This window comes from Bacillus sp. AFS037270 (assembly GCF_002585305.1).
The window spans coordinates 57,672-115,342 of record NZ_NUNF01000041.1 but is presented as its reverse complement, the minus strand read 5'-3'; the positions used below and the strand labels follow the sequence as shown (position 1 = coordinate 115,342).

At 38.9% G+C, this 57,671-nt stretch carries 47 protein-coding genes and 2 pseudogenes (2 of these 49 cut by a window edge); 3 read left to right on the top strand and 46 right to left on the bottom strand.

Annotated features, from left to right (window positions below):
- The 16 genes from COD92_RS20420 to COD92_RS20345 form a co-directional block, all read right to left on the bottom strand.
- A protein-coding gene (locus COD92_RS20420) for an argininosuccinate synthase (protein ID WP_098527403.1) crosses the window boundary here: on the bottom strand, positions 1-135 show its 5' end (the start). The gene continues 1,077 nt to the left of window position 1, outside the view; the window shows 135 of its 1,212 coding nt (coding positions 1-135); the start codon lies at positions 133-135; its stop codon lies off the left edge, out of view.
- 88 nt (positions 136-223) lie between these two features.
- Positions 224-1,201, bottom strand: coding sequence for an ornithine carbamoyltransferase (argF, locus tag COD92_RS20415; protein WP_098527404.1), 978 nt, complete (start codon positions 1,199-1,201; stop codon positions 224-226).
- The gene (gene carB / locus COD92_RS20410) at positions 1,185-4,421 is read right to left on the bottom strand and encodes a carbamoyl-phosphate synthase (glutamine-hydrolyzing) large subunit (protein ID WP_098527405.1); all 3,237 of its coding nucleotides are present in this window, start codon (positions 4,419-4,421) and stop codon (positions 1,185-1,187) included. Before carB ends, argF begins: the two co-directional genes overlap by 17 nt.
- Entirely contained in the window at positions 4,408-5,484 is a 1,077-nt protein-coding gene (locus COD92_RS20405; protein ID WP_098527468.1) for a carbamoyl phosphate synthase small subunit, read from the bottom strand. Before COD92_RS20405 ends, carB begins: the two co-directional genes overlap by 14 nt.
- A gap of 5 nt (positions 5,485-5,489) precedes the next feature.
- Positions 5,490-6,689, bottom strand: a complete 1,200-nt coding sequence (locus COD92_RS20400; RefSeq protein ID WP_098527406.1) for an acetylornithine transaminase — start codon at positions 6,687-6,689, stop codon at positions 5,490-5,492.
- Positions 6,689-7,486 (bottom strand): acetylglutamate kinase, encoded by a 798-nt coding sequence (gene argB / locus COD92_RS20395; protein ID WP_098527407.1) that lies wholly within the window; start codon positions 7,484-7,486, stop codon positions 6,689-6,691. The genes COD92_RS20400 and argB overlap by 1 nt, the downstream gene beginning before the upstream one ends.
- Positions 7,487-7,498: 12 nt before the next feature.
- The gene (gene argJ / locus COD92_RS20390) at positions 7,499-8,728 is read right to left on the bottom strand and encodes a bifunctional glutamate N-acetyltransferase/amino-acid acetyltransferase ArgJ (RefSeq protein WP_098527408.1); all 1,230 of its coding nucleotides are present in this window, start codon (positions 8,726-8,728) and stop codon (positions 7,499-7,501) included.
- A 71-nt stretch (positions 8,729-8,799) separates the two neighbouring features.
- Complete coding sequence (gene argC / locus COD92_RS20385) at positions 8,800-9,837, bottom strand: N-acetyl-gamma-glutamyl-phosphate reductase (protein WP_098527409.1); 1,038 nt, start codon at positions 9,835-9,837, stop codon at positions 8,800-8,802.
- A gap of 218 nt (positions 9,838-10,055) precedes the next feature.
- The gene (gene aroD / locus COD92_RS20380; protein ID WP_098527410.1) at positions 10,056-10,820 is read right to left on the bottom strand and encodes a type I 3-dehydroquinate dehydratase; all 765 of its coding nucleotides are present in this window, start codon (positions 10,818-10,820) and stop codon (positions 10,056-10,058) included.
- 52 nt (positions 10,821-10,872) lie between these two features.
- The gene (locus tag COD92_RS20375; RefSeq protein WP_176541036.1) at positions 10,873-11,466 is read right to left on the bottom strand and encodes a shikimate kinase; all 594 of its coding nucleotides are present in this window, start codon (positions 11,464-11,466) and stop codon (positions 10,873-10,875) included.
- 144 nt (positions 11,467-11,610) lie between these two features.
- Entirely contained in the window at positions 11,611-12,480 is an 870-nt protein-coding gene (gene nikC / locus COD92_RS20370; RefSeq protein WP_255286504.1) for a nickel transporter permease, read from the bottom strand.
- A gap of 47 nt (positions 12,481-12,527) precedes the next feature.
- Positions 12,528-13,535 (bottom strand): ABC transporter permease, encoded by a 1,008-nt coding sequence (locus tag COD92_RS20365; protein WP_098527413.1) that lies wholly within the window; start codon positions 13,533-13,535, stop codon positions 12,528-12,530.
- Between the two features lie 163 nt (positions 13,536-13,698).
- A complete protein-coding gene (locus COD92_RS20360; protein WP_098527414.1) occupies positions 13,699-15,315 on the bottom strand; it encodes an ABC transporter substrate-binding protein in 1,617 nt (538 codons plus the stop codon).
- A gap of 51 nt (positions 15,316-15,366) precedes the next feature.
- Positions 15,367-16,335, bottom strand: coding sequence for an ABC transporter ATP-binding protein (locus COD92_RS20355; protein WP_098527415.1), 969 nt, complete (start codon positions 16,333-16,335; stop codon positions 15,367-15,369).
- Positions 16,316-17,323, bottom strand: a complete 1,008-nt coding sequence (locus tag COD92_RS20350) for an ABC transporter ATP-binding protein (protein ID WP_098527416.1) — start codon at positions 17,321-17,323, stop codon at positions 16,316-16,318. The genes COD92_RS20355 and COD92_RS20350 overlap by 20 nt, the downstream gene beginning before the upstream one ends.
- 231 nt (positions 17,324-17,554) lie before the next feature.
- Positions 17,555-18,319 (bottom strand): MerR family transcriptional regulator, encoded by a 765-nt coding sequence (locus COD92_RS20345; RefSeq protein WP_098527417.1) that lies wholly within the window; start codon positions 18,317-18,319, stop codon positions 17,555-17,557.
- Between the two features lie 353 nt (positions 18,320-18,672).
- Between COD92_RS20345 and COD92_RS20340 the strand changes: the two genes are divergently transcribed.
- Positions 18,673-20,169 (top strand): peptide MFS transporter, encoded by a 1,497-nt coding sequence (locus COD92_RS20340; RefSeq protein WP_098527418.1) that lies wholly within the window; start codon positions 18,673-18,675, stop codon positions 20,167-20,169.
- 141 nt (positions 20,170-20,310) lie between these two features.
- On the opposite strand, the gene COD92_RS20335 is transcribed toward COD92_RS20340, so the two are convergent.
- From COD92_RS20335 to COD92_RS20235, 22 genes and pseudogenes are all read right to left on the bottom strand, one after another.
- Positions 20,311-20,541: a hypothetical protein gene (locus COD92_RS20335; RefSeq protein ID WP_098527419.1), complete on the bottom strand. Its 231-nt coding sequence runs from the start codon at positions 20,539-20,541 to the stop codon at positions 20,311-20,313.
- 165 nt (positions 20,542-20,706) lie between these two features.
- Positions 20,707-21,450: an amino acid ABC transporter ATP-binding protein gene (locus tag COD92_RS20330; protein WP_098527420.1), complete on the bottom strand. Its 744-nt coding sequence runs from the start codon at positions 21,448-21,450 to the stop codon at positions 20,707-20,709.
- Positions 21,451-21,465: 15 nt separating this feature from the next.
- On the bottom strand, positions 21,466-22,125 hold the full coding sequence (locus COD92_RS20325; RefSeq protein WP_098527421.1) for an amino acid ABC transporter permease: 660 nt from the start codon (positions 22,123-22,125) through the stop codon (positions 21,466-21,468).
- 291 nt (positions 22,126-22,416) lie between these two features.
- Positions 22,417-23,193 (bottom strand): amino acid ABC transporter substrate-binding protein, encoded by a 777-nt coding sequence (locus COD92_RS20320; RefSeq protein ID WP_176541038.1) that lies wholly within the window; start codon positions 23,191-23,193, stop codon positions 22,417-22,419.
- 286 nt (positions 23,194-23,479) lie between these two features.
- Positions 23,480-24,394, bottom strand: coding sequence for a ketopantoate reductase family protein (locus COD92_RS20315; protein WP_098527423.1), 915 nt, complete (start codon positions 24,392-24,394; stop codon positions 23,480-23,482).
- An 11-nt stretch (positions 24,395-24,405) separates the two neighbouring features.
- Positions 24,406-25,476: a branched-chain amino acid aminotransferase gene (locus tag COD92_RS20310; protein ID WP_098527424.1), complete on the bottom strand. Its 1,071-nt coding sequence runs from the start codon at positions 25,474-25,476 to the stop codon at positions 24,406-24,408.
- A 223-nt stretch (positions 25,477-25,699) separates the two neighbouring features.
- Positions 25,700-26,383 (bottom strand): annotated as a pseudogene (locus tag COD92_RS33640) (GntP family permease); the annotation flags it as partial.
- A gap of 87 nt (positions 26,384-26,470) precedes the next feature.
- Positions 26,471-27,106 (bottom strand): annotated as a pseudogene (locus COD92_RS33635) (GntP family permease); the annotation flags it as partial.
- Between the two features lie 211 nt (positions 27,107-27,317).
- Positions 27,318-28,346: a 4-hydroxy-2-oxovalerate aldolase gene (gene dmpG, locus COD92_RS20300; RefSeq protein ID WP_098527426.1), complete on the bottom strand. Its 1,029-nt coding sequence runs from the start codon at positions 28,344-28,346 to the stop codon at positions 27,318-27,320.
- Between the two features lie 23 nt (positions 28,347-28,369).
- Positions 28,370-29,257 carry an acetaldehyde dehydrogenase (acetylating) gene (locus COD92_RS20295; protein WP_098527427.1) on the bottom strand — a complete coding sequence of 296 codons (888 nt, stop codon included), beginning with the start codon at positions 29,255-29,257 and terminating at the stop codon, positions 28,370-28,372.
- A 54-nt stretch (positions 29,258-29,311) separates the two neighbouring features.
- Entirely contained in the window at positions 29,312-30,088 is a 777-nt protein-coding gene (locus COD92_RS20290; protein ID WP_098527428.1) for an IclR family transcriptional regulator, read from the bottom strand.
- Positions 30,089-30,258: 170 nt separating this feature from the next.
- Positions 30,259-30,528, bottom strand: coding sequence for an iron-sulfur cluster biosynthesis (locus tag COD92_RS20285; RefSeq protein WP_098527429.1), 270 nt, complete (start codon positions 30,526-30,528; stop codon positions 30,259-30,261).
- 131 nt (positions 30,529-30,659) lie between these two features.
- A complete protein-coding gene (locus COD92_RS20280; RefSeq protein WP_255286505.1) occupies positions 30,660-31,331 on the bottom strand; it encodes a Na-translocating system protein MpsC family protein in 672 nt (223 codons plus the stop codon).
- A 112-nt stretch (positions 31,332-31,443) separates the two neighbouring features.
- Positions 31,444-32,136 (bottom strand): Na-translocating system protein MpsC family protein, encoded by a 693-nt coding sequence (locus COD92_RS20275; RefSeq protein ID WP_098527431.1) that lies wholly within the window; start codon positions 32,134-32,136, stop codon positions 31,444-31,446.
- A 251-nt stretch (positions 32,137-32,387) separates the two neighbouring features.
- Entirely contained in the window at positions 32,388-33,518 is a 1,131-nt protein-coding gene (locus COD92_RS20270) for an ATP-binding protein (protein ID WP_098527432.1), read from the bottom strand.
- A gap of 259 nt (positions 33,519-33,777) precedes the next feature.
- Positions 33,778-35,235: a protein adenylyltransferase SelO gene (locus tag COD92_RS20265; protein WP_098527433.1), complete on the bottom strand. Its 1,458-nt coding sequence runs from the start codon at positions 35,233-35,235 to the stop codon at positions 33,778-33,780.
- A 155-nt stretch (positions 35,236-35,390) separates the two neighbouring features.
- Positions 35,391-36,017, bottom strand: a complete 627-nt coding sequence (locus tag COD92_RS20260) for a nucleotidyltransferase family protein (protein ID WP_098996498.1) — start codon at positions 36,015-36,017, stop codon at positions 35,391-35,393.
- Between the two features lie 71 nt (positions 36,018-36,088).
- A complete protein-coding gene (locus tag COD92_RS20255; RefSeq protein WP_098527435.1) occupies positions 36,089-37,783 on the bottom strand; it encodes a sigma-54 interaction domain-containing protein in 1,695 nt (564 codons plus the stop codon).
- Between the two features lie 332 nt (positions 37,784-38,115).
- A complete protein-coding gene (gene putP, locus COD92_RS20250) occupies positions 38,116-39,579 on the bottom strand; it encodes a sodium/proline symporter PutP (protein ID WP_098527436.1) in 1,464 nt (487 codons plus the stop codon).
- A gap of 117 nt (positions 39,580-39,696) precedes the next feature.
- On the bottom strand, positions 39,697-41,268 hold the full coding sequence (gene pruA / locus COD92_RS20245; RefSeq protein ID WP_098527437.1) for an L-glutamate gamma-semialdehyde dehydrogenase: 1,572 nt from the start codon (positions 41,266-41,268) through the stop codon (positions 39,697-39,699).
- A gap of 30 nt (positions 41,269-41,298) precedes the next feature.
- A complete protein-coding gene (locus COD92_RS20240; protein ID WP_098527438.1) occupies positions 41,299-42,213 on the bottom strand; it encodes a proline dehydrogenase family protein in 915 nt (304 codons plus the stop codon).
- 373 nt (positions 42,214-42,586) lie between these two features.
- Positions 42,587-43,813, bottom strand: a complete 1,227-nt coding sequence (locus COD92_RS20235; RefSeq protein WP_218011250.1) for a C40 family peptidase — start codon at positions 43,811-43,813, stop codon at positions 42,587-42,589.
- Positions 43,814-44,296: 483 nt separating this feature from the next.
- On the opposite strand from COD92_RS20235, the gene COD92_RS20230 reads away from it, so the two are divergent.
- Entirely contained in the window at positions 44,297-48,268 is a 3,972-nt protein-coding gene (locus COD92_RS20230; protein ID WP_098527439.1) for an endo-1,4-beta-xylanase, read from the top strand.
- 110 nt (positions 48,269-48,378) lie between these two features.
- On the opposite strand, the gene COD92_RS20225 is transcribed toward COD92_RS20230, so the two are convergent.
- Positions 48,379-49,056 carry a uracil-DNA glycosylase gene (locus COD92_RS20225; RefSeq protein WP_098527440.1) on the bottom strand — a complete coding sequence of 226 codons (678 nt, stop codon included), beginning with the start codon at positions 49,054-49,056 and terminating at the stop codon, positions 48,379-48,381.
- Positions 49,057-49,170: 114 nt separating this feature from the next.
- A complete protein-coding gene (garD, locus tag COD92_RS20220; RefSeq protein ID WP_098996497.1) occupies positions 49,171-50,685 on the bottom strand; it encodes a galactarate dehydratase in 1,515 nt (504 codons plus the stop codon).
- A 124-nt stretch (positions 50,686-50,809) separates the two neighbouring features.
- Between garD and COD92_RS20215 the strand changes: the two genes are divergently transcribed.
- Positions 50,810-51,748, top strand: a complete 939-nt coding sequence (locus tag COD92_RS20215) for a LysR family transcriptional regulator (RefSeq protein WP_098527442.1) — start codon at positions 50,810-50,812, stop codon at positions 51,746-51,748.
- A gap of 479 nt (positions 51,749-52,227) precedes the next feature.
- On the opposite strand, the gene COD92_RS20210 is transcribed toward COD92_RS20215, so the two are convergent.
- From COD92_RS20210 to rbsK, 6 genes are all read right to left on the bottom strand, one after another.
- The gene (locus tag COD92_RS20210; protein ID WP_098527443.1) at positions 52,228-52,557 is read right to left on the bottom strand and encodes a hypothetical protein; all 330 of its coding nucleotides are present in this window, start codon (positions 52,555-52,557) and stop codon (positions 52,228-52,230) included.
- A gap of 664 nt (positions 52,558-53,221) precedes the next feature.
- Positions 53,222-54,139, bottom strand: coding sequence for a ribose ABC transporter substrate-binding protein RbsB (rbsB, locus tag COD92_RS20205; RefSeq protein ID WP_098527444.1), 918 nt, complete (start codon positions 54,137-54,139; stop codon positions 53,222-53,224).
- A gap of 14 nt (positions 54,140-54,153) precedes the next feature.
- A complete protein-coding gene (gene rbsC, locus COD92_RS20200; RefSeq protein WP_098527445.1) occupies positions 54,154-55,125 on the bottom strand; it encodes a ribose ABC transporter permease RbsC in 972 nt (323 codons plus the stop codon).
- 1 nt (position 55,126) lies between these two features.
- Complete coding sequence (locus tag COD92_RS20195; RefSeq protein WP_098527446.1) at positions 55,127-56,608, bottom strand: sugar ABC transporter ATP-binding protein; 1,482 nt, start codon at positions 56,606-56,608, stop codon at positions 55,127-55,129.
- Positions 56,609-56,626: 18 nt separating this feature from the next.
- Positions 56,627-57,022, bottom strand: a complete 396-nt coding sequence (gene rbsD, locus COD92_RS20190) for a D-ribose pyranase (protein ID WP_098527447.1) — start codon at positions 57,020-57,022, stop codon at positions 56,627-56,629.
- Positions 57,023-57,671: the 3' portion of a ribokinase gene (gene rbsK, locus COD92_RS20185; protein WP_098527448.1), read on the bottom strand. 230 nt of this gene lie beyond the right edge of the window; the window shows 649 of its 879 coding nt (coding positions 231-879); the start codon falls outside the window, past its right edge — the gene reads right to left on this strand; it ends in the stop codon at positions 57,023-57,025.

Below are 57,671 nucleotides of genomic sequence, written 5' to 3'. Positions count from 1 at the left end.
TTCTAAGTCTTTACCTTCACCGACATCTAAACCCAACGCAATTACATCATAACCGTACTTTTCTTGGATCCATTTTACTGATACAGATGTATCTAAACCGCCTGAGTATGCTAATACAATCTTTTCCTTAGTCATTTTTATCTTAACTCTCCTTGAATACTTTATGGATTTTTATTCATTCGATAGAATGATTATACAACACATCTCATAAAAAAGGAACCCATTATGATAGTAAAAGTTTTAAAATTGCTTTTTGAGCGTGTAAACGGTTTTCAGCCTCATCGAATACAACTGAATGTGGTCCATCGATAATCTCACTCGTAACTTCTTCACCACGGTGTGCCGGTAAACAATGTAAAAAGATAAAATCGTTATTCGCATGGCTGCATAATTCCTCATTGACTTGAAAGCCTTGGAATGCTTTTAAACGGATGGCAGTTTCCTCTTCCTGCCCCATGCTGGTCCAAACATCTGTGACAACCACATCAGCATTCTTTATCGCTTCATAAGGATCATTTGTAATTGTAACCGTGCTTCCCGTTTCCTTGCCTGCTTGAATGGCTCTTTCAGTAATTTCCTCATTAGGCAGATAGCCCGCAGGACTTGCAATACTGATATTCATCCCGACTTTAACGGCCCCTTCCATTAGAGAATGAGCCATATTATTATTTCCATCACCAATATAACAAAGCTTTAAGCCTGCCAACTTCCCTTTATGCTCAAGGATAGTTAGCAAATCTGCAAGCACCTGGGTTGGGTGCTGCAGGTCTGTTAATCCATTAATGACTGGTACTGTGGCATGAGAGGCTAACTCTTCAACAGACTCATGCGAAAATGTTCGAATCATAATTCCATCAATATAACGGGACAATACCTTCGCGGTATCAGAAATGCTCTCGCCGCGGCCGAGCTGAATATCCCTTGAACTTAAAAAGATTGCATGTCCTCCTAACTGCAGCATCCCTACTTCAAAGGAAACCCTTGTGCGAGTCGAGGATTTTTCAAAAATCATACCCAATACCTTCCCGCTTAAGAATGGATGGGGTTTACCTTGTTTTTGCATTCTTTTTAATTCAACCGCTTCATCTAGCAAACAAAGGACTTGATCGGTACTGTAATCAGCTAGCTGTAAAAAATCAATACCTTTAAATGTTTGTTTATTGCTGATGCTTTTTCCGTCCGTATTAATTGCTTCTAACATGAACGGCACCTTCTTTCTCATATTTGTAATACTCACTAACCGTCCTTACTTCATATTCAGCTCCAAACTTCTTTTGCACGCCTAATGTGGTTTCAATGGTATCTAGATGTGTGAACACCGGTACTTTATAGCGGACTGCATATTCACGTAAATGGAAACCAAATTTATTTTTATTTCGACCTTGATTCGGTATATTAATAACGGCCAGAATTGGTTTATTTCGGAAGATATTATTTAAATCTTTTTCGTCTTGAACCACTATTTCTACAGAGAGACCATTGGACTTTAGAAATTCAGCCGTTCCTTCTGTAGCCGCAAGCTTGTAATCTTCTTTTACTAGTTCCTTTAAAATAGCAAGACTATCCGTTTTTTCTCTATCTGAAATCGAACATAGCAGATACCCTTCTCCCTTAGTTCCATTGATTAAAGGGACAGATTTTTGTAGTGCTGCCTGATAGTTAGTACCAATTCCGAGTACTTCTCCAGTGGACTTCATTTCCGGTCCGAGTACATGATCGACTCCTTTAAGCTTACTAGAAGAAAAGACAGGAGATTTTACTGAAAAGTAATCAGGTTCGGCGAGTAACCCTAAATCTTGACTCAATTCCGTTAAGGATTCACCTAATTGAACACGTGTAGCCCACTCAATCATCGGAACGCCAGTCACCTTACTAATAATCGGCACTGTACGGGATGAACGCGGATTTACCTCCAGAACATAAACAGTTTCATCATAGATAACAAATTGGATATTCATGATACCAATAACAGGAGCAGATTTTGCGATTCTGCCTGCATAATCAATTAATGTTCCTTTTATTTTGCTAGATAAAGAGATTGGCGGAAAAACTGTAATACTATCACCGGAATGAACCCCTGCTTTTTCAATATGTTCAAAAATACCGGGTACGACAATATTTTCCCCATCACAGATGACATCAATTTCACATTCCAGCCCTGGTAAGAACTTATCAACTAATAAAGGCCACATTTCAGCATGTGAATTTTCTTCAAGCTGGTTAATGTACTGTACTAGCTCTTGTTCAGAATAAATCGTAAACATGGACTGGCCGCCAATTACATAGGATGGACGAACAAGTACTGGGTAGCCCAAGGAGTTAGCCGCTTCTATCAATTCATCAGGCTGCGAAACTGTTTTTCCTTCAATGTGAGGAATCGCTAATTCATCCAGGAGTTGATAAAATTCCTTACGATCCTCTAAGCGGTCAACATTTTTAACTGTTGTTCCTAAAATCTTAATTCCTTCTTCTTCTAAATCATGAGCAAGATTGATAGCAGTTTGACCGCCAAACTGGATTAACACGCCATCCACTTTTTCTTTTTCAATTACATGTAAGACATCTTCAGCAGCGAGCGGTTCAAAATACAAGCTGTCGGCAACCGAATAATCTGTACTTACAGTTTCAGGATTGTTATTAATTACAACAGCTTCAAAACCTTTTTTCTTGAGAGCTTTAGCCGCGTGAACAGAACAATAATCAAATTCGATTCCTTGACCAATACGAATTGGACCAGAACCAATGACAAGAATTTTTTTCTTATCTGTGATTTCTACCTCATCACTACCATGCCATGTAGAATAATAGTAAGGTGTAATGGCATCAAATTCAGCAGAACAAGTATCAACCATTTTGTACCCCGGCTTCCACTGTAGTTCTTTCCACTTGTGTCTTACTTGTTTTTCCGGGATCTCATAAATTTGCGCTAATAACTTATCGGCCACATTATTTCTTTTGGCTCTTTTAAGCAGGTCGACTGGAACGGTACTCCATTGATAGGATGCTAGTTCCTTTTCTAACGCAACGATTGAGCTAATTTTGTGTAAAAACCACGGGTCAATCTCTGTCAGCTGTTGTACTTTTTCAAGAGTGAACTCTCTTCTAAACGCTTCCGCGATGACAAATAATCGCTTATCATTTGCTATACGAAGCAATTCAATTAAAGAGGATTCTTCTAATGACTCATAAGCTGTTTGACATAGACCATAAACATTCATTTCCATAGAGCGAATCGCTTTGTTTAAAGCACCTTCAAATGTTCGGTCGATTGCCATTACTTCCCCTGTTGCTTTCATTTGTGTTCCCAATGTCCGGTCTGCTTCAGGGAATTTGTCAAATGGAAAGCGGGGCAGTTTCACCACAATATAATCAATCGCTGGCTCAAAAGAAGCAAACGTATTACCTGTTATCGGGTTCACAATCTCATCAAGATGATAACCAATCGCACACTTTGCCGCCATCCTTGCGATCGGGTATCCTGTTGCCTTTGAAGCAAGCGCCGATGAACGGCTTACCCTTGGATTAACCTCGATAATATAGTATTGATTGGATTCCGGGTGAAGCGCAAACTGAATATTACATCCACCGATAATCTTTAACTCTCTTATTACTTTAATAGAAACGTCACGCAGCATTTGATATTGAACATCTGTTAATGTTTGTGATGGGGCGACAACAATGGAATCTCCAGTATGAACTCCAACGGGATCCATATTTTCCATATTACAAACAATGATGCACGTATCATTTGCATCTCTCATGACCTCATATTCAATTTCTTTCCAGCCTTTAATGCTTTTTTCAACTAAGACTTGGTGAATCGGGCTTGCGGCTAAACCTTTTTTTAGCACAAGTTCAAGTTCCTCATCGTTATAAGCGAATCCTCCACCCTCTCCCCCAAGTGTATAGGCTGGGCGGATGATGACAGGGAAACCGATTTTTTGAACAAACTGAACGCCTTCTTCGTAACTATGAATGATTTCAGATTCTGGGATTGGTTCACCAATTTTTAACATTAAGTTACGGAACTTCTCGCGATCCTCACCATTCTTAATGGATGCAACCGAAGTCCCTAAAAGTTCAACATTGTATTTTTCTAAAATTTTCTGTTCAAATAGCTCAACGGTTAAATTTAATCCTGTTTGACCGCCAAGTGTACCTATGACTCCATCAGGACGTTCTTTTTGGATAATTTTCTCAATAGTTTCTACATTTAAAGGTTCAATATATACTTTATCGGCAACTGCCTCATCAGTCATAATCGTGGCCGGATTGTTATTAATAAGAACAACTTCAATTCCCTCTTCTTTTAAGGCGATACACGCTTGTGTTCCGGCATAGTCAAATTCTGCTGCCTGCCCTATTACAATCGGGCCTGAACCAATGACGAGTACTTTTTTTTGATTTTTATTTAACGGCATAAATGTTCTCTCCCAATGATGCGATCTGACTCACAAAATCTTTAAAAATATAATCCGTGTCGCTTGGTCCGGGATGTGCTTCCGGATGAAATTGAACGGTTTGAATTGGATACAATTTATGTTGCAATCCTTCTATCGATTGGTCATTTATATTTCGGTAGGTAACATTAAATACCTTTTGATCAATGCTCTCATCAAGGACAACATAGCTATGATTTTGAGCGGTTATTTTCACCTTACCGGTTGTCAATTCCTTAACCGGATGGTTTCCGCCCCTGTGTCCATAAGCAAGTTTTGTAGTTTTTGCCCCATATGACAATGCAATTAGCTGATGGCCAAGGCATATTCCAAGTGTTGGGAAGGCCTGGGTAATTTTTTTAATTTCCGGGAACCATGCTTTTAACTGCATGGGGTCTCCAGGTCCATTACTTAATAAAATTCCATCTGGATTTAAGGATTTTATTTTCTCGAATGAAGTTGTGTAAGGGACAATGGTTACTGAACAGTTTTCCTCTAAAAGCGCATGAAGGATAGACTTTTTATATCCAAAATCCATTAGCACGACGTGAGGCCCATTATTCTTGAAATATTGAATCTTATTCGTAGATACTTTTTCTACCCACATCGTTGTTTTTTGATCGCTAGGCAATTTGATTCCCTTTTCTTTACCTAGATAGGCTTTTACCGTTCCACGGCTGCGAATAGTTTTGACAAGCCGTCTTGTATCTACCTCGGCAATCCCGGCAACCCCTGCATTTTTCAGCTTTTCTGAAAATTTATTTATGGATTGATAATGACTAGGTGTTTCACATAAATCACCTATTACTACTCCTGCTAAGGCAGGAGAAATACTTTCATCATCTAATGCATTAATCCCATAGTTTCCTATAATTGGATAACAGAAAGTGATAATCTGTCCGGCATAGGATGGGTCTGTGATGATTTCCTGATACCCGGTCATACTTGTATTAAAAACGACCTCTCCGAGAGAGTCCTTCTCTGCACCTATTAGTACACCTTCAAAAACTTCTCCTGTTTCCAAAGTAAGATAACCCTTTTCCAAAATATTCACACGCCTTTCTCTATACTTTGGAATGTTTCTTCCAACGCTACAGTAAATTCATCAATCTCCGCTTTTGTTACGGTTAATGGCGGTAAGATTCGAACGACATTCGGTCCTGCAGTTAAGATTAAGAGATGGTTGGCAATCGCTTTTTGCACGATTTCCAAAGCATTTATCTCCACCACTAATCCTTTTAGGAGACCTTTACCGCGAATTTCCTTTATAAAATCATGCTTCTCTTTTAATTGTAGAAGCTGCTGGTCGAGATAATTTACCGTTTCCTTAACCTCTTCCAACAGATTACTATCAATAATATGGGTCACTGTGGCAAGCCCCGCTGCTGTTGCCAAGGGGTTACCGCCAAAAGTACTGCCATGGCTGCCGGGTTCAAACCCTTTAGCTGCCTCTTCTTTAGCAATAATCGCTCCAATTGGAAAACCAGAACCCAGCCCTTTTGCGATACTTATCACATCTGGTTCGATAGAATATTGCTCATAGGCAAATAATGTTCCCGTTCTGCCGATTCCTGTTTGGATTTCATCCACCATCAGGAGGATCTCATTTTCCTTACAGATTTGTGCTAGTTTTGTCACCCATTCTTGATTTGCCGGAATAACTCCGCCTTCACCTTGAACCAATTCTAGTAAAACTGCTGCAGGTTTAAGGGTGATAAGCTGATCTAACGCTTCCTCGTCATTAAATGGCAGGTAGCTGAATCCAGGCATTAGCGGTGCAAAGCCCTGTTGGATTTTTTCTTGTCCTGTTGCAGTTAAAGTAGCTAAAGTTCTTCCATGAAAGGATTGTTGAAAGGTAACCACTTCTGAAGAACTGTTTCCTTTTATTTTATTAGCGTATCGTCTTGCCAGTTTAATAGCAGCTTCGTTCGCTTCGGCACCACTGTTGCAGAAAAAAACCTGATCGCCGCAGCTATTAGCTGTTAGTAAGGCAGCAAGCTGCTCTTGATTAGGAATGTTATATAAATTTGAACAATGCCACAGGTTTTGCAATTGTTCCTCTAGCTTTTCCTTAACTGGATCAGGAACATGCCCTAAGTTACATGTGGCTATTCCTGAAGTGAAATCTAAGAATTGATTCTCCTGGTCGTCCCACACGTAACTACCTTTTCCCTTTACTAACGTGACAGGAAAACGGCTGTATGTGGCCATTACTGGTGTGGTTAGGGAGACGGATGTATTGTTAACCATTAGGCTATCTCCTCTTCTAAGACAATTTTTGTACCGACGCATTTGCCGTTTGAGTAGTCTAACAGACTATTTTTCTCAAACCCATTAATGATTCCTACTTCTGGGATGTTGTGAACAAGACCGTCAATCGCGGCTTTGACCTTTGGAATCATTCCTCCATAAATGGTTTGCTCTTGGATCATTTGTTCAATTATGGTCTTTGAGACTTTATCAAGCTTTGTTTTTACCCCATTGTTGTCGACTAAGATTCCCGGAATATCACTGATGAAGCAAAGGTTTGCTTCTAATGCCTTGGCAATCGCTGAGGCAGCAATATCACCATTTATATTGTAACGCTGCCCACCGGCATCAATTCCTACAGGAGATATAACCGGGATAAAACCTTGGTTTATAATGCCTTTGATGATGCTGTGATTTACTTCTACCACTTCTCCAACAAAACCTAAGGTTTTTGCATCAGCTGTTGGCGCAGCCTTTAGTAATCCACCGTCCACGCCGCTAATACCAACAGCGTTTCCACCTACTTCTACAAGGTTTCTAACCACTTGTTTATTGACCGACCCGCTTAAAACCATTTCGACTACGTCTAACACTTGATGGTCAGTTACTCTTAATCCATTCACGAATTTGGTTTCAACGTTTAAGCTTTTTAGTAAAGATGTAATTAATGGCCCCCCGCCATGAACAATAATGGGCGTCCACTCACTAGATGTATGCATTTTTACGATATCTTCATAAAATGATCTTGGCAGATTTTCTAACACACTTCCGCCACACTTAATGACTAAATATTTCATTTTTGTCCTCCCTTAAGTGCGGTAGGATGCATTAATTTTCACATAATCGTAAGTAAGATCGCATCCCCAGGCAGTGGCACTGTAGTCACCTTGATTTAAGTTAACATATATAACAACGTTCTCTTGTTCCAAGTAGTTTTTTACTTCTTCTTCAACAATTGGGCACGGTAAGCCCTTTTCAAACACTTTATATTGACCGATCGAAACCTCTAATAAATTAGGTTCAATTGGTACACCACTATATCCAGCCGCTGTGACAATTCGTCCCCAGTTAGGGTCTGTTCCATAGATAGCTGTTTTAACGAGATTAGAAGAAATGATTGATTTGCCGACCGTTTTAGCTGCATCTGTGCTGAAAGCTCCACTTACTTGGATTTCAACAAGCTTTGTTGCACCTTCACCATCTCTAGCAATCTTTTTGGCAAGTTCCTTACAGACGATTTCTAATCCGTCTACAAAACAATCCCAGTCTGGATGGTCTTTTGTTAGCTGTTCATTGCCCGCTAATCCGTTTGCCATAACCAGTACCATATCATTAGTACTTGTATCACCATCGACCGTAATCATGTTAAAAGTGTGATTTGTTACATCCTTAAGAGCTGCTAATAAGTCCTCTTGGGCTATGTTTGCATCGGTTGTTACAAAGCCGAGCATGGTGGCCATATTCGGATGAATCATCCCGGAGCCTTTTGCAGCACCACCGATTGAAATGGTCTTTCCATCTATTGTTAATTGAACACCAATTTGTTTGATACAAGTATCAGTTGTTAATATAGCTTGTTTAAAATTTTCCTCTTGTTCATATTCCGATTGGAGGATTTGTTTTATTCCTGTATTTATACAATCCATTGGAAGCAATTCACCTATTACTCCCGTTGAAGTAACTGCCACAAGATGCTGTTGTACGCCTAACTCGTCTGCGAATTTTTTTTGCATCTCTGCTGCATCAAGTAAACCCTGCTCGCCTGTACAGGCATTGGCGTTACCAGAGTTTACAAGTATTGCTTGGATTTTATTTTCTTTTGCTATGCTTTCTTGGGTTAAGATTAGTGGCGCAGCTTGAAAAATATTAGTCGTATAAACTCCCGCTACTGCGGCTGGGACTTCCGATACGATATATCCTAAATCAAGGCGCTTCTTCTTAATTCCGCAATGCATACCGCCCGCTTTATACCCCTTTGGTAAGGTTACACTCTCATTTCCAAGTATAACGATTTTGTTGGTTGATGTGGCTTGTGTCACTTTTCTTTTCCCCCTTAAGATTCCCTTGGCGTTTAACCGGGCTATTTAACTAGTAAATTATTAACTTTAACTTATGGATATATTGGTAAATCAGTGAGCCCAGTTTGATCGTCCCAGCCATTCATTAGATTGGCGTTTTGAATCGCTTGACCTGCAGCCCCTTTTACTAAATTGTCGATAACTGAGATGACAGTTAACCGATTAGTCCGTTCATCTACATGCAAGCCTATATCGCAAAAGTTTGATCCCATAACTTCTTTTGTTGCGGGTATATTTCCTTCCGGGCGTACTCTTATAAAATGAGATTCTTGATAAAATTGTTTATATAAATCAATAACTTTTTTGGTTGAAATTTTTTCTTTTAGATTCACATACATCGTGCACATGATTCCCCTTGTCATTGGAACAAGATGTGTAGTAAAGGTAACGGTAATAGGATTACCACTCTCATCCGACAATACTTGTTCTATTTCAGGGATATGTTGATGTTTTCCTAATTTATAAGCTTTAGTATTTTCATTAATCTCTGAGTAATGGGAAGTTAATGACAAGCCTCTTCCCGCACCAGATACTCCTGATTTAGCATCAATAATAATGGATTTTTCATCTGCTAATTTTGATTTAAGTATGGGTAAAAGACCAAGATTGGTTGCTGTTGGATAGCAGCCGGGATTAGCTATTAAAGTTGACTGCCTGATTTCCTCTTTATAGATTTCACTCAAACCGTAGACTGCCTGTTTTAAGTACATCTCTTCCGGTGATGAGTGTTTATACCAATTCTCGTACTCTTCAGACGACCTCAGCCGAAAATCTCCCGATAGGTCAATACACTTGATTCTTTTTTCAAGCAGCTGTGGTACCAGTTTGCTGCTCACACCTGAAGGGGTAGCGAGAAAAACAATGTCATTTTCTTCACTTAATCTATTAGCATTAAATGTTTCAAGCGGTTGAACAACAACGTCGGAAAGATGTGGATACACATCACTAAAATTAACCCCAGCTTGGGAGTTGGATACAACTGAACCAATCTCTAAGTATGGGTGCTTATTTATTAACCTGACTAACTCAATTGATCCATAACCTGTTCCACCGATAATTGCAGCTTTCATTTCTTCCACTCCCAAGTCGCTTTTATAATGTATTATTATACATACCCTTATATAATTATTCAATAGTTAATTACCCTAATTTTTGATTTTTACTGAAAATTACCGTATTTAATTTTGCAAACGCTTACATTAACCTTTGTAAGATTATACATTTCCTATGCAAAAAAAAGCTCCTGAGATGCACAGGAACTTCATAGGATTAACTACCAAATATTAATTTATAGGCTTGTATGGAGCAAATTCAATACGCTTCGCAGTTCCTTAACCGCTACCTGTCCCGGTGCAGAAGCCTTCTTAGCAGCTCCAAAAGTAAGGGCCGATCCGAATAATTCTCCAGCTAAGCGGCTGATAACTCCCTTTCCTGCCATAGACATAGTAATAATCGGTCTGACAGCAAACTGTTCATTCATAGTAGTGGTTGCATCCAACAATGTAAGTACATCAGCCGTACTAGTTGGCATTACAGCTATCTTCGGCAGATCTCCACCTAGTTCTTGTGCTTTACATAAACGTGAGATAATCTCCTCTTTTGCAGGAGTAGCATGAAAATCATGATTAGAAATAATCACATAAACATTATGTGCATGTGCTGCTTCTATTAATGCTTTAACATCATTTTCTTCATTAAATAACTCAACATCGACGATATCGGCTAGGCTAGTTTCAGCGATAGCTTTATTTAATTCAAAATAGAAAGCGGTGCTCACCTCTTTTTCTCCGCCCTCTTTAGCACTACGGAAAGTAAAAACAAGAGGGGTCTCTGTGAGGATTCCTCGAATCTCACTTAAAGCCTCTTTTACCTTTTCAATTTGTTCGACATCCTCAAAGAAATCGACACGCCACTCTACTACATCCAAATCAAGTGTGTTTAAATAGTTTGCTTCCTCTATTAGTTGAGCTAAGCTTGTCCCTACCATCGGAACACAAATTTTAGGAGCACCTTCCCCAATTGTAATACCTCTGACTGTAATTGTTTTCTTCATTTTTCCCCAGTCCTTTACTATTTTTTAAACAAAAGTTCGTGAGGTATTACGGTTACTTTTCACCATATAATTCCCAGGCTAATTTTAATGACTCTACAATATAATCCGCTATATCTTCAACATCTTGATTATCGGTTGATACTACAGAATGATGAACAGCGTAAATCTCTTGACGCTTATAGAACAGTTCTTCAATTTCTTTTAAGGACTTTCCTTTTAAAACAGGGCGGCTGTCAATAATCAGACTTATTCGCTCCTTCCAATTTTCCCATGATAAATCTAGGAAAATAACAAGGCAATTTTCTAAACAAACCTGTTTGATTTCTTCTTGTAAAAATGCCCCGCCGCCTAGAGAAATAATCTTCATTTTCTTCTTGCATAAATCTGTAATTACACTTTTTTCTTTTTCACGAAATGCTTTTTCTCCAATCTTATTAAAGATTTCAGACGTTGGCATGCCGTATTCTTTTTCTATCTCCGCATCAATATCGATAAAATCTCGATACAGTTTTTTCGCGACAGCTTTACCAATAGTAGTTTTTCCTACACCCATAAACCCTATAAAAACTATACTCATTTCTTTTAAAGAAACTCCCCGATAAACCAATATATTATTCCCCCTCAAGGATATGAATTGTATAATCATCTTTTTTGAAATAAGTGACATTATCTTGTCATAATTATAATAGTTCCCCCTATTGAAAAACAATGTTTATGTGAGTATTTGAGCATATTGCAACTAAAAAAACAAAAGAAAAAGACCCCTGCTGGAGTCTCGGGTTTAAACACCTTAGTTCTTCATCTTCGGATCAAGGACATCCCTTAGTCCATCTCCCATTAGATTAAATCCCAGCACTGTCAGCATGATAGCGATTCCCGGAAAAAACAATGTCCATGGAGCCTGGGTAATATAATTTTTTGAATCTGCCAGCATCTTTCCCCACTCTGGTGTCGGCGCCTGTGCCCCCATTCCGAGAAAACCCAGGGCTGCCGCTTCGATTATAGATGTGGCAATCGCTAAAGTTGCTTGGACAATGACTGGTGAAATACTGTTAGGGAGAATATGACGAAAGAGAATTCGTGTGTCCTTCATCCCCACTGCTCGGGCTGCCATAATGTATTCTTCTTGCTTAACACTTAACACCTTAGATCGGACAAGCCGGCCAAAGTTCGGAATATTAATAACAGCAATGGCAATTAATGCGTTTTGTAAAGATGGTCCAAGGATTGCCACAACCGCTATGGCTAATAGAATACTAGGGAAGGCAAGCATGATATCAAAAATACGCGAGATAAGCGAATCAATCCAGCGGCCATAATATCCCGCGACAATTCCTAAAATGGTCCCAAATACGACAGATCCAAGGACCGAAAAAAATCCCACCCATAAAGATATTCTTGCCCCGTATACAATTCGTGAGAAAATGTCACGGCCAAAATCATCTGTGCCGAACCAATGATCACTTGAAGGAGGGAGCATTCGATCTGTTAGCACTTGCTCTTTAAAACTATAGGGTGCAATGATCGGTGCTAAAATGGCAATCATAATAAAAAATCCTACAATCCCCAAGCCAGCCAGGGCTAATCGATTTTTATAAAATAATATCCATGCTTCCTTCCAAGGAGGCGTCAGCTTTTCTTCAACAAATACAGGCTCAATATTAGCTGCTTTTTTTACAAGTTCCGCCACTTAAAAATCCCCCTCCTTTATTTCGTATATTTAATTCTTGGATCAACAAAGACGTACAATAAATCCACAATTAAATTAATAAGGACAAAAATGGCAGCAATTAATAAAATGCCTGACTGAATCACTGGATAATCACGATAGCCAATTGCATCATATAAATATCGGCCAATTCCTGGCCAGCCAAAAATTGTTTCTGTTAGGATGGCTCCCCCCAATAGCAGGCCTGTTTGCAATCCGATAATCGTTAGTACTGGGATAATCGCATTTTTTAAAGAATGCTTATAAACCACCCAAAACATACTTAGCCCCTTTGCCCTTGCAGTACGGATATAATCTGATTTCATCACTTCTAGCATCGTGGCACGTGTCATTCTTGCAATTATTGCCATGGGAATGGTGGCCAGTGCCAAGCTAGGCAGTATCAAATGTTTGAGAACAACGATAAATTGGTCAAATCTTCCTTGTAATAACGTATCTACTAAATATAGATTGGTAATGGCTGATACGGGATCTCTAACATTCTCTCTACCTGTGGTTGGAAGCCAGCCTAAATGTATGGAGAATACCCATTGCTCCATTAAACCAAGCCAAAATATTGGCAGTGATACCCCAATCAGGGCAAGTACCATTGCCACATAATCAAACCATGATCTCGAGAACCAGGCACTAACAATTCCTGCATTTACTCCAATAATAACGGCTATAAACATTGCAACAATCGTTAATTCCGCTGTGGCTGCAAGGTAAGACCAAATTTCTTCATTAATAGGACCTCTTGTCCTCAGCGAAACCCCTAGATCTCCATGAATTAATGCATTAATATAATCTACGTATTGTATGTACCATGGGCGGTCTAATCCTAATTCCTTTGTTAGAGTAGCAATCGATTCTGCAGTTGCCCTTTGACCAAGAATGACTTGTGCTGGATTACCGGGAATGGCATGGATAATAGCAAAAACGACTAGTGTCATTCCAATTAAAACAGGTATTAGAGAAAACACTCGGCGGACTGTGTACGTAAACAAGTTTTTCACCTCTTTTGAGAATGAACTTTAAGTTACCAAAAGGGAGGGAAAATCCCTCCCCTTTGTTCCAAGATAAGAAATTATTACATCACTTTAAAAATTGGCCAGCTCCAGCGCCCAGCGACTAGTGTACTTCGCTAAACGGGCGCTTGCGATTTTTTTATTATTTAAACTCAACCTTTGTCAGTGCTTCTGAACCTGTTGGATGCGGCAAGTAATTAACTACGTCTTTCCCGGCCGCTAACAATGGTGTTGAGTGTACAAGCGGAACCCAAGGAGCATCATCATGGATGATTACTTGTGCCTGCTCGTAAAGGTCATTACGCTTAGCTTGATCCGTTTCTGTCTGCGCCTTAATTAAGATATCGTGCAATTGGTCATTGCTATAATAAGAATAGTTATTGCTACCAATGCTGTCTTTATCAAGCAAGGTGTATAAGAAGTTATCAGGATCTCCATTGTCACCCGTCCAGCCAAGCATGAACATATCAAACTCACCTTTGGCTGCTTTATCTAAGTAAGTTGCCCAGTCAACAGACTGGATCTTCGCTTTGACACCAATTTTACTTAAGCTTTCTTGAATCACTTCTGCCACCTTTTGAGCTTCCGGCATGTATGGACGAGCTACAGGCATGGCCCAAAGGTCAGTTTCGAATCCTTTTTCATAACCCGCTTCTTTTAACAATTGTTTAGCTTTTTCCAAATCATATGGGTATGGCTCAACAGACTTATTATATCCCTCAATCGAAGGTGGCATTGGATTAACAGCTTCAAGTGCCTTTCCTCCATAAAATGCATCGATGATTGATTTTTTATCAATTGCATAATTAATGGCTTGACGAACGAGCTTGTTATCAAATGGTTTACGAGTGGTCGTTAAACCAATATAACCCACGTTCATTGACGGGCGTTCAATCACTTGAAGATTGGCATTTGCTTTAACTGTGGCCTCGTCTGAGTTGTTTAGGCCATCCATTACGTCAATTTCTCCATTGGCAAGAGCGTTAAGACGTGCTGTATTTTCAGGAATGACACGGAAAATCACTTTGTTTAACTTAGGGTAGCCTTTTTGCCAGTAGTCTGGGTTTTTCTCAAGCGTAATTGTATCGTTTTCTTTCCACTCCACGAATTTAAATGGTCCTGTACCAACAGGATGCTGTCTAAATTTATCACCGTATTTTTTAACTGCCTCAGGGCTGGCAATTCCAAACGGAGACATAGCTAGGTTCTTTAAAAATGGTGCTTGAGGTCTTGTCAATACAAATTGTACAGTATGGTCATCAACCGCTTTAACTTCTTTAATCACATGTCCTTTTTCCCCTTTATAACCTCCAAACATGGTATAGTAAGGGAAGCTGTCTGCATTACCATTCATCCAGCGATCAAAGTTAAAAACTACTGCTTCTGCATTAAAATCGGTACCATCATGAAATTTAACTCCTTGCCGAAGTTTAAAGGTATACGTTAATCCATCAGGAGTAACTTTCCATGATTCAGCAAGTCCAGGATTGATGGTAGTATCCTGGTCGCCATATTGGATTAAGGTTTCAAAAATGTTTTCCGTTACTTTAAATGTTTCACCTTCCGTTGAGGTGATGGGGTCTAGTGATGTAGAATCTCCTCCACGGCCATAAACTAGTGTGTCCTTTTTCGCTGCACTTCCAGAAGCAGGATTTTTCTTGCCTCCTGTTGCTTCATTTGTTTTACTGTTGCAGCCAGCCAAAAACATGCTGATGGCTAACAGAGAAATCAACAACAGTATAAATGGTTTTTTCTTCATAAAAGTTTGTTACCCCCTGTACATTTTATTTTTTATCATAAATGCGGCAAATCACTTGTTATATAAATGACATGCAACAAAATGACCATTCAAATCATGTTCTTGAGGTCTAGTTGTTTTACAAATATCCATCACCTGTGAGCACCGGGTATGGAAGGCACATCCTGATGGAGGGTTTGCCGGACTTGGAATCTCACCGTCAATTAAAATAGTTTCCTTCTTTAGATCAGGGTCTGGAATCGGCACCGCCGAAAGTAGTGCCTTTGTGTATGGATGGGAGGGATTTTGATATAGCTGCTCACTATCGGCTAACTCTATTAATCTTCCTAAATACATCACGCCAACACGATCACTAATATGTCGTACCACACCTAAATCATGTGCGATAAATATGTAGGTAAGCTGAAATTCCTTTTGGATATCCTTCATTAAGTTAAGAACCTGGGCTTGGATTGAAACGTCCAATGCTGACACAGGTTCATCCGCTATTATCAGCTTCGGTTTTGTCATCAATGATTTAGCAATTCCAATCCGTTGACGCTGACCGCCCGAGAATTGGTGCGGGTATCGTTTGGCATGATAGCTGCTTAAGCCAACCACCTCGAGCATTTCTCGCACTTGTTTTTTTCGTTCTTCTATTGTGCCAATGCCATGAACAATGAGCGGCTCTTCAAGAATTTGCTCAATCGAATGTCTGGGGTTTAAGGAGGCATAGGGGTCTTGAAATACCATCTGGATATCACGACGGGTTTTTCTTAATTCATTTTTTGACATACTAGTAATCTCTCTATCTTCAAACACAATCTTTCCTTCACTTGCTTCTATTAAACGCATTAACAGACGGCCAGTAGTCGATTTCCCACAGCCGCTTTCCCCAACAATGCCCAATGTCTCTCCCTTTTTAACATAAAAAGAAACATCGTCTACGGCTTTCACTTCACCTTGTTTCCTTCCAAATAGTCCGCCAGTGATCGGAAAGTACTTTTTCAACCCATTTACCTCAAGAAGTAACTCCGACATGCTTGTCACTCCCCTCCTTCAATATATGTAGGAAACAGCGTACTTCATGTTCCTCTTTTTCCAAGGTCAATAATTGAGGTTCTTCTTCATGGCACTTACCAAATGCCTCTGAACACCGTGGCGCAAACCGGCAGCCATTTTGAATAGTTCCCGGCGCAGGGACTGTTCCGGGTATGCTATAGAGACGCTCCTTTTTCCCTCTTAATTCAGGGACGGATTTTAATAGTCCTTTAGTATAAGGATGCTGAGGATTTTTAAGTATGGTTCTGACATCACCTTGTTCTACAATTTGTCCAGAGTACATCACGATTACTCGCTCACAAATCTCCGCTACAACACCTAAATCGTGTGTAATGAGGATAATGGATGTATTGGTTTTTTTATTTAAATCCTTCATTAGTGCAAGAATCTGTGCTTGTATGGTTACGTCAAGTGCAGTTGTAGGTTCATCCGCAATCAGCACCTTAGGATTGCACGCCATTGCCATAGCGATCATGATCCGTTGTCTCATTCCGCCCGATAATTGGTGTGGATACTCTTTCAAAATCCCCTCTGCTCTCGGGATTCCTACTAGTCTTAATAATTCAATGCCTCGAACTAGTGCTTCTCTCTTTGAGAGATTGGTATGTAGTTTGATGGCTTCCATCACCTGATTCCCAATGGTGAACAAAGGATTTAGTGAAGTCATAGGTTCCTGGAAGATCATTGAAATCTGATTCCCACGAACTTTACGCCACTCTTTTTCGGAGATGTTTATTAAATCTCTTCCTTCAAAAATAATTTGACCGTCCTCAATTTTACCTGGTGGTGACGGAATTAACCCCATAGTGGCTAACGAAGTTACACTTTTGCCACTCCCTGATTCACCTACGATTCCAAGAATTTCCCCTTCTCTCAGATTAAAACTGATGCCATCAACAGCAGGTAAGAGTGTTTTCCCAGACTGAAACGATACTTTTAAGTTCTTTATCTGTAAAATATGACTCACATTAACACCTACCTCTTAATCTATGATTTATAAACCTTCCTTTTGAAATATTATAATATAACAAATTTTAAGATTATTATGACATATATCCCCTGCCTGTTATTATCGAAATTTGTCAATAAAATAAAAAAATTATAAAAAAAAGCCTTACACCACACTGCATTAAAGCGTTATTGCAGTGTGGTGTAAGGCACCTTATGTTCTAATTTTCGGCTTATTTTTATATTAATATTATATTTTTTTACCCGTGTAAATATAAATGGCATCTCTTAAAAATTCAGCTGTCCCTGGCTGCTCTTTATCATAGTAGGCAGTGAATCTCTCATCATCTACATACATTTGAGCAAGACCGGCATGGGCCTCTTTGCTATATTCGGTCCAATAAAAGCATAACCATAGTTTGTGCAGTTCTGCAGCCTTTTGGGCTAATTCCCCACCTGGATCGCCTGTTTTAAACGCCTCTGCTAAGGTTTTAGTGATATTCTCAGCTAATGCAGTGACCTCATCATGCTGCTCCTGCGTCATATTCATTACCTTAGCATTTGATTGGTCCACTCTATCGTTCCCATATTTTTGGCGAATTTCTTTCCCATACTTTTTCTCATTTTCCTCAATCATCTTTTTCTTAAAGCCCTCAAACTTTTCTTTATCGGCCATCTTCATTCTCCCTTCCGTTAACGCAATGGTTTTATCGACATTAGCAATTAATAAGTCTAATTGTTTCTTTTTCTCAAGGAGTTTTTCACGATGTTCTCTAAGTGCGGCCGCACCATCAAAGGACGGATCGGTGACAATTTCTTTGATCCTATCTAAGCTGACATCTAATTCCCTGTAAAATAGAATTTGCTGCAGCCGATCGACTTCCTTCTTGCCATAGATTCGATAACCTGACGAATTGATTCTTGCCGGCTTAAGAATCCCGATTTCGTCATAATATCTTAGTGTCCTAGTACTTATCCCCGCCAAGCTCGCCAACTTTTGCACTGTATACTCCATTCGTTCACCTCCTCTTGTTTAAACAATACACCTTTACGCAACGTCAAAGTCAATCAACGGAATGCCCAATTTTAATCAATACCTCTTGATTTGCAATTGGAAGTTCTGTAATTCCATTTAGTTCAAAAAATAATCCTAACCAATTTAAGAGCTTCTATTAATGTAGTAGAGTGAAAAGTTTTTCTAGTCAGAAATAATTAATTATTTCAAAAAAACTTTCTTTTTCCCTTAGTATTTATAAATATATTGAATTATCAAGGTTTTCAGTTGAACTTCACTCTATTACCAAAAAAAGTTTTTGACAATTCAAATATGTGAAAAGTATTATAGAATAATAAAGAGGAGGTTGTATAATGTCAAATCTAAATAGGCAGAAAATTGTGGATAGTGTACCTCAGAAAGGATTCTTTGGACATCCTAAAGGTCTATTCACCCTTTTCTTCACCGAATTCTGGGAAAGATTCTCTTATTACGGCATGAGAGCTATTCTCGTTTACTATATGTATTATAGTGTAACCAAGGGCGGTTTAGGTATGGACCAAACCTTGGCCTTATCGATTATGTCGATATACGGTTCCCTCGTGTATATGTCAGGGATAATTGGCGGCTGGTTCGCTGACCGAATCTTCGGTACGTCAAGAGCGGTGTTCATTGGGGGCATCCTCATAATGCTTGGTCATATTGCCCTCGCAATCCCTGGAAGTATCGCCTTTTTCTTTGTTTCCATGGTATTGATTGTCTTAGGAACAGGGTTATTAAAACCAAACGTTTCAACCGTTGTTGGGGAAATGTATGCTGAAAATGATAACCGCCGTGATGCTGGATTTAGTATTTTTTATATGGGGATTAACGCCGGTGCCTTCCTATCACCATTAATCGTTGGCTCCAAAACGATCATGAATACCAGCTTCCACTTAGGTTTCGGGATTGCAGCAGTGGGTATGTTCTTAGGATTAGTTGTCTTCTTAATGACAAAAAAGAAAAATCTTGGTCTTGCAGGGACCACCGTATCAAACCCGCTCACATCTTCTGAGAAGAAAAAAGTATATACTTATTTTGCAGTTGCGATAATTGTTATTGCTATTATTTGTTTTATTACGATTCCAAATGGGTTATTAACATTTGAAGGGTTTATTAACATTGTAAGTATTCTTGGAATTCTCATTCCGGCTATTTACTTTATTCGCATGTACACAAGCCCTAAAACTACATCAGTTGAGAAATCACGTGTTATCGCCTATATTCCATTGTTTATTGCATCCGTCATGTTCTGGGCAATCCAAGAGCAAGGTTCGACCATCCTTGCCAACTATGCGGATAAGCGGACACAATTAGATTTTGCTGGTATACAGATTTCTCCAGCTTGGTTCCAATCATTAAATCCATTATTTATTATTGTTTTAGCTCCTGTATTTGCTGCAATATGGGTGAAATTAGGCAAGCGCGAGCCTTCCATTCCGCAAAAATTCTCATTAGGCTTATTATTTGCAGGTTTATCATTTATGGTTATTCTTGTTCCAGCCTATTTCGGAGGAACAGATTCATTAGTAAATCCATTATGGCTAGTTCTTAGTTATTTAATTGTTGTACTAGGTGAATTATGTTTATCACCTGTAGGACTATCAGCAACTACAAAATTAGCTCCGGCAGCTTTCTCTGCGCAAACGATGAGTTTATGGTTCTTATCAAGTGCAGCTGCTCAGGCATTAAATGCACAAGTAGTTAAATTCTATACACCTGCAACAGAAATGACATATTTTGGTGTAATCGGCGGTGCTTCCATCGTCCTTGGTATTATTCTATTAATGCTTGCACCAAAAATTCAGCAATTAATGAAGGGTATTCGATAATAAGAAAAGCGCAAGCGCCTTGGTCAGCCCCGACAAGCATAAGACGCTCAGGGAAAGNNCTCAAAGTCAAAAACTTTTAAACTGTCTTATCTCATGAAAAAAGGTGAAGGTCTCTTATTTAAAGAGAACTTCACCTTTTTTTTATTTATCTGTAAGATCATTTAATTCATCTACTAACTGTTTCGTCCGTTTTGCGTTTCCTTGGGCAAAGTTTTCAAGGCGTTCTTTTAATTCCTCATTATCATGCACCCGTTCTGCTGTAATAAGATAAGTCCGCATCAAATCTTCTTCCATTTCTTTTGAGTTTTCTAAAACGGAAGCAAGGTTTTCCTTTTCTTCATGATCCTTACTGTTAGACGGATTTAAATTCATTGAGAAGGCCCCCTTTTTACCTTTATCCTTCTCTAACCTAACTATAATTATGTTATTTCTTTTGCTCAACATGCTAAAAATCAACCATAACCTTTAACATAGCTTTAATAAAAAAACTCATCTTAGGGTTAATTAAGATAAGCCTTTTTATTTGATATTCTAATTTTATAAACTGCGGTTTAAAAAGACCTTAGTCCGTTCGAACTGTGGATTAGTAAAGATCTCAGACGGATGGCCGGATTCAATTATCTCTCCATTGTCCATGAAAATCACTTTGTTGGCCACTTCTTTTGCAAACCCCATCTCATGAGTCACCACAATCATTGTCATGTGTTCTTCAGCTAAATCCTTCATTACTTGAAGCACCTCACCTGTTAGCTCCGGATCAAGAGCTGATGTAGGCTCATCGAAAAGCAGAATTTCAGGACTCATCATAAGAGCCCGAGCAATGGCAACCCTTTGTTTTTGTCCGCCTGATAAATTCGCCGGATAAGCCTTAGCACGATTGAGGAGACCTATTTTGTCCAATAGCTCTGAGCTTTGCTGTTGAAGTTCAACAGAAGTTTCCTTTTTCACCAATTTAGGCGCAATCATCAGATTTTCCTGAACTGTTAGGTGCGGGAACAGATTAAAGTGCTGAAAGACCATTCCCATCTTAGCGGTAATCTGCTTAATCTCAGAAAGCTTTGGATAAACTCCATCCTTCACCAAATATTGACCCGAAACACAGATACTGCCAGCCTCTACTTGTTCAAGATGGACAAGACTGCGCAGCATCGTACTCTTCCCTGAACCCGAGGGACCGATGACCGCTACTACATCATTTTTATTAACATCAAAGGTAATCTTTTTTAATACATCCAATTTCCCGTAAGACTTTTTGAGGTTTGAAACTTCAATGATCGCCATATTCACCCATACCTTCTATTCAAATCTAAATCTATTTTCAACCCATTTAAATACTAGTGTTAATACCAGTGTCATCAAGAGATAAATTACCCCTGCAACAACGAATGGTACGATTGTAAAATCACGATTTACTGCAGTTTCAGCAAAATGCAATAATTCCGGTACTGCAACTGCATAGAGGAGGGCAGTATCTTTTACTAGCGTAACCGATTCATTTGCTACAGCCGGCAGGGCGATTCGAAACATTTGCGGCATGATAATTCTGGTTGTCATTTGCCATTTATTCAACCCAAGCACTTGAGATGCCTCGTATTGTCCCTTATCAATTGCCAGCAGCCCTCCACGAAAAATCTCAGCAAAGTATGCAGCATAATTTAATATAAACCCTAAACAGGCAGCCACAAAACGATCCAAGACTAAATATTCACCAATGACAGGTATCATTGGCAGCCCAAAACAGATAAATAATAATTGCAATAACAGCGGCGTTCCCCGCATCGCATATATATAAGCTTGAGCAAGCCATGACAATGGTTTAATTTGACTTCTTACCGCCAATGTTAATAAAAAGCCCAATGGAATGGAGACTAAAATGGCAATGATGAATAACAGGATCGTCATCTGCGCCCCCTCAAGCATTGGCTTCAGGATTGAAATAATGTAATTAATAGACATTCTTAATTTTCCTCCAATTAGAAAAGCGTAAGCAACATTACCAATTAAGAACAAAAGCGCAAGCGCCTTGGTCAGCCCCGATATAGGGCGACTTGTCNNAAGACGAGCCGGCCGAAAGGTTTCTTTTTAACCTTTTGGACGGATTGGCTGTAGACCATCGAGGGGCTAGGCGCTGGAGCTGGACGTGTCTAAACCTGTAAAAAGTTGTCCACAAGTAGTAAATCAATAATTTCCTAGACCACAAACAAAACAGGCTTTCCGGAGGAAATCCTGTTTTACCTTCTTATAATTTTACTTCAATACTTTATTTTCGCCAAACCACTTTGTTGAAATTTTCGATGCCGTACCATCTGCATTCATATCATCAAGGGCTTTTTGTAGATTTTTAAGTAACTCTTCGTTGCCTTTTTTCACACCTACTCCGTACTCCTCAGGGGCAAGTGATTCATCCAATATTTTAAAAGTATCTTTCTCTTTAGTCATATAATAATTAATAACGACCTCATCAATGACCACCGCATCCAAACGTCCGCTTTTTAAATCGTTTAAAGCTAACACATTGTCTTTGAATTCCGTTACAGTTTTAATTTTTGATTTAATTGGGTTTGCATCTAAAGCATCTGACGCAGAGGAAAGCGATTGAAGACCTACAACTTTACCTTCTAAATCCGATAGTTTAGTAACTTTAGAATCAGTCCGTGTTACAACGACTTGTGCATTTTTTAAATAGGGCTTTGTGAAAAGCACTTTTTTCTTTCGGTCATCAGTAATAGTATAGCCATTCCAAATGAGGTCAATGCGACCGCTGCTAAGTTCAGACTCTTTTGTCTTCCAATCGATTGGCTGAAACTCTACCTTTTTCCCCATCTTTTTAGCAGCAGCTTTTGCGAGGTCAATATCAAAGCCGACAATTTTATTATTTTCATCTCTGAATCCCATAGGTGCAAATTTATCATCAATCCCAATTATTAGCTTGTCATCTTTAGCACCAGATGTTTTGCCTGAGCAGGCTGTAAGAAGAGAAAAAACAGCTGCAATTGCCAGCATCATTGTTACTATACGTTTCATCATGTATTACCACCTTTTACAAGATAATTTAATAAGTCCTTTAGCACGTTACCATATTATCATACTAACACATTATAACATTATAATATTTTAAAACACAATCACTTTTCTACTGAAACGAAAAAAGTCTCTTTCTATGTAGAAATAGACTTTTTTTACATTTATGAATGTTTCTAATATAGAGAATTTTTTTATTTATTAAAATGACGTAGTTGTATCTGCTTAGAATTATTATCTATACAAAAAGGCAACTCCCCGAAACGGGGAGTTGCCTTAAGTCTTTTCCTTATGCCATTGTGTACTGGTTCTCAATTGACTTTATCCTATGATACAACTCTTGATTAACCGGCGTTGGCACATCATACCTTTTCCCCAATTTTACTACCGTACCGGAGAATAACTCTACTTCACTAAATCGTCTTGCCTCAACATCCTGGGCCATTGAGGGTTTTCCATCTGGACTTAATTTGCCTAATACCCTTAACCAATAATCTAAATCTTCTTCTGTTAAAGGCACCTCAACTTTTTCCGAGAGTGCCATTACCTCTCTCATAGCCGAAATCATCATCGTTCTGGCTGGTCCCTCAAGCTGAACCTCTCCATAATTACTTTCAAAGACAGCAACGGTTTGATTTACCCCTACATTAAGCATGAATTTTCCCCACAGCCTTCTTAACATATCGGGGTCAACCTCATATGGAATCTCCACTTGTTCAAAAAACTCAGCCAGGCTATTCACCTTTTCTGTTTCAGTTCCCCCAAAGCAGATCATCCCCATATGGTCGTATGTCAGTTGATTCTCCACTTTAACGGCATCCATGCCTTGGGCTACACAATATAATACTTTATCCATACCATAAGCCTCACCAATGATTTCTTCACTAGTGATACCATTCAGGAGCGATAAAATAATCGTTCTCTCTCCAACATGGTGTTTGACCGCTTGAATCGCATCAGCTAAGCCATTAAATTTTACCGCAATAATCAGTAAATCTGCAGGTTCGCACGCTTCATGAGGTCTCACATAGTTAAAATCACAGCGCTCACCATTACAAAAAACCCCGACCTCTTTATAGCATTGAATGCGATCTTGATCAGCTATTATTCTTAAATCAGCACGGGGTAATCTCTTGGAAAATTGGTTCCCAAATAGAATCCCTAATGCCCCAAGACCGATAATAGAGACTTTTTTTATGACCATCTCACTTCACCTTAAATCTGTACTGACCATCCAAAAGGATCTTCTTTTGTACCATTTTGGATTCCTGTTAATGTATCATATAATTTCTGGGATAATGGGCCAATCTTTCCATTATTAACCACCATTTTCTCATTTTTCCATAAGAATTCACCGATTGGTGAGATAACTGCAGCTGTTCCTGTGCCGAATGCTTCTTCGAGCACACCATCACGATAGGCCTGCTCAATTTCATGAATTGAAATTCTTCGTTCAACCACTGGAATATTCATATAATTTAATAGTTCGATAATCGATTTACGTGTAATCCCTTCAAGAATACTTCCATTTAACTCTGGGGTAATAACCTCCCCATTGATTTTAAAGAAGACGTTCATACTGCCAACCTCTTCAATATATTGATTTTCCCTGCCATCAAGCCATAACACCTGTGAATAACCATTTTCACTGGCAATTTCAGATGCCTTTAAGCTTGCTGCATAATTTCCTGCTGTCTTAGCATTACCTGTTCCGCCGGCAACGGCACGAACATATTCACTTTCTACAGCAATTTTAACAGGATTGATTCCCTCTTTATAATAAGCACCTACCGGAGAAAGAATAATCATAAATTGATAGCTGTTAGCAGGATGTACTCCCAGAAATGCTTCAGTCGCAATCATAAATGGACGAATATAGAGTGATGTTCCTTCTCCTGAAGGAATCCATTCACGGTCAATTTGAATTAATTGCTTCAAAGCGCTTAATGCACCTTCTTCATCCAGCTTAGGCATACATAACCGGTCATTGGATCGGTTAAACCTTTTCATATTTTCATCAGGTCTAAACAATAAAATTTGTTCATCTTTTGTTAAATAGGCTTTAAGTCCTTCAAAAACCGTTTGCCCATAATGAAATACGGTAGCAGCTGGGTCTAACGTAATAGGCTGATACGGAATAATTCGTGCGTCATGCCAGCCTTTTCCTTCTGTGTAATTCCATACAAACATGTGATCAGTGAAGCTTTTTCCAAACTCCAAGTTATCAAACGATGGCTTTTGTTTCTTTTCTGTACTTAAAGTAACGTCAATTTTTAACTCCTGCATGTTTTAAGCTCCCATCCTTAGTCTCTATAAACTTTCTATAAAAGATATAGTTACATAATTTTAATACTATTTTGATTATTTTAACATATTTTTCGAAGAATAGGGTTAAATTTGATAGTATCTAATAAAAATAGGAATGTAACTTTTTGGCAAAGAAAAAAGCAAGTAAACTTGTCAGATTAAAGACATTGTTTACTCGCCTAGTCTACTCCTATTTCTTCTATTAAACTAGTCCCGTTACTAAATAAACGGCAATAATAAAGAAGGCGGCGATTGTTTTAATAATGGTTACTGCAAAAATATCACGGTAGGACTGTTTATGTGTTAAACCTGTAATCGCAAGTAACGTGATGACCGCACCATTATGTGGCAGAGTATCCATACCGCCTGAGGCCATCGAAATAACCCGGTGCATAACTTCAAGAGGAATTCCAAATTGGTTTGCTAGTTCAATATACTTGTCAGCCATAATTCCTAATGAAATTGCTATCCCCGCTGAAGCAGAGCCAGAAATAGCCGAAAGAACGTTTGTGGTCACCGCACCGTTTAATAATGGATTAACAAATAATTTAGAAATGCCATCTCGCGCAATCGTAAAACCAGGCAGTGATGAAATAACAGCGCCAAAACCGTATTCAGTAGCTGAGTTCATTATTGCTAACAAGGCTCCGGCAATCCCGACATTCATACCATCTTTAAAGTTAAGAACAATTGGTTTTCGATTATATAAAATAGTAGTAAGAATACCAACAATAAGTGCAATTTCAACCGACCATATACCCACAACCTGTGAAGTTTCAATATTAGGAAAATTTAAGCCAATCTTTGAAAAATCAAATCCATTCGGATACCACTTAGGAATTAGGGTGGTTAACACTTTATTTAATACACCGACAAGTACAACCGGTACAAAGGCCAATATTTTACGTGCCAAACTTTCTTGTAAATCAAGGTTAACCTCAATTTGTTTTTCTTTAATCGTTCCGAAGCAATCGTATCCTTCACCAGCTTTTTCAGCCTTTTTCCTGCGTGAATTTAAATAAAGCATACCAAGTGTGAAAATAAAAATCGCACCTATAATTCCAAGGGTTGGTGCTGCATAAAGATTTGTTTTGAAGAATGTGGTCGGGATAACGTTTTGTACCTGTGGAGACCCTGGAAGTGAATCCATTGTAAAGGTGAATGAACCTAGCGCAATGGTACCCGGAATTAATCGTTTAGGAATGTTAGATTGTCTAAACAGGTTTGCTGCAAAAGGATAGACAGCAAAAGCAACTACTACCAAACTGATACCACTATAGGTAAGAATCGCACATAATAATACAATGACCAGCATGGCACGTTTACGCCCTACTAATTGTATAAGTGTTGTTGCAATAGAACGTGCTAATCCAGACATTTCAACAACCTTACCGAAAACGGCACCTAATAAGAAAATCGGAAAATATAATTTAATATATTCAACCATTTTTCCCATAAATACATTTGAGAAAAACGGTAAAACGAAATCAGGACTTGTTAGGAATACCGCAAATAATGCACAAATAGGCGCAAACAAAATAACTGAAAATCCCCGGTAAGCAATAAACATTAACATTCCGAGTGCTAATAGGATAATAACCAGTTCCATAAAATCTCTCCTCTAATTCACGAGTTTATTCTAAGAAGTAACAGCGAGATATATCTTAGCAACTGAGGATAATGATCACAGAACATTAAAACCGCTTTCATTAAATACTGCAGTGATTCGAAAAAATATATATCCTTGCGTCAGTATGCTGGCGGAAAGGGTGAATATTTCCCTTTCCACCAATTCTTAGAAGTTATGAATCTTTAAATATTTAGCTTAACGCTACTTTACTATTATTTTTAGCAATCTCGGCCGCCACTTCGACAATCATATCCTCTTGGCCGCCAACTACTTTACGTTTTCCTAATTCTACTAAAATATCACGAGAATCAACTCCAAATTTTGCAGCTGCACGTTTAGCATGAAGGGCAAAGCTGGAGTATACGCCCGCATATCCTAATGTTAGACTGTCTTTTGTAATTTCCTGCGGTACTTGTAAGATAGGAGCAACAATGTCCTCTGCTAAGTCCATCATTTTATATAAATCTACCCCTGTTTTAATTCCCATCCGTTCACAAACGGCAACTAATACTTCTGTTTGTGTGTTACCTGCACCCGCTCCCAAGCAGCGTACACTTCCGTCAATTCGCGTTGCCCCTTCTTCAATCGCCGCAAGAGTATTGGCCATTGCGAGTGATAAGTTGTTATGACCATGGAAACCGATATTGATGCCAACTGATTCTTTCAAGGCATGAATTCTTTCACGTACTTGGTTAGGCAGTAAATAACCTGCAGAATCCACAACATAAACTGTATCAGCACCATAGCTTTCCATTAATTTAGCTTGTTCAATTAATTTATTAACCGGAGCCATATGATTCATCATGAGGAATCCAACTGTTTCCATCCCTAATTCTTTTGCGTAAGCAATATGCTGGGGAGCTACGTCTGCCTCTGTCACATGAGTGGCAATCCGGGCCATTTTAGCCCCTAAATTAGCGGCTTCTTTTAACTCATGCAAAGTACCGATTCCTGGTAAAAGAAGAACAGCAATTTTAGACTTATCAGCAACGGATACCGCGGCTTCAATTAATTCCATTTCATTTGTACGGGAAAGACCGTACTGTAAAGAAGAGCCTGCTAGCCCGTCTCCATGGGATACTTCAATAAATGGTACGCCCGCATCATTCAATGCTTTGGTAATTTTAAGTACTTGTTCCACTGTATATTGATGATTAATCGCATGACTTCCGTCCCGTAAGGCTACCTCTGTAATCAGGATATCTCTCTCATTCGTCATTTTCTTTACCCCTTTCTAACAGCTTAAACTGTTTCTTTCGTTAATAGTTTTTTTGCAAATGCTTCAGCAATTCTTACACCAGCAGAAGTCATGATATCAAGGTTACCTGCATACACCGGCAAGTAATCACCGGCACCTTCTACTTCAAGGAAGATGGTCACTTTATTGCCATCGAAAATGGCTTCAGTGCGGAGACGATAGCCTGGCACATAGGATTGTACTACTTTTTCCATTTCAGCGATGGATTGTCTAATGGCTGCTTCATCCATTTTTCCATCTTCCACAAGCGTATACACTGTATCACGCATCATAATTGGCGGTTCAGCTGGGTTTAATATCATAATGGCTTTCCCTTTTTTCGCTCCTCCGACTACTTCAATTGCTCTAGAAGTGGTCTCCGTAAATTCATCAATATTAGCACGTGTTCCAGGTCCAGCACTCTTACTTGCAATGGTAGCAACTATTTCTGCATACTCAACTGGTGCAACACGGTTTACAGCATGAACCATTGGGATGGTTGCTTGACCGCCGCAGGTAATCAGATTGATATTATCTTTATCTAAATGGTCTTCAATATTAACGGCCGCACATACATATGGTCCTACTGCAGCTGGAGTCATATCAATTACTTTTATGCCGGCTTCTTTTAATACTTTTGCATTATATAAATGCGCTTTTGCAGATGTGGCATCAAAAACGATGTCAGCTTCTAAAGTTGGATCCGCAAGAAATCCATCAATTCCTGTATCAACTCCGGCATAACCTAATTCTCTCGCACGACGGAGTCCATCTGATTGCGGGTCGATCCCAATCACGGCAGTTAACTCTAATAGTTCAGAACGGCCTAGCTTAATCATCAAATCTGTACCAATGTTCCCTGATCCAAGAACGGCAACTTTTACTTTTGACAAAATAATTCTCCTCCAATACCTAAATTTATTAATTTATTCTCTGTGCTTTCTCTATTAAGATACATTTTTCCCTTTATAACCTAACTGTCTTGAAATCTCAGCTGCTGCTTGTTTAATTCCCTCTATTACTTTAGGCAGACGTTCTTCATCTAACCTCATTTTAGGGGCAGCACAGCTTATCGAAGCAATAACATTCCCTTGATGATTAAAGATCGGTGCAGCTATACATTTTAGTCCTAGTTCAATCTCTTCATCATCGAAGGCATAACCTTGCTCCCTGATTGATGGCAAAATACTTTTGATTTCCTCGATATTTGTCATCGTAAATTCCGTGAATGCTTCCATGCTGACGGATGATAAAATACGATCAACCTCTTCTTCACTTAATTGGGATAAGATGGCTTTGCCAACACCTGTACAATGAAATGGGGCTCTTTTGCCAATATGTGAATAAATCGTTAAGGCACTTGGACCTTCTACCTTTTCAATGTAAATTAGTTCATCACGCTGCAGCGTTACTAGGTGAACGGTTTCATTTAGTTCTTCAACCAGATCTTTTATGATAGGTCTGGCAATTCTTCCTATATCAAGATTTTTTCCTACGTAATTCCCTAGTTCAAAAAGTTTAATTCCCAGTCGATATTTCAGATTGTCTGAATTTTGCTCTAGGTAGCCTCGATGTTCCAAGGTTTTAATAATACCGTGGACAGTACTCTTTGATAGGTTCAATCTGTCGCTAATTTCTTTAATACTTTGTTCTGGATGTGAAGTCAAAAAAAGTTCGAGGACATCTGCAGCTCTTTCGATTGATTGAATCAGGCGTTCCGTCACTTTGTCTCTCCTTTCTGTTCGACATTATCGAATGGTGTTCGTAAATACTAAGTATACTTTTATAGTACTCTTCGGTTATAATTCTGTCAACGTTTTCATTTGTACTATTTTCGATATAAAAAGCCGAATTCTCCTATTGGAAAATACGGCTTTTTTTAAAAATGATCTGACTAAATAATCTCAAACTGTTTAAATCCAGTGTGATCCGGAATATAATCTAATGCTTTATGATTGAAATAATGGCATTCTCCTGCATCAATAATGAAGTACAGCCCATCTTTTATGAATTCTGTATCACTTGCTTGAACGGCTTCTTCTAATGTTACCTTCACTTTCATAAAACAACTTTTCCGCATTTGCATCCGAATAAACTGTTTATGACCAAATTGTTTTAACCGATTTTGCAGCTCTTGATTTGCCGCTGCTGTAACAATAAACATAAAATCACCCCGTTTCTATTCGTACCTAGGATGATTATGGCAGATTAACGGAAGCCTGTCATGGACAATTATTTAAGCATCGTATTTTAAAATCTGCCAAAGTGCTGTTGTTATCATAATGCTTTTACTTATTAATCCTTAAGAACAAAGCACATTATGCTTCTATTCTCACTAAAGTCCCAATCCACAAAAATATCTGCAACCGGATTGCTAAAAATTTCTTCAAAGCGCCCATCTCGATGTAAATAAGACTTTTCCAGTTCATCCTTGGTTACCATAAGCGTTTGTTCATATCCCTTTTCAATTAATGCCTTTTCAATCTGGACTAAAATCCCATCTCGTTTTATCAAATAAATTTTTGGCGAAATATAATATGCTTCGGTTTTTTCAGGTCTTTTTTGTACCAAAATACTGACCCTTTCAACCTCATCAATTAAAGGTTTTAGGTCCACAGGATCATTAAGCTTACGGCCAACTTCCTCTATAATGTCACCTTCAAATTGGACGGTTATCATTCCTGTGTTTTGTGGATAATTCCAATCATGGTAAAAGGATTCAATGTCTTGCGCAAATTCCAGCTCAAGAATACCTTTTAACTGGTTATGAACAGTTTTCATGACTATATTTCGTGAAATTTCGATATGATCGGAATTACCGTTCTCCAATAAAGTAGCTTCCAACGGTGACAGGAATCCCCTTATGTAAAAAACCAGAAACCTCTTATTTGCAAACGCATAACAGGATTCCGGCCCACGTCCAAAATTTTTTCTTAACAATTTACTAGTTAAACTGCTTATATCCATTAACTTTTGTTGTAGTGGCGATGTCATAAGTGTTTCGACCTCACTTTCGAAAAAGGCAGAAAAATACTGCCTGTCATTATCATGCCCAAGCAGTAAAATTTTTACCATTTATTCAGGTATATACTTTGTTGAAGATAAAGATCAAATAACTTTTATTATTTTTACAGTCCCGCATCATAAATAAATCCTCAATCGACCGATTAAACAGTTCTTCAAATAATTCCCTATGCTGATAATAACCCTTTTTAATTTCTCTAGTATATGTAAATAACAAGTCAGAATTTCCCTGTTCTACCATCAAGTAGTCTAGTGGCAGCATAACACCTTTTGATTCAATCGCACAGATATTCTGAGTGTACTTAACAACCTTTAACTCGCTGGGAATTTTATGAAGCTGCGAACCCACTATTCGTACTAATTGAAATAACTTCCTCTCAAAACTTTCATCTATCTTCACATCAGGATTGAAACTATTATTCACTAATAGCAATATACCCGAGTTCGAATTATAGTTCCAATCTTGATAGAAGGAATCGAAAGTAATTCCTAAAACAAGCGATGCCTCTTGCACCAATTCTTGAGACAAAGCAGTTATGACAGACGACCGAAAATTCATCAGCAAATTAAATTCTTGCTTTTCCGCTAAAATTTCTTCGGCCGGTGTCATAAAGTTACTGATATAAACGTATAATCTGTTTGCCCTTAAGACCGTATAACAGGTTTCAGGACCTCTACCAAACCCCCGCTTTATGACTTTACTAAAAGAACTGCTCAGAGACAGCAAATCTTCTTTAGTTGCAACCATTCAGATCCCCCTTGATACAATATAAAAAGGCCTAACTTCACAAAAAGGAAGTTAGGCCACGGTTAAGACGACTTTTAAAAAAATAGTTTCTACCATTTACCATCACAATGAGAATATATTTTTATAATAAAATAGACTTTAAAACTGGTTTTTCAAAACTAATGACAGCAAGACATTAGACAAAATTCATAATAACATTAAATTTACAGGATAACAACAAAATTAGGTGAAAAATAACGATGAATGAAAAATTATTGTTCAGAAGATAAAGGAAATTCCACATGAAGAGTGGTTCCATTCCTACTACTCTCTATGTATAAATCCCCTTTATGTTCTTTAATAATTTGGCGGCTAACGAGCAACCCCAGCCCTGTTCCATTTTCTTTAGTGGTAAAAAAAGGCTGGCCTATCTGATTGAGAATGTCTTCAGGAATTCCGCAGCCCTGGTCGGTGATGCTAATTCGGACCTGACCGCCAACAAGAGGACTCCCATTTATTTGCACCATCCCTCCCTCGGGCATTGCTTCGATTGCATTTTTTATAAAATTAATAAAAACTTGTTTCAATTGATTTTTATCTCCTGTTATCCAGGTGTAAGTAAAATCAAGTTGTGTATCAATTTGGATATTATTTAAGAGGGCCTGCGATGCCATTAAGGTAATAACTTGCTCTAATAAACTTTGAAGATTTACTCGCTCATATTTTTGTTTGGTTGGCTTTGCAAGGACCATTAATTCTTTTAGAATTTCTTCAATCCGGTCAATCTCGGAATTAATGATTTCAAAATAGATTCTATTACCAGCGTTTTCTCCCATTAGTAATTGTAAAAATCCTTTTATAGCGGTAATGGGGTTGCGGATTTCATGTGCAATCCCAGCAGCCAGCTGACCAGCAGTAGCTTGTTTTTCCGATAAGCGTGATAAATTATTAATTAAGGTATGATACTCTTTTTCACGTTCCATCGTTAACCTTTTCTGTTTTATGGACGTTATATCCTTAATGACTAGATACGCGCCAAGGTAATCCTGTTCAAAAAAAATAGGAATTGAGGTAACATTTACATCTAAGATACTTCCATCAATGACTTGTACCTGGGCATCAAAGTTATCAAGTTTTTCCTGTTCTCTCCCTTTAAAGAAGGTTTGCTCTTGATTTAAAAAGTCTAAGACAAACAATTTATTTAATGCTATCTGATGCAAAGTATCTCTCGAATAACCTAATAAGGGTTCACAAGCATGGCTGGAATATTCAATTTTCCCTTCCAGGTCAATTAATATAAATGCATCACGATTTTTAGATAGGATCGAAAAGTCCTTATCCATGTTCGTATCTCTATATACTTTTAACAGAACACTCATTCGATCGGTTCCATGCATAACCATAAGGCAGACCCTCCTTTCTTAATTTATTAAATTAAAAAAGCCACAATAAGTGCAGGGGATTCCCTACATCTTACTGTGGCTTTAAAATCTAGCATCAATTTCTAGAATTCGTTACCATTTTAAGTTTTAACTATTTAACTCAATTTTCCGGGTAGAATAGAGCATTTACTCTATATCCATCTTAACTATATTATACTTTTACATCTTTAGCAATAAATTATCAGTATTTTCTTAAAGTTTAATTGAAAAATTTTTCCACTCATGTACCGCAAAAGGTTTGGTAAGGACGAGTAGACGGCTCAGGCAGTGTACAGTATTCCTCCTGTCCCGGATTGTGTGCATAAGGGTTTGAGAGTATTTGTAAAAGTTTGTTCATTACACTGTAATCTCCTTGAGTAACCGCTGCTTCAAGTGCTTCTTCTACCCGGTGGTTCCGGGGGATTACCGAAGGGTTACTGTTTTGCATTAACTGAATTGATTCCTCTTCCGTTTCCTTCTGCCTTCCAAGTCTGGCCTTCCACCGCTCCTTCCATTTTAAAAATTCAGGTTTCCCAAATAACTTGTTATCATCATATTGAGCAAAGGTTAAGGAGCGGAAAGTATTAGTGTAGTCGGCCTGATACTTATGCATTAGATTGAGCAGCTCTTCAAATAATGATTCATCCTGTTCCTCTTCGTTAAAAATCCCTATTTTTGCTCTCATTCCTGCGAGCCAATTGGTTTGATACAACTTTGTGAATCCTGAAATAGTCTCCTGCGCTAATTGGACAGCTTGCTCTTGATTTTCATGAAGAAGCGGCAATAAGGTTTCCGCAAATCGAGCCAGATTCCATCCGCCAATATACGGCTGATTAGCATAGGCGTAGCGCCCTTCTCTGTCAATAGAACTGAAAACAGTTGACGGATCATACTGATCCATAAAGGCGCAAGGTCCATAATCAATGGTTTCACCACTAATTGTCATGTTATCAGTGTTCATCACTCCGTGGATAAAACCAACCAACTGCCATTTGGCAATTAGTGCAGCCTGACGTTTGATGACTTCTTGAAGCAATGATAGATACTTGTACTCATTATCTTTAGTGTTTGGATAATGGCGCTTTATGGTATAGTCAGCCAATGCCCGCAGATCATCCACTTCTCCTCTTCCTGTAGCGTATTGGAAGGTTCCGACACGGATATGACTAGCAGCCACCCGTGTAAGAATCGCTCCAGGCAGCAGGGTTTCGCGGATAATGGTCTCGCCCGTTGTAACCACTGCCAGGCTGCGGGTGGTTGGGATTCCTAATGCATGCATAGCTTCGCTGATGATGTATTCACGCAGCATAGGCCCAAGTGCCGCACGGCCATCTCCTCCCCGCGAGTATGGGGTTCTGCCTGAACCTTTGAGCTGGATATCTACTCGTTCTCCTTGGGGTGTTATTTGCTCCCCAATTAATACGGCCCGCCCGTCTCCTAACATGGTAAAATGACCAAATTGATGGCCGGCATAGGCTTGAGCAAGCGGCTCGGCACCTTCGGGAATCTGGTTTCCTGCAAACGCTGCTATACCATCCTCACTTTGAAGTGCCGAGATTTCAAGGCCTAACTCCTCTGCCACTGGTTCATTCAAAATCACTAGCTTTGGTGAATTTACAGGGCCTGGGTTTTGTCTTGTGTAAAATGATTCAGGAAGATGGGAGTAACTGTTATCAAAATTCCATCCTGTTTTTGTCATGGGAGCTCCTTTTCTACATATAATCCTCATTTTATTGTTATTCTTCGTACAATGGTGATAGCCCTTTTTAATTTTTGCCTTCGCATAGTTATTATACCTTTTCTCCTTCAAGGTAATGTGAGGTCTGCACTGATCACTCCCTGAAGAGAGCAGCCTCATATAGAATGGTTAACTATATTTTGATAATCATCTTTCGTATCCACATCCAAAATCGTCCATTCATCATCTATTGGCACGTAAATATGTTGATCAGCAAATTTAAAAATCGGCTTCGCTCCCTGGTCACCGGTTATTGTTTTTAGATAAGGGATCATTGAGGCAGAAATAAAAACAGGATGCCCTGGAATTCCATTGTAGGTTGGTTGAACAATACATTTGGATTGAGCGAGTCCCTTTTCTATAATAACTTTGAGGATTTGGTCGATTGTAGATGGCCTTAGAAGGGGCTGGTCACCCAAGAAAACTAAAACACCACTTGTTTCATTATTACCGAAACCGATTGCTGCCTTTATCGAACTACTTAACCCTTCTAAGAATTGTTCATTAGTGATCCAATTGAACCGATCGTCTTCAAGATTTATAGCCTCTTTTAGTTCATGTCCTTTATACCCAACAACTGCTAAGACTTCTTGAAACGGAAACGATAAAACTTTTGTTAAAACAATCTCAAGCATAGGTTTTCCATCAATCGGAAGCAAAGGCTTAAATTTTCCCATTCTTGAGGAAACACCTGCAGCTAAAACTACTGCTCTTATCGGTATCAAATTTATGGGTAGCCCCATGAATTTTTTCCTCCTCTTTTATCAAGCGTGAGGTCTAAAAAGACACACATGATGGTGTTTAATAGAATAGCTCAACCTAAACCATATTCTTTTATTTTGTTATAAAGAGTCCCCCGTGAAATACCGAGCAAACTAGCCGCCGCACTTTTATTTCCATATGTTTTTCTTAATGCCTCTTCTATTTGCAATGCTTCCGCATTCTTTGAGGAAATTTCTGCCGGGGTGCTTTCCACACCTTTTCCCTCGTTATTATTGATTATAATTTTGCTCTTTATGTTCTCAGGCAATTGTTCACTTGTAATAGATGGCTTGTCATTCAGTAGAACGATTCGTTCGATGGTATTCCTGATTTCACGCACATTGCCAGGCCAATCATAGTTCACTATGTGGAGCATCGTTTCGGGATGAACCTCTGGAACCACTTTTTTATACTTAGCACTAAATTCATTGATATATTTATCAACCAATGTGACAATATCCTCTTTTCTGGTCCGAAGCGGAGGGATATCGATTGTTATCACCGAAAGATGGAAGTAGAGCTTCTCATTTAAACTCCCTTCCCTTAGCAGCAAGTCAATGGGTTCGGAGGTAGACGTTATAATCCGGGTAGTAGATGCAATCTTCTCTACCCCTCCAACCCTGTAGAAACTATGGTCGACTAGGTAGTCCAGCAACTTGCCCTGAATGGATAGCGGCATTTTATCAACATCTTCAATATATAACGTACCATTAGACGCCTGCTCAATCCTTCCAATTTGCAAAGTTTGCTGCTCGGAGGTGTCGGTATCCTTTTGAAAACCAAAAAGTTCAATTTCTAATAATGCCGCAGGAATTACCGAGCAATTTAAAGTGATAAAAGCTCCATCTGCTTTTGCTCCACCATAGTGAATCGCTTGCGCTAACATTTCCTTGCCTGAACCAGGTTCCCCTGTTATATGGACCGGTATGTCGGCATGCGCTACTTTTTGCGCAATTTTCAATGACTCTTGAAATCTCGGGCTTCCCGTTACCATCGTAGAAAATGGATTTGTTTTAGGGACGAGTAAAGATGAGTTTGAGTCCAATTCTTCATTAAGCCGTATAATATTGGTAATATTATGTTCTGTAGCGACACCGCCGATAATTTTGTTTTCAATTATAATCGGTAAGGCATTTATTAGAACATGCGTATCTTTATTTGGACGATGGTACTCTCCTCTTACAAACCGCCCTTCATTCAGAATTCGATGAAGAATAACCGAATCATCATTAAAGTGCTCACCAATCTTCTTACCCAGGATAAATTCCTTTTTAATCTTGTATGTCTCTTCTGCCGTTGTATTCCAGTAAACAACATTTCCTGATTCATCCACAGCCGTAACAGAATCACTTATGGTCTCAGCCAAGGTTTCAAAATAAGCTGAAATCTTGTTATTCTCTTCATTAAGTTTTTTAATTTCCTTTCCTGATGTTAGGATTCCCATGTATTCCCCTTCATTTTTAAAAAGGACCGGCCTTCTCCAGTCCACTTCCGACGGGAGACCTTTGTCAGTGGAAACGACTGTTGAAGGCAGCCATTGGAGATGCCGAAGCCAGTCAATAATAAGCATAGAATCGTTCCCTAAAGCCATCAGGTTATATTCATAGTTATTAATGATAAAGTATGTTCCACCTGCGACAATGACAAAATTATACTCGTTCAGTTTCTTTTTAATTTCAGTTAATGGTGTACGATCATTTACAATTGTAAAGGAGTAATCTAATTGATATTGTGCACTTTTGAACATACTAAAATCCTTTCTCGCTTTTCTTTCACTTTAACAAAAATAAAACGCTTTATCCACTTAATCGCATTAAGAATGGCTTCAACGCCTATAAAGCAAAAACATTATTATGATCACTGATTTTGTCTGAATTTTTAACAACGAGTTAATCTTTGTTAGATATTTTAACGCGCCTGATTGTCAATCACAAAAGCTCAGATTAAGTATAAAAAAGCTGAACCCGTATGGAACGGCTTCAGCTTTTTTAAATGGAATTACTGAATACTTCCCCAGCAACTTAATCTAGAATTTTGACTAAACAATCAAAATCAGAAATATCTCTTGGGACTGAACGATTATGCTGATTGTTTGTATTGATCAAATTCTTTCTTTAATTGGTCACTCGGTTCCGGTGTAACCAGGCTGACAACCCATATTGCCGCTAACCCGATAATGAACCCTGGAATAATCTCGTAAAGACTTTTTGCCAATACAGGAACATTCGCCCAAACAATTACAGTAACTGCCCCGCCAATCATACCAGCAAGAGCCCCCCATCGATTCATCCGTTTCCAGTAAAGGCTCAACAGAATAACGGGCCCAAAAGCTGCTCCAAAGCCAGCCCATGCATAAGCAACAAGGGAGAGAATAGTGCCATTTTTATTAAAGGCCAGAAAAACAGCTATAAAGGAAACAACAAGGACTGAAAGTCTGCTTACAAGCAACAGCTCTTTGTCTGTTGCTGACCTGCGGAAAAAAGTCTTATAGACATCTTCTGTCAAGGAGCTTGCCGTAACCAAAAGTTGTGAAGAAATTGTACTCATGACAGCAGCTAACAATGCCGCTAATAAAAAACCAGTAATGAGTGGATGGAAAAGAATTTCACTTAATTTAATAAAAATTGTTTCTGGATCTGCAAGATTGAGTCCTTGCTTTGAATAATAGGCTAAGCCTATAAAACCAGTAAACATCGCGCCACCGACAGAGAAAATCATCCATCCCATACCTATTCTCCGAGCTTTCTTAATCTCTTTAACGGATGAAATTGCCATAAAACGAACGATTATATGAGGCTGTCCAAAGTAACCTAAACCCCATGCCATTAACGAAATAATCCCGAGCAAAGAAGTCCCTTTAAAAATATCAAATAATTTAGGATCGATAGCTTTGATCTCACCAAATGCGGAGTCAAACCCGCCTACTTGCATAATAGTTACAGCGGGAACAAGAACTAGAGCAATCACCATGATTATTCCTTGGACAAAGTCGGTCCAACTAACCGCTAAAAATCCGCCAAATAAAGTATAGCCAATGACAACAGCAGCGATTATCCAAAGACCTGCCTGATAGTTAAGATTGAACGTTGACTCAAACAGAACTCCGCCTGATACCATTCCAGAAGAAACATAGAAAGTAAAGAATACAATAATAACAAGTCCAGAAGTTAACCGCAGCATTGACGAGTGATCCCCAAAACGATTTTCCAAATAGGCCGGAATCGTCATTGAATTATTGGCGGTTTCTGTATAAATCCGCAGTCTTGGAGCCACGTACAGCCAGTTTAAATATGCGCCTATCGTCAGACCGATGGCAATCCAGGATGCACTCAAACCTTGGGTAAACATCGCACCAGGAAGACCCATTAGCAGCCATCCGCTCATATCGGATGCCCCTGCACTTAAAGCGGTGACCGCAGCTCCAAGTCCTCTTCCGCCAATCATATAATCGGACAGATTAGAAGTTCGTTTGTAAGCGAAATAACCAATTAACAGCATTCCCACCATGTAAATACCAATCGAGATAAGTATCTGTGTATTCAATCGTCATCCCCCCGTTCTCCGTAGTAAATCCCATAAATAAAATGCTTCCATACATAGATTATCTCTTTCTAGTTTTCTGAAAAGAGCCCCCCTTGAGGAGCTCCCCAATCTTAATAGTTAAAATAGTTTTTTAGATTTTAACTTTGCCTGAGTAAATAGGAGTAAGTAATCGTATCCTCCTGCTTTAGAATCTGTGCCAGACATATTAAATCCACCAAACGGATGCGCTCCAACTAACGCCCCAGTACACTTTTTATTAATATACAGGTTTCCACAATGCATATTTTCAAGAGCATAATTGATGCGTTCCTCATCCTTAGAATGGTAGGCACCTGTCAACCCATATTCAGTATCATTATAAATCTCAATGGCTTCCTTCCAGTCAGCAGCTTTTGCAATGGCAAGAACCGGCCCAAAGATTTCCTCCTTCATGATGCGGGCTTTCGGATTAACATCAGCAAAAATTGTTGGTTCAATATAAAAGCCGTTCCCTTCCGCTCTTGAACCGCCAGTAAGCAATCTGCCTTCCGTTTTACCAATTTCAATATAGTCCATAATTTTATCGACCGATTTCTGATCGATTACTGGACCAATTGAACAGTTTTCTTCAGGCAAACCAATGGATAGGTTCTTCGTCAATTCTACTACCTTTTCCACCACTTGGTCAAAAACTGATTCTACGATAATCGCTCTAGATCCCGCCGAGCATTTTTGTCCTTGAAAACCATAAGCTGATGCCACGATTGCCGCCGCCGCTGCATCCAAGTCAGCTGTTTCATCAACGACAACACCATCTTTCCCACCCATTTCGGCGATAACACGCTTTAACCATAACTGGCCTGGCTGTACCTTTGACGCCCGCTCATAAATCCGGCATCCTACAGCACGTGAGCCTGTAAACGAGATGAAACGTGTTTTTGGATGTTCAACCAGATACTCACCCACTTCGATTCCATCCCCAGGCAAAAAGTTAAGTACACCTGAAGGAAGTCCAACCTCTTCCATTAATTCCACAAATTTAGCTGCAATCACAGGAGTTGCATCTGCAGGCTTTAAAATAACTGTATTCCCAGATACAATCGCTGCGACTGTCGTCCCTGCCATGATGGCCAATGGAAAGTTGAATGGAGATATGACAATACCAACGCCCAGCGGGATGTAAGAAATTTGGTTGTCTTCTCCTTCGATGTTAGTAAGCGGCTGATGAATGCTTGTCTCACTCAGGCGAATCATTTCTCTCGCATAAAATTCCATAAAATCTATTGCTTCTGCTGTATCTGCATCCGCTTCAGCCCAGTTTTTACCTGACTCATATACAAGATAGGAAGAAAACTCATGCTTGCGCTTTCTCATTAGGTCAGCTGCTTTGAATAAATACTCTGCGCGTGCAGCAGGGGCAACCTTTTTCCATGTTTCAAATGTTTTCAAAGCCTCCTGCATAGCCTTTTCAGCTAACTCCTGATTCCCTTTACTTACAGTTCCAATAATTTCATCGACATTTCCTGGATTAATAGAAACGGTTTGCTCATCGGTAAACAGCTTATCTTTCCCAACTACTAATGGATACTTTTTGCCAAGCTCCTTTTTAACCTTTGCAAGAGCTGCGTACATTGATTGTTTATTTTCCTCCATTGAAAAATCTGTAAAAGGCTCGTTTTTAAATGTAGCTACTTGAATTGTTGTTGTCATAAGATTTCTACTCCTTTTTATATAAATTTTTTATTTTAATAGATTTTTAAGTACAAACCAGACATTTGCAGGTCTTTCTGCTAAACGTCTCATGAAATAACCAAACCAATCGACCCCATATGGTACATACACACGGACTTTAAACCCTTCTTTTACCAGTCTTGCTTGGATATCTTCACAAATACCATAAAGCATTTGGAATTCAAATTGCTCTTTCGGTATTTGATGCTCATTAACGACAGACTTTGTATATTCAATCATTGTTTCATCATGGGTTGCAACGGCTGTATAGTTACCGTTTAGAAGGTGCCGCTTAATAATTTTTTTGTAGTTTTCATCCACATCTTTTTTCTCAGGAAAAGCTACGGATGGTGATTCTTTATAAGCCCCTTTTACAAGGCGCAAATTTGCATTCAATTGATTTAAGTCGGTAATATCCTGCTCGGTCCTAAAAAGGTAAGCTTGAATGACTAGGCCAACATTGTCATAATCCTTGCGAAGCTCTTTGTAAATATCGATTGATAGTTGACAATGCGCATAATCCTCCATATCAATTCGCACAAAATTATTATAGAGTTTAGCACGATCAAGAATTTTACCCATATTCTTCATGCAAAGCTCTTTGCTAATGTCAAGTCCAAGAGATGTCATTTTAAGGGAAAGATTTGAATTAACGCCTGCCTCATTAATCGCATCCAAAGTTTGAATACACATGGCAGCCGATTCAAGTGCCTCTTCTTCGGTATATACAAATTCACCTAAATGGTCTAAGGTGACAACTTTGCCATCGCTATTTAGCCTTTTAACAACCTCAATTGCTGACTTAATAGATTCACCTGCTACAAAACGGCTTGCCCCAAAACGCAATCCATATTTCTTTGCGAGTTTATTGGCTGAAGTATTTTTCCCAAGTGATTGAAACATGTTTCTCATTATTAATTCCAAATCCTTCAATCCTCCTTAAAATATTATGTAAGCTCTTACACAATTTTAATATTATTTAAACACTATTGTCTACATATTTTTAATTTAAACAATATTGTTAACTTAATAAATTGATAATAAAGTATAATCAACACTTATTGAACATTATTGTCATATTTTCTGACACGGTATTTACAATGGTGTTTATTCTAAATGTTCACGAGTAAATATAGAATTGGAGAATTTTGATATCCCTTAAGAATAAAGTTATCCTTTACTAATTTTCTAGTTACAAATCTAGTAACAAACTTTTACTGCTCCACAAAAAAACATCCTATTCTCGTAAATAGGATGTTTTAGGATTATAGCTATATATATCAAAAATGGTTAGACCTTATCGTAAAACTCGAGCCGCACTTGAAAACTTAGATGGATCATATGCAGCAATTTTTACAACGTCACCTGTTTGTGGTGCGTGGATATATTGTCCGCCTCCAATATAGATACCGACGTGATAGGCTGGGTTACCTCTGAATACCAAATCTCCCGGCTGAACTTGACTCGGAGAAATTCTGGTTCCAACATTCTGCTGGTCGCGTGCCACCCTTGGAAGATTGATTCCGGCTGCATTTCTAAACACGTATGAAGTGAATCCCGAACAATCAAATCCACTTGGTGTAGACCCGCCCCAAACGTATGGAACACCTAAAAATTGCTTTGCATAGGCAATAATTGCACTTGCCGATCCAGAATTAGCCGGAGGGGCTGCAACTGTCGGTGGTGCAGGCTTAGAAGGTGTGCTACTTACTGGTGTTTGCTCTTTAACTGGCTGTTTAACTGGCTGTTTAACTGGCTGCGCAGGCTTTTGAGCCTGTTGAGTTTGAGTAGTTTGCTGAGTTTGTTGTTGTGCTTGTTGTTGTGCACGCTGACGAGCCTGCTCAGCCTGTTGTTGTGCAATTGCACGCTGGCGCGCTTCTTCTGCTAGTTGTTCAGCATATTGTGCTTGTTGGGTTTGTAATGTATCTTTAGCATCAGCTAATTCTTTTTCAATTTCTTTTTTATCTTGTTCAATCTTTTGTTGTTCAGAAGCTAATTCAGTTTGGCTCTCTTGTAATTGAGCGAATTCATTATGTAATTTTTCCTCAGCATTTTTTAGTGCTTGTTCTTTTTCATTTAAACCATTCAGCAAGTCTGTATCACTTTGCATAATACTTGAAATGGCAGTAAAACGAGTTAAAAACTCAGAAATGTTATCAGAAGACAACAAAAGTTCTGCGTAGGCAGCCACGGATTGTTTTCCTTCTAATTGAATGGTTTTTAGCCTTTCAGCGTAGACTTCCTTATGAGCGTCTAGGGACTTTTGGGCTGCTGTGATTTCAAGCTTTGTTTCTTGAATTTTCCCTTGTTGTGTTTTAATTTGATCGTTAAGTTTTTGACTTTTCTCCATTGCAACCGAAATTCTATTGTCTAATTGTTGAACCTTTGTTTCAAAGTCATCAATTTGATTTTGTGTTTGATTGATTTGTCCTTGTGTGACTGGATTTGCAAAAGCAGGTGTAGCTGAAATCATAGTGGCGATAATGGAAGCGGATACGGTATATTTTATTAATTTTTTTAGCATTATAAGATCTCCTCTTGTAACCTATCATTCTTAATAAATTCTTAATATGTTTCTAGTTTATATATTTAAAGGAGGAAAAACAATGAATCAGTCGATAATGTAATATAAATGTAATTTTATGTAGAATAATCTGAAAAGATTTCGACATATCTCCCTTCTTTTTGAAATTTTTGTAACAATAAATAATAAAAGAAACCGGATATATCATCCCATTTCAATAGTTTACTTGTTCAACCGACTTATCTTCTTTGCTGAATAACGTGCATCTTGTTCCTTCATACAGCCTCCATAATAAAAACGGATTTCCACCGGCAATTAGTAAGAATATTTAGTTTGTTAAGTATTATCTTTAGTTTTTATGGGTTAAATGTTTTTGCTGCCAAGCTAGAATAAAAGAAGAATAGAATGGGAGGAGGTTCGTTTCGGCTCTATTGTAAGCGCTTCACCTTATGTGAAAAAATTTTCTATGGGGGAATGCAGTAAATGAAGATAAAGTGGAAAAGGTTGATTTCTTTACTTCTTGTAGCTTTTTTGGCAATCCCGTCAGGCTGGATTACGCATCTTACAAAGGCGGCAACGGTAGATATTCCCGTTCTTTTGTATCATCGAATTGTCCAAACTCCTACCAGTCAATGGACGGATACTAGTACTGACCATTTTAAACAGGCTATGCAGTATCTTGATGACAATGGTTACACCACATTGTCTGCAGAAGAGTATGTGGACATCATGGAAGGAAGAGCAACGGCTCCTGCAAAGCCGGTTCTATTAACTTTTGACGATGCGACTCCTGACTTTGTTACTACCGCTCTACCAGTATTGAAGCAACATAACATGAAGTCTGTATTATTTGTTGTCAGCAGCTGGATCGGTGGCGGTTATAGTATGTCACTGGCACAGTTGCAAAGTTTGGTGAATGAACCTAGCGTCAGTATAGAGAATCATTCCAAAACTCATGACGATAAAATTTGGGGAAATGGTGCTGCGGGTACTAGCAGCATGACGACTGAGCAAGCTAGAGATGAAATTGTAACAGCGAATGATTACTTAACAAAATTAACAAGTAAAGCTCCAGTTCTTTTGGCCTATCCTTATGGTTCTTTCAATGCCACAGTAAAAGATGTAGCACAAAAGAACGGCATCAAGTACGCATTTAAAGTTGGCTACCCTAATGGTGACGATTATGCCATGGGACGAGACTATGTATTAGATGCAGACCTAACTCAAATTGCAAAATGGGTTGGCGGACCGGCACCAACAACGCCCCCGACAACTGGAGGCCAGACCTCGACGCAAACAACTTATCATGAAACCTTTGACAGTGGCCTTGGTGTTGCAACAAAAGCAGGCAACCCGCAAATAGAAGCGGTTTCTGGAAAAGTTTTTGCGGGCAATGATGACGGAAAAGCGATCTATGTAAGCGGTCGAGTAAACAACTGGGATAGCGTTGATATCCCATTCAGCAAAGTTGGCATGGTAAACGGCAAAAAATATACGTTCACAGTCAAAGGGTACGTTGACGATAGTGTAAGTGTTCCTGCAGGTGCACAAGCTTTGCTTCAGAATGTAAACAGCTATAATGGCTTGTATTTAGCAGCGGATTATAAAGCAGGACAAGCTTTTACGTTAACTGGAGAGTACACCGTTGATATAAGCAAAGATAACGCACTGCGCATTCAATCTAACGATGCAGGAAAAGCGGTTCCGTTCTACATCGGAGATATCCTTATCACGGAAAAGGTAACTTCCGGCGGCGGCAGTGATCCCGTGGATCAAAGACCAGCTGCGCAAACCTTCAACCCAATTACATTTGAAGATCAAACAAAAGGTGGCTTAGAGGGTAGAGCTGGTACTGAAACGCTTGCGGTAACCAATGAAGCAAACCATACATCTGGCGGTTCCTATGCTCTAAAAGTTGATGGCAGAACACAAGCTTGGAATGGTCCATCCTTACATGTTGAGAAATACGTTAACCTTGGACAAGAATATAAAATTTCGGCTTGGGTCAAGCTGATTTCACCTGAAAGTTCACAGCTTCAGCTTTCCACGCAAGTAGGAAATGGCGGAGCGGCTAGCTATAATAACCTTCAAGGTAAAACCATTAACAAGGCAGACGGCTGGGTTAAGCTGGAAGGAACATATCGTTATACCAATGCCGGCGAATATTTGACTATCTATGTAGAAAGTTCAAATAATGCTACCGCATCTTTCTATATTGACGACATCACCTTTGAACCTACTGGTTCAGGTCCGATTACAATCCAAGATTTAACTCCGATAAAAGATGTCTATAAAGATGATTTCTTAATCGGAAACGCCGTATCACTGGCAGATTTGGACGGTGTTAGACTTGACCTCCTCAAAAAGCATTTCAATATTGTCACAGCAGAAAACGCTATGAAACCAGATCAAGCTTATAATGCGGATAGACAATTTGACTTTACCGATGAGGACGCGCTCGTCAACAAAATTGCAGCAGCAGGCCTAAAATTGCATGGACACGTCCTTGTTTGGCACCAGCAAACGCCAACATGGTTGTTTGCTGCTGCTAATGGCCAGCCATTAAGTCGCGACGAAGCACTCGCAAATTTACAAAACCATATTAAAACTGTCATGGAACATTACGGTGACAAGGTAATTTCTTGGGACGTGGTCAACGAAGCGATAAATGACGGCTTGTCGAATCCGACAGATTGGAAAGAATCATTGCGCCAATCCGGATGGTATAAAGCAATTGGACCGGACTACGTGGAGCAGGCCTTCCTGGCAGCAAGAAAAGTAGTCGACGAACATGGCTGGAATATTAAGCTTTATTATAACGATTACAACGAAGACAATCAGAACAAAGCTGAAGCCATTTATCAGATGGTCAAAGAACTTAATGAAAAATATGCACAGACACACCCTGGAAAACTGCTCATCGACGGTGTTGGTATGCAGTCACACTACAATTTAAATACAAACCCGGCTAATGTGTTAGCTTCCATGGAGAAATTTATTTCCTTGGGAGTGCAAGTCAGCGTGACCGAACTTGACATTGCAGCTGGCAGCAACAGCCAACTTACCGAGAAGCAAGTGAATGATCAGGCTTATCTATACGCGCAATTGTTTAAAATCTACAAAGAACACGCTAGTCACATCGGACGAGTGACCTTCTGGGGACTAAATGATGCGACGAGCTGGAGAGCTGCCCAATCTCCGCTTATTTTTGATAAAAACTTGCAAGCGAAACCAGCTTACTATGGCGTCATCAATCCGGATAAATTTATCGCAGAACATGCGCCTGAAGTGAAAGTCGCTAAACAATCCACGGCTATATACGGTACACCTGCCATTGATGGAACGGCAGATGATATTTGGAAAGACGCACCTGAACTTCCTGTTAGCCACTATCTCCAGGCTTGGCAAGGAGCAAACGGGGTATCCAAAGTCCTCTGGGATAAGGAATACCTGTATGTGTTAACTCAGGTGAGCGACTCCCAGCTTGACAAATCAAGTCCAAATCCATGGGAGCAGGACTCTGTCGAAGTTTTCGTGGACGAGAACAATGCAAAAACATCGTCTTATGAAAACGGAGACGGACAATATCGAGTAAACTTTGACAATGAGGCTTCCTTTAACCCTGGAAGCATTGCGCAAGGCTTCCAATCTGCAACCCATGTATCGGGAAATAGCTACACCATTGAAATGAAGATCCCATTCAAAACCATTACTCCACAATATAACTCGAAGATCGGTTTTGACGTTCAGATCAATGATGGTAAAGACGGTGCCCGTCAAAGCTCTGCTACATGGAACGATACAACTGGTAATGGCTATCAAGATACATCTGTTTTTGGCGTCCTAACACTTGCTGACACAACTGCACCTGTGACAACAGATAACGCACCAAAAGATTGGGTTAATAAAGATGTGACGCTTAATCTTACCGCAATTGATAACGGATCAGGAGTTAAAGCTACTTATTACAAAATCGATAACGGATCCGAACAAACCGGAAATTCCTTCACTATTACTGATGAGGGCGTCCACACTATAAGTTATTGGAGTGTAGACAACGCTGGAAATGTCGAGCAGACAAAGACCAGAACAGTTAAACTGGATAAGACAGAACCAACCTTAAATATTACTCTAGACAAAACGACAATCTGGCCTGCAAATCATAAGATGGTGCCAGTTACAGCTACTATTAGTACGTCTGATGCCGCATCAAGAATCGACTCAGTGGTGTTAACTTCCATTACTAGTAATGAGCAGATAGTATCTGATGATATTCAGAATGCCAAATTGAATACTCCTATTGCTGGTTCAACTGCTTTCTTTGAACTTCATGCAGATAGATTAGGAAACGGTAATGGACGTGTATACATCATTATTTTTACGGCAACAGATAAAGCAGGTAATGTAACAACTAAGAGTGTTACCGCCACTGTTCCACATGACCAATCTAAATAAAATTTGAATTGCGAAATACCCTGAATGTGCATCATTCAGGGTGCTTTTTGTTAAATAAAATATTCTTAGTTAACTTGCTATACGAAAATTAATCTTTGAGCCACTCCGTCTTATTCGATGTTTGAGATTGTCCAGTCAATCTCCTTTTGCCCGATTTTCCGTAAAAACTCATTGGTCCGGGAAAATGGCCTGCTGCCAAAGAAGCCACTGTTGGCAGAAAACGGACTAGGATGAGGAGATTTTATAATAAAGTGCCTTTGTGAAGTGATTAGCTCTTGCTTTTGCTGAGCAAATCTCCCCCATAAGATAAAGACGACCGGTGTCTCCCTATCATTCAAGATTTCTATGATTCTATCAGTAAACTTCTCCCAGCCAAGCCCTTTATGCGAGTTAGGGTTCCCCGCCTGCACAGTCAGCACCGCATTAAGCAGCAGCACCCCCTGCTCCGTCCATTCCGTTAGAGAACCATGATTTGGTATCTCGCAGCCTATATCTGCATGTAACTCTTTATAAATATTTTTCAAGGAGGGCGGAATGCCTACCCCCGGCTTGACCGAGAAACTAAGTCCATGAGCTTGTCCTGGTCCATGATATGGATCCTGTCCGATTATGACCACCTTTGTATCCACAAAGGAAGTAAAATGGAGTGCATTGTATATATCGTGTTTATCAGGATAAATCACTTTATTTTGATATTCTTCTTTTAAAATCTGCCGCAAACGCAAATAATACGTTTTTGCGAATTCTCCTTCTAATAAAGGAGCCCAGTCATTTGTTAAAATTCTCATTACTTTAAACACTCTTTTCATTTTAAGTTGTCTATATTTATTATAAAGACACTTAGAAAAGGATATCAATGAACAACCATCGACAGGCGGAAAAACAGCTGTTTATCGTTTTAATCAGGTTATTGGTGCTGGATTAAACAGGGTAAAATCATTAAAAATTTCGTATTTTTCTGCAAAAGTTTGTTTTCTTCCGCTGGCAACATCGATAATTTCGTTGAATAATTGAATTCCAATTTCTTGAATGGTTGCTTCACCTGTTGAAATTGGCCCTGCATTTACATCTATCAAATCTTGCCACATATCTTTCATATCATTTCTTGAACATACTTTGATTACTGGTGCAGCTTCTAATCCATAAGGAGTTCCTCGTCCTGTCATAAAAACTTGGAGCGTGATCCCACTAGATAACTGGCATGAGCCACATACAAAGTCACTGGCTGGAGTTGCTGCAAAAATCATACCCTTTTTCGTTGGTCTTTCTCCTGGTGAAAGAACTTCTACAATCGGAGATATACCAGATTTAGCAATCGACCCCATTGCCTTTTCAACAATATTCGATAGACCACCCTTTTTATTTCCAGGAGTTGGATTCGCTGAACGGTCCACTTGACCATTATTTAGGTATTGATCATACCATTTCATCTCATCAGCTAGTTTTTTCCCAACTTCTTCGTTCACACAACGCTCTGCAATGATATGGACACCATCACGGACCTCGGTTACTTCAGAAAACATGACGGTTGCACCCGCATTGACTAACATATCGGCAGCATAACCGGCGGAAGGATTAGCTGTTACACCTGAGAAAGCATCACTTCCACCGCATTGTAATCCAATGCATAACTGAGAGAGAGGCAGTTCAACACGAACTCTTTCATTCAATTTTTTTAATTTGTTTTCAGCCATTTTCATAATTCGTGCCATGATAGCATGATGACCTTTTTCGTTTTGAAACGTAACAACATTGTCTGAAGTGTTATATTCCGCATCCAATAACATTTCTAATGTTAGTTTTTCACATCCCAAAGAGACAATCATAGTCTCTCCACCGAAATTCGGATGTTTGACCATGTTTTGCAACATTCGAATCGGGATTTTTGCTTCAGGGGCATTAATCGCGACACCGCATCCATATGCATGATTTATCACTACAGCATCATCTACATTTGGATATTTAGGAAGGAGTTCTTGTTTAATTCTCTTTACCGCATTATTTAAAACACCTGTTACGCATTGAACAGTTGTGACAATTCCCAGTATATTTCTTGTTCCAGCATATCCTCCGTTTTTGTTTGGATAACCCATGAACGTCCTAACTGGTGGTTCTGGCAAATTTGTAATTAAATTAGTGGCAAACTCCATCTCATCCAATGATGGAGGAATTGGAAGTTTCAACATATGTTCATTGATCCAGTCGCCCTTTTTAATGGAATGTAATGCATATCCTAAAGTGACGCCATACCGGACTATTGGATCGCCTTCTCCGATATTGCATAATGCAATTTTATGTCCTTGGGGAATATCTTGGTTTGCTTGAATAGCATCGATAACAATGGTACCGGCTGGAATGGCATTTACTGTGATGGCAACGTTATCATTATCATTAATTTTAATAATACGATTTTCCACTGCGTTACCTCCTAAACTCTTGTTCTATTCTCAAAACAATTGTACTCTTAGATCGTATATAAAGTAAAAGTGATTATTTTTAGAATTCTATAAGAAAAACTAAGAGTAATGAGGAGAATTTCAAATGGATCTAAAACAATTGGAATATATGATTAAAATCGCTGAGGAAAACAATATTACAAAAGCTGCCGAAAAACTTTTCATAACTCAATCAGCATTAAATCAGCAGCTTTTAAAATTAGAAAAAGAGCTGGGAACACAACTTTTTGTTCGTTCAAGAAACAATTGGCATCCGACGCATGCAGGTGAAATTTATATTGATAATGCCAAAAAAATGGTTCAAATTAAAAAAGATACCTACAACCAAATTAATGATTTAATGGATATAAAAAAAGGAAAGCTTAGTATTGGCTTAACGCCCGAACGCGGTCCTGAAATGTTTGCATCTATCTATCCTACTTTTTACAAAAAGTATCCAAATATAAAAGTTGAACCCATTGAACTACCTGTGAAACAACAACAACATGAAATACTAATTGGAAATCTTGATATTGGTTTTGTAACTTTGCAAGATTACCAAAAAACAAATGATGAATATATTCAAATCGGTTTGGAAGAAATTATTTTAGCAGTTCCCAAAGGGCACCCCCTTGCCCATATCGGAGGAAAACTCGGCGATTCACTTCCTGAAATAAGCTTAGACCGTTTTAAGAACGATACTTTTGCCCTTATGCAAAAAGGATCAACTCTTCGAGAAATTTATGATAATCTCACTACCGCCTTAGATTTTAATCCATATATATTGTTAGAAACAAGGAGCTGCCATAACTTATATAATATGGTTGCTGAAGGAATATGCTGTTCCATCATTCCAATTGCTTATGCCAAACAAAACTCTAACGTCACTTACTTCTTAATCAAGCAAAAACCTGTTTGGGAAGTATGTGCATCTTATAAGAAAGGTACTTACTTAAGTAATCCTGCTAGAGACTTTATTAAGATTGCCAGTAATTATTGGTCCACTAAATTAAATCAGCCAAAGGGAATAAGCTGTAACCCATAAAATGGACAGATAAAAAAAAAGACCATTTTATGGCAGTTAGAGTGTAGTGTCGACTTAGTTCAACACTCTACACGACTGCTCGTTGCACAAAAAAGGCCCCTTGTATAGGACCTTTACTCACAGTTACATCCTTTTCCCCTTTTTTGTACAAAAAAGAAAAATTCATTTTTTTACTTCATCTATCAATCTATTAGAAATCGATTATTTCATCGCCAATAATGTAAAACGAATCTCTCTTATCTCGTTAATTAGACGACCAACGTCTGAGAATCATTAGTAATATTAATAGGGTACATGAATTGGTTTTGACAATAAGATAATAAATGTCTAAATTTAGCAGGACTTTTTTGGGGGATAAAAGAAATTCATAAGATTATCTGGAGATGGAATGCTAGTAGTTACATATGAAGGTAATTGCTACTATAGAGTTATATGGATACACAGCCAAATTGAGGAATTTAGCAAACAGTCTTAATACATTAGCCAAAATATACTCTTACACCCCCTTCCATTTTTGCTGTTGCTAAACAATTTTGTATAAAATTCAAGATTTGTTTTTGATCCCAAGGTAAGGAATCACTTTCTGACAGGGAATCACTATTTTTATAAAATTGTTTAAAGGCATTCAAAGCCTTTTCAATTTGTTGTATTGTGAAGGTAGAACTGCCGCCTGATCCACTAACTCCTGCATAGTAATTATTTGCATCAAGTAAATTATACAGTATGGTAGCATTATAATTCCCCATGCTAAAACGAGCATAGGCAATTTCTTCTCCTGCTTTATTGTATCCTGATATATCGTGGCCCATTAAATTATCCTCCTTCAGATATAAAATTTACTTACCAGAAAAAATTAGTCTTAGGAAACTTATAATGATAATACCTATCCTTTCAGGTCTATTTTTTATTAAACAATTTTTTTGAAATAACATGGATTGAATGGGTGTAAATGTGGAAAAATGTGAAGATTCAATAAGAAGATTGTTCGTAAACGCTTGCATAATTTAAAAGGTTTTCATAAAATCATTGTTTTAATGGGGAAAATGCTGGTGGACAAAAACGCTAAAATTTAAAAAGTAATTATTGTCATGTTTCCATTTTGCCACCTCCTATAGATAGAATAATATCACATTAGAATTCATATAAATTTAGTCTTTTCAAAAGCTTTTCTACAATTATGTGAACATATTAGTAAATCATTAAAGTACCCTGATAGTGGTGTCCTTTACATTTCTTTAATTAATTCCTTCGGTATTTTCGTGTCGAAAAATCCTCCTTAGCAAAAATTATTTGTCCTAATTCTTGCAAGGAGGATTGATTTCAACTTCATTACTCAATTTTTTCCACACTGTCGATCAGGCTGTTTTTTGTTGCAGTGACGATTATGTCAGTGAATTTAACTGCTACCTTTGTTCCCTTTATAAATGAATCAAATAATTATTTCTCCTATTTAGGCTTTCTAACGGAGCTTTCCTATTCTTTAACCACAAGCTTAAGTGGAGCAGGGATGTATTTCGAAACCTTCTTCCCTTGAAGAGCGTCTATGCCGGCGTCCACAGCAAGCTTTCCGATTAAATCTGGCTGCTGTGCAACGGTAGCTTCCATTTTTCCTGCTTTAATTGCATTTAGTGCATCGGTATTCCCATCAAAACCAATGACCATAATATCTTTACCAAAACTATTGATCGCTTCAATAGCCCCAAGTGCCATCTCATCATTATGGGCAAAAACAGCTTTAATATCAGGATTTGCTTGAAGTAGATTCTCCATCACGGTTAATCCCTTTGTACGGTCGAAATCGGCAGATTGTTTTGCCACTACCTTTAATTTCTTATCAGCGATATTATGAAAACCTTTGCCCCTTTCACGTGTTGCCGAGGCACCTGGAACACCTTCAAGTTCAGCCACCAGAACATTTTCTCCAAGCATCTTCACAATATATTCTGCTGCCATTTCCCCGCCCTTTATATTATCTGACGCCACTAATGTTGAAACTTTCCCTTTTTCTGCTGAACGATCCAGCGTAACCACCGGGATTCCGATGTTGTTAGCTGATTGAACGGCTGTAGAGATCGCTGCTGAATCGGTTGGGTTAATTAGTAGAAGGTCAACACCCTGCTGAATTAAATCCTCCACATCATTAATTTGTTTTGCGGAGTCATTTTGCGCATCGACCACTTTTACTTGGACTCCCAATGTCTTTGCCTCTTTTTGAACACCATCTTTTAGCGAAACGAAGAATGGGTTATTTAAGGTTGAAACAGATAAACCAATTTTAATATCTTTTAAATCTTTCTTTTTTACCGGCTTTGCCCATTCAGGTGGCTGCATCGAACAGGCGCCCAATAACAATAGTGACAATGATATGAATAATACAGCTAATTTTTTCATAAAAAATTCGCTCCTTATGCTGATTTCTTCCGGTCAAGCAATACAGCAATGGCAATAACAATCCCTTTTACTACCATTTGATAGAATGAAGATACGCCTAGAAGATTCAAGCCGTTGTTTAACGTACCAATAATTAAGGCACCAATCAGCGTTCCAAAAATTCTACCCTTTCCGCCGGATAAGCTTGTCCCGCCTAATACAACTGCCGCAATGGCATCTAGTTCATAAGATGTGCCTGCTGTTGGCTGTGCAGAATTTAACCGTGATGTTAAAATGGCCCCCGCTAATGCAGACAGTAAACCGGAAAGACCGTAAATTATTACCTTAACATTTTGCACTTTAATACCCGAAATGATGGCAGCCTTTTCATTTCCGCCTATCGCATATGTTTTTCGTCCAAATGGTGTTTTATGGAGAATAATATACAATAGAGTAAACATCAGAATCATCGTTATTGCTGGCACAGGTATTCCCAGAAAATAACCCCGGCCAAACAATTGGAATAAGTAATTATCACCGAGCCCTGTAATTGGATTTCCGTCAGTATAAACAAGTGTCAGTCCTCTAAAGATAGTCATCGTTGCCAATGTGGCAATGAATGGAGCCATTTTTCCTTTTGTAATCATGAGCCCATTTACTATTCCCATAATTCCACCGAGTAAGCAGCCGACGATAATCGCCAAGATTGGGTCAAGACCAGAGACAATCATACCTGCTGTTAAAGCACTTGATAGCGCAAGAATTGCCCCTACAGATAGATCAATTCCCCCTGTTAAAATAACAAATGTCATTCCAAAAGCAATCAGAGCATTAATAGATACTTGGCGCAATAAGTTTAATATATTTAAAGGTTCTAGGAAACTTGGGTTTAGTACTGAAACAATTACAAATAAGATGATAAGCCCTAGCAACGGCCCAAGCTTTTGCGTCATCGTATTCAAAAAATTCCCCTTACCAGCTTTAGTAGTTTCATTGATTGCATTCATCTCATTGACCTCCCGTTGCCAATGTCATAATTTTTTCCTGGGTTGCTTCATCATTTTTCAATTCACCGCTAATTTTCCCTTCATGAACAACAAGGATCCGGTCACTCATTCCCAAAACTTCGGGTAACTCTGATGAAACCATAATGATAGCCATCCCTCGATCTGTCAGTTCATTCATTAGCTGATAGATTTCTCTTTTCGCCCCGACGTCTACTCCCCTTGTCGGCTCATCTAAGATAAGCACTTTCGGACTAATTCCAATCCATTTAGCTATGACTACTTTTTGTTGATTTCCCCCTGATAGATTACCAACGGCAATATCTGCAGATTCCGTTTTTACTGTCAGGCGTTTAATCAGCCTATTTACAAAATCATTTTCGCTTTTTTGGTCAATAATACCCTTAGGCGCAAAGCTAAATAAAGATGGCAGTACAATATTATCCTTTATTGAAAAATCCAAAATCAATCCTTCATCTTTACGATCTTCTGTAATAAAGCCAATTCCAGCCTTTACAGCCTGGTCAGGTGTTTTTATTACTGTTTTCTCCCGATTAAGCGAGATCTCACCGCTGTCAAATGGGTCCAGCCCAAAGATAGCGCGCATAATTTCTGTTCTTCCGGCTCCCATTAGACCGGAAACACCGACAATTTCTCCGGAACGGACCGAAAAACTTACATCCTGAAATACACCGTGTTTTGTTAATCCTTTTACTTCTAGTACCGTTTCGCCGGGCTTGGAATCCCTTTTTGGGAATCTGTCTGTTAATTCCCGCCCTACCATTTTCTTTACGACCTCATCAAAATTCGTATCGCGAATGGCCTTCGTATCCACCGTCTTCCCATCCCGCATGATTGTAATTCGGTCACAGATTGCAAAAATCTCTTCCATTCGGTGTGAAATGTAAACAATCGATACCCCTTCCTTTTTCAATGAAGAAATGATATCAAAAAGTTTGTTGATTTCTCTTTCAGTCAAAGCTGCGGTTGGCTCATCCATGATAATAACCTTTGCATCCGTCATCAAGGCCTTGGCAATCTCAATCATCTGCTGTTCCCCCACAGAACAGCTGCCAGCCTCTTTATCCAAAGGAATCGTAACCATCAACCGATCAAGCTGTTTCTTTGCAAGAGCCTTCATTTCCTTCGTTCTAAGCAGGCCAAGCGGGCTCTTCAGTTCTTTCCCAATAAATAAATTTTCTAACACCGTCATATCCGGCCAAATGTTTAATTCCTGGTGGATAAACGTTATTCCGTTTTGCTCGGCTTCTTTCGGTTTTTTAAAATAGGTCTCCTTTCCATCAATCATGATGGTTCCTTTATCACGAGAATGAAGCCCTGTCAGTACATTCATCATCGTTGATTTGCCAGCCCCATTTTCACCCATTAATGCGTGGACTTCTCCATCCAGCAGCTCAAAATTAACACCCGTTAATACTTGATTGGATCCAAAGGCTTTATAGATGTTCTGCATCGAAACTCGCATTTTTTTCACCTCAATCTATTAAAAAAACACACCTGATTGTAGAATACAGTTTGCATATGGTGTAAACTCACCTGTACGAATGATAGCCTTAGCCCTTTTCGTGATCTGCTTAAAATCCTCATGTGTAACCCGTTCCACTTCTATATCAGCAAATTTATTTGTTAAATATTGTTCCATTTCGGAATTTCCCGCTTCTATTTCAGATGCTATAATACACTTTTCAATTACCATATCATCTGCAACTGCGTCCAAAACCTCTTTAAAGGAAGGCATTCCTGGTTTGAGAGCTAAATCAATTCTAGTAACGCCTTCCGGAATCGGTAATCCCGCATCCGCGATGACAATATGATCTGTATGACCAAGGTCAGTTAACACTTTAGTAATATGACTGTTTAATATTCCATGGCGTTTCATTTACATACTCTCCTCTACTTCTTTCCGTGTTGGCATCCCGCCCTGTGCACCAAACTTTGTAACAGATAGTGAGGCAGCACGATTGGCAAATCGAATACTCTCTTCAAAGCTTTTTCCCTCAGCAAGTGCAACAGCAAAGGCAGCGTTAAAGGTATCTCCTGCACCTGTTGTATCAAAAGCCTCAACCGGATACGAAGGAACAACTATCTCCTTTTCACCATTATGGAAGCGGACACCATTTTTGCCTTCAGTGATAAATACCTTGTTTGGATATTCTATTAATGCCTCGTGCAGATTTTTTTTATCGAAAAGAATTGATGCTTCCAGCTCATTTGGTGTAAGATAAGCTGCATTTTCGATTACCTCTTTACGAATTGGCCGTGCCGGCGCAGGGTTTAATAATAGTGGAACTCCAAATTGGTGGCATTTTTCGCTGACATATTCCACTGTTTCTTCAGGGATTTCCTGCTGAATAAGAACAATATCTGATTCACGAATGACATCCAAGGCCTTATCTACAAATTCAGGTGTTACATAATTATTGGCACCCTTTACGACAATAATGCTGTTATCACCCTCTGCAAGGGTAATATGAGCAGTACCGCTCTCCACACGTGTAACCGGTTCCACATAAGTCGTTAACACATGA

Bases quoted from the DNA above. Each gene is read 5' to 3' on its own strand.
- argF (WP_098527404.1), bottom strand. From the start codon at position 1,201: ATGTTAGAAGCAATTAATACGGACGGAAAAAGCATCAGCAATAAACAA.
- carB (WP_098527405.1), bottom strand. From the start codon at position 4,421: ATGCCGTTAAATAAAAATCAAAAAAAAGTACTCGTCATTGGTTCAGGC.
- COD92_RS20400 (WP_098527406.1), bottom strand. From the start codon at position 6,689: ATGGTTAACAATACATCCGTCTCCCTAACCACACCAGTAATGGCCACA.
- argB (WP_098527407.1), bottom strand. From the start codon at position 7,486: ATGAAATATTTAGTCATTAAGTGTGGCGGAAGTGTGTTAGAAAATCTG.
- argC (WP_098527409.1), bottom strand. From the start codon at position 9,837: ATGAAAGCTGCAATTATCGGTGGAACAGGTTATGGATCAATTGAGTTA.
- aroD (WP_098527410.1), bottom strand. From the start codon at position 10,820: ATGAAGAAAACAATTACAGTCAGAGGTATTACAATTGGGGAAGGTGCT.
- COD92_RS20375 (WP_176541036.1), bottom strand. From the start codon at position 11,466: ATGATTATACAATTCATATCCTTGAGGGGGAATAATATATTGGTTTAT.
- COD92_RS20360 (WP_098527414.1), bottom strand. From the start codon at position 15,315: ATGAAGAAAAAACCATTTATACTGTTGTTGATTTCTCTGTTAGCCATC.
- COD92_RS20355 (WP_098527415.1), bottom strand. From the start codon at position 16,335: ATGTCGGAGTTACTTCTTGAGGTAAATGGGTTGAAAAAGTACTTTCCG.
- COD92_RS20345 (WP_098527417.1), bottom strand. From the start codon at position 18,319: ATGGAGTATACAGTGCAAAAGTTGGCGAGCTTGGCGGGGATAAGTACT.
- COD92_RS20340 (WP_098527418.1), top strand. From the start codon at position 18,673: ATGTCAAATCTAAATAGGCAGAAAATTGTGGATAGTGTACCTCAGAAA.
- COD92_RS20335 (WP_098527419.1), bottom strand. From the start codon at position 20,541: ATGAATTTAAATCCGTCTAACAGTAAGGATCATGAAGAAAAGGAAAAC.
- COD92_RS20330 (WP_098527420.1), bottom strand. From the start codon at position 21,450: ATGGCGATCATTGAAGTTTCAAACCTCAAAAAGTCTTACGGGAAATTG.
- COD92_RS20325 (WP_098527421.1), bottom strand. From the start codon at position 22,125: ATGTCTATTAATTACATTATTTCAATCCTGAAGCCAATGCTTGAGGGG.
- COD92_RS20320 (WP_176541038.1), bottom strand. From the start codon at position 23,193: ATGAAACGTATAGTAACAATGATGCTGGCAATTGCAGCTGTTTTTTCT.
- COD92_RS20315 (WP_098527423.1), bottom strand. From the start codon at position 24,394: ATGGTCATAAAAAAAGTCTCTATTATCGGTCTTGGGGCATTAGGGATT.
- COD92_RS20310 (WP_098527424.1), bottom strand. From the start codon at position 25,476: ATGCAGGAGTTAAAAATTGACGTTACTTTAAGTACAGAAAAGAAACAA.
- dmpG (WP_098527426.1), bottom strand. From the start codon at position 28,346: ATGACGAATGAGAGAGATATCCTGATTACAGAGGTAGCCTTACGGGAC.
- COD92_RS20285 (WP_098527429.1), bottom strand. From the start codon at position 30,528: ATGTTTATTGTTACAGCAGCGGCAAATCAAGAGCTGCAAAATCGGTTA.
- COD92_RS20280 (WP_255286505.1), bottom strand. From the start codon at position 31,331: ATGGATATAAGCAGTTTAACTAGTAAATTGTTAAGAAAAAATTTTGGA.
- COD92_RS20275 (WP_098527431.1), bottom strand. From the start codon at position 32,136: ATGGTTGCAACTAAAGAAGATTTGCTGTCTCTGAGCAGTTCTTTTAGT.
- COD92_RS20270 (WP_098527432.1), bottom strand. From the start codon at position 33,518: ATGGTTATGCATGGAACCGATCGAATGAGTGTTCTGTTAAAAGTATAT.
- COD92_RS20265 (WP_098527433.1), bottom strand. From the start codon at position 35,235: ATGACAAAAACAGGATGGAATTTTGATAACAGTTACTCCCATCTTCCT.
- COD92_RS20260 (WP_098996498.1), bottom strand. From the start codon at position 36,017: ATGGGGCTACCCATAAATTTGATACCGATAAGAGCAGTAGTTTTAGCT.
- COD92_RS20255 (WP_098527435.1), bottom strand. From the start codon at position 37,783: ATGTTCAAAAGTGCACAATATCAATTAGATTACTCCTTTACAATTGTA.
- pruA (WP_098527437.1), bottom strand. From the start codon at position 41,268: ATGACAACAACAATTCAAGTAGCTACATTTAAAAACGAGCCTTTTACA.
- COD92_RS20235 (WP_218011250.1), bottom strand. From the start codon at position 43,813: ATGCTAAAAAAATTAATAAAATATACCGTATCCGCTTCCATTATCGCC.
- COD92_RS20230 (WP_098527439.1), top strand. From the start codon at position 44,297: ATGAAGATAAAGTGGAAAAGGTTGATTTCTTTACTTCTTGTAGCTTTT.
- COD92_RS20225 (WP_098527440.1), bottom strand. From the start codon at position 49,056: ATGAGAATTTTAACAAATGACTGGGCTCCTTTATTAGAAGGAGAATTC.
- COD92_RS20215 (WP_098527442.1), top strand. From the start codon at position 50,810: ATGGATCTAAAACAATTGGAATATATGATTAAAATCGCTGAGGAAAAC.
- COD92_RS20210 (WP_098527443.1), bottom strand. From the start codon at position 52,557: ATGGGCCACGATATATCAGGATACAATAAAGCAGGAGAAGAAATTGCC.
- rbsB (WP_098527444.1), bottom strand. From the start codon at position 54,139: ATGAAAAAATTAGCTGTATTATTCATATCATTGTCACTATTGTTATTG.
- rbsC (WP_098527445.1), bottom strand. From the start codon at position 55,125: ATGAATGCAATCAATGAAACTACTAAAGCTGGTAAGGGGAATTTTTTG.
- COD92_RS20195 (WP_098527446.1), bottom strand. From the start codon at position 56,608: ATGCGAGTTTCGATGCAGAACATCTATAAAGCCTTTGGATCCAATCAA.
- rbsD (WP_098527447.1), bottom strand. From the start codon at position 57,022: ATGAAACGCCATGGAATATTAAACAGTCATATTACTAAAGTGTTAACT.